Genomic DNA, 55,149 nt, shown 5'->3' with positions numbered 1-55,149 from the left:
ACGACGTTCTACTACCAGCGCGCCCATGCTAATCCCGAGGCCTACGATCCCGAGGGGCTCCGCGAGCGGGTGCGCTCGACGCTGGAAACGCTCGTCGAGCGCGGCTTCGTTGACACCGACAGCGACCTCGGTGTCGAGGGAACGCAACTCGGCCGGCTGGCGTCGAACTTCTATCTTCGATTGTCGACGGCCGTCGGCTTTGCCGACCTCGTCGAGCGCGACCGCCTCTCGGTCGATGCCGTTCTCGACGCCGTCGCCCGCGCCGAGGAGTTCGACAGCGTCTCCGCCCGGCAGGCCGAAACCGACGCCATCGACGAGGTGCTGGGCGACACCGATACCGACCTCGAAAACGGCCACCGGAAGGTGCTCGCTATTTTGCAGGCGAGCATGGACGACCGGGTGCCCTCGGGGCTCCGCAGCGACGCGTGGGTGATCAAGCAGAACGCCCTGCGCCTGCTGGCGGCACTGCATGCCTTCGCCGACCGGTTTGCTGGCCCGCGAGCGGCGAATCTCGTTCGCCGGATCGAAGCCCGCGTCGAACACGGCGTCTCCCGGGAGGCGGTCGGCCTCACCGCCATCGACGGCGTCGGCGCGGGCCGGGCCGAAACCCTTGCCACCGGCGGGCTGACGACGCCCGGCGACCTCGTTGCGGCCGGTGTTGACGAACTCACACGCGCCGGTCTCACGGCTGGTGTTGCCGAACGCGTCGCTGACGCGGCCAGCGAGTTGCCGCGGATCGCCGTTGAGTGGGGCGACTTTCCGACCAGCATCGCCCGCGGCGACAACGAGATGTGTGAGATTACGGTGCGAACGACCGCCGGGAGCGCGGCCGTCGGGATTCGTGTGACGGTCAACGGCGTCGAGATGAACGAAAAGCGGTGTTATCTGAGCGACGAAACGGCGGTTCCGGTCGGTGTGTTCGGGGCCGACGAGGATCTGGAGTTCACCGTCGAAGTGACGTTTCCCGAGTTGTCGTTGCCGCCGGTGCGGGCGAGTCGGTCGGTGACGGTGGAGTAGCGCGCTTTCGTTCCTCAGAGCCACTCGCCCGGCACATACAGCACCGTTTCTGAGAGGTCGTCCGTGACGGCATCGATTCGCCTGACGGCAGTAGCAATCTCACCAGGTGAGGCAGTTGGATCACACGCGAGGACGCCGGGAAACGGCTTACCCTTCAGTTCTGGGTCGGCCCCACGGAAGTCGGTGTCTTGGCTGAGAATCGCGCGATTCGTCTCGCGGGCGTACTCAAGTAGCACCTTGTCGTCAGCACTCAGCGGGAGTTCGTTGCCGACGACAGCGACATCGTGGCCTTCGCCATCGAGGGCCGACACAAACGCTGTCGGGACGTGTTCGTCGGCCAGCAGCCTCATACTTCGCGTTCGGACTGGATATCGGCATCGAGGTCGTCGGGGCCACGAACGACGGAAACACCGTCAGGAATCGACTGTCGCTCGGCTTGCACCTGGCGCATCTTCTCGGGATTGTCGTAGTAGTATGTAAGCGCGCGGTGGACATCCGCGATATCGAGGTCGTACTCCGCCGCGACGGCCATCGGTGACTCGCCGCCGTCGACGACGCGGGCGGCGATATGATGGACACCGATCCGCCGTCCCTCGATTCGCGGCGCGCCGCCGAGGGTGTCGGCTGTCGAGACAATCTCGCTCATTACGCCTCCGTACGCCGTCATCGCCTATAAAATCACGCTCGCAGTGATTTATCCCTCTATTCCTGTCCGACGCTGGATCTCTGCCCGTAACTCCGCGGAACCGTCGACAACGACATCGGCCGCCGAGAGGTCGGTCTCGCTGTTCGGCCCGGTTCGGTAGGCGATAACGACCATCCCGGCTCGCTTCCCGGCTTCGACGCCGTTTTTCGAATCCTCGACGACAAGACAGTCAGCCGGATCGATGCCGAGCACATCGGCTGCGTGTTCGTAGACATCGGGGGCTGGCTTTCCCTCGCCGTCGATGTCCTCCGCGCTGATCGTCTCGCCGACCGCGATATCGAACCGCTCGGTGACGATCTCGTGCCACGCTGGCGGCGCGGAGGTGACGATGGCGACAGTCACGTCGTTGGCTCCGAGTTCCGCGCGGAGATCGTGAAAGCCATCCAGCAACGAGACGCGCTCGCGGTAGATCCCACGGGCTGTCTCGTCGAAGATATCGATGAACTCGTCTTTGCTGATTTTCGGCTCGTAGTTCGCATCGAGATAGTCGTAGATCTCCTTGTAGTTCATCCCGGTCGTTTCGTCGAGATCCGGATACTCGCCGGCAAGCGTCGCCGGAAAAATGTGCTCGGGCTGTGCGTCGTGCCAGTAGCGCTCGGAGTCGACGATCACGCCGTCCATATCGAACAACACGGCCTGGCTCCCGCGTTCGGAGTCGTCCATACCGGCCTCTCATCGCCTTCGGGTAAAGACTCTCGCCCGTAGCTTTAGGCCACAAGCCGCGGCCACGGCGTCCCATGGCCGACCGCACCCGCATCCTCACCGGCGACTGCACCGTCGAGTTCGAAGGCACCCGCGACCGCACCCAACGCGGTCACGTGGTGATCTTGGTCAAACCCGACCGCACCGTTCTCGTCCACGACGCCGACGGCTACCAACCTGTTGGGTGGCTCACCCGCCCCGATGAGGTCACTGTCGAACACGACGGCGAGGGGTTCAGCCTCACCGCCGCGGCCGACGGCCAACAGCTCTCGGTTCGCTCTCACGACGCTGTCGGCGTCGAGTCGTTCCCGGTTTCGGAGGCCGGCGTCCCCGTCGGCGACTGCCCGCTCTGTACTGGTCAACTCGTCCGCACGCGCGGCGAAGTCAGCTGTCTCGACTGTGCCGAACAGTACGGCCTGCCGTCGGGAGCGACCGTGCTCGATTCCGCCTGCCCGGACTGCGGGCTCCCACAGATGCGCGTTGAACGCGGGGAGACCTTCGATCTCTGTGTCGATTACGCCTGTGAGTCGCTGTCGGCGGCCGTCCGCGAGCGATTCGATGAAGCCTACGATTGCCCGGACTGTGGCGCGCCGCTCCGCGTCCGCAGCCCCGACGGCCGCCTGTTTTTCGGCTGTGATGAGTATCCGGACTGTGAAACCTCGTTTTCGTTCCCGGCCGGCGTCGTCACTGATGTCTGTGACTGCGGCCTCCCACGGTTCAGAACGGCCTCCAGCGAGCGGTGTCTCGATGGAACGTGTGAGCATGATCGGCCGGTCTCCGAGACAGCTTCTGGTTGATCATCAGCACCGACGCTTCGCTGATCGCTGCTGGTGGCCCCACCGTCAGTGGCATCGTTTTCACTCGTCGATCGTCAGATCACTCTCAGCTAGCGGTCGCGCCGACTCCCAGTACCGACCGTGCCGATCTGTCGCCCACACCTCCACCTCCGGATCGTCGGTGTCGATAGCCGCCTGCAGCCGTCCGTCGTCGTCCCGCAACAACAGGCTCACCGTATCGTCGGCGACGGTCACCGCCAGCGGAACCGCGTCCTCGATGACACGAATCGTCGCCCTGTCTGCCGCCTGCAACTGTTGGAGTTGCCCGCGCAGCCCTGTTTCGTGAGCCACCGCATCGATCGCCGCCGCGGAGAACACGCCCTCGAACTGTCCGCCGTCGGCGACCCACTCGACGACCGCGGCCAGCGTCTGCTCATTGAACGCATGCGAGAAGATCCGCACCCGGGATGCCGCCTCGATCAGCTCGATCACCCGACTGATCGGCGCGCTCGGTCGGGTCTGAGTTGGGGTCGTAATCGTCGCCTCGCCCAGTCGGCCCAGATCAAAGCCAAGGCTGTCGGTCGGTAGCCACTCGCTCACCCCCCGGAGATGGAGTTCGGCCGCAAGGCTCTCGGAGAGTTCGGTCAGCCCCGAAGCGACAAGCCGCCCGGTCGCCGTCGCCGTGTACCCCTGTTCGGTTGCTCGCACCCAGTCACGTTCCTCGAAATCGCGGAGAATCCGGCCGAGCGTGGGCTGTGAGGCCCCGGTCTCAGCCGCCAACGCCTGCCGGTCGTGTGGGGCCTCGGCCACCAGCGTCAACACGTCGCCGCGGTTGGCCGACCGCGCGAGAAACTCCATCTCTGCGAAGACCCGATCCATGTCTTGTATTCCGGCCGCGGCCGCAAGTCGGTTTCGGCCGTTTTTCACACCATGAAATCACATCGAGACGCAGCGTGCTTCCACACCGAGACTACCATTCACAAACGGCATGATTGTCTCGCCGTGCAGCGATTTCTGGATTGGTTTATGCCCGTTCGGCCCCTTCCGTTGAGTATGATCGATACTGTCTTTCGCTCTGTCTCCTCCCGCGGTTTCGATGGATCGGAGGGCCGATGACGCTACGCAATCACCGTTGGTCGGCCGCGTTTCTCGCGGTGAGCGTCCTGTTCGGCGGGACGTTCGTCGCAGCGAAGGCTGGGCTTGCGGATATCCCACCGCTGCTGCTTGTTGCCGTGCGGTTTGATCTGGCAGCCCTCGTACTCGGTGGCTACGTCCTCTACACACACGACGTGCGTGATCTCATCCCGCGAACTCGCGGTGACATCGCGGGGATTCTCGCGGCTGGCGTCCTCGCGATCGGTCTCGCCAACGGGCTGTTGTTCCTTGGCCAGGGGTCGGTTACCAGCGGTGTTGGCGCGATCCTCTTTGCGCTCGTGCCGATCTTCACGCCGCTGTTTGCGGGCGTCCTGCTCAGCGACGAACAGCTCTCAGCGACCGGCGCGGTCGGCACCCTTCTCGGCCTCGTCGGCGTCGGCATGGTCATCGAGCTCACGCCAGCAACGTTGCGGGCGACCCTTACCGGCGGTGCGGCGATCGTGCTGGCGGGGGCGGTCAGTCTCGCTCTTGGCACCGTGTTGATCCGCCGCTCGTCGCCGGGGCTGTCGAGTACGGTTCGCACCGCGTGGGCCCTCCCGGTCAGCGCGGGGCTACTCCACACGCTCAGCTTCGCTACCGGTGAGTCGGTCGCCGCGGCGACGTGGACGCCGTCGGCACTGCTCTCGGTCGGCTACCTCGGCGTTTTTGCCGGCGCGCTCGCCTATATCATCCATTTCAATCTGCTTGATGCGGTCGGCGCGACCCGGTCGAGTCTCGTCTTCTATGTCAGCCCGGTCGTCGCCACCCTCGGCGGCTGGCTCCTGCTTGGGGAGTCGTTGTCGGCGATGACGGTCGCAGGCTTCGGCGTGATCGTCGTTGGCTTCGGGATCATCGGTGCGGAGGAGTTGGCCCCGCTGGCCCGCCGAGGTCGCCACCGTCTCGCAACGTGGTGGCGAACCACCGCAAACAGCCGCGCCGACGCCGGCCGCTACAGCAGCGAGTAGCGCGACACCACGGTCAACGCCGACGGGAAAGGTCTATTCACCTTGCTACGTTGAGCCCAACCAATGAGCGAACAGATAGACGTTGATTTCGGCGACACCGGTCTTGTCCCCGCGGTCGCACAAGATGCTGACTCGAAGGATGTGTTGATGCTCGCGTATGTTTCACCCGAGGCGCTCGACAAGACATTGGAAACCGGTCGGGCTCACTACTACTCTCGCAGCCGCGATGAACTCTGGGAGAAAGGCGCGAGTAGCGGCCATACCCAATCTGTCAGGGAGGTTCGAGTCGACTGCGACGCCGACACCCTGCTGTATCTTGTCGAGCAGGAAGGGGGGGCGTGTCACACCGGCCACGAGAGCTGTTTCTATCGCACCATCGACGGCGAAACCGTCGGCACAAAAGTTTTCGATCCCGATGCAGTCTACGAGTAACATGGTCGACTCCGCCGCGCAGTCGTCGCCGCCCGACGTCGTCGACGACCTTCGCGCTGCTGCTGACCGCGTTGCGGCCGCTGAGGCCGCTATCGACGAACACGGCGAAACCAGCGTCGAAGCTGCTGCGGACGCCTACCGGAACGCAACACGTCTGCTCGACAGCTATGAGGACAGCGCGACCGGCACCGGTGATTTCACCGCGTATCTCCAGTTCCAAACTGAGATCCTCGAACTCGTCGATGCCCTTTCCGACGACACCTTCGCCGCCGACGCCTTCCAGCGCGTCAGCGACCGCCTCGACAAACGCCGGCTGAACGAATCCGATTTCGAGTTCGCCCGCGAGGAGATCGAGGCTGCCGGCGAGGCTGTCGCAATGCTGGAAGAACGGGAGGCCGCGATCGATGCCTATCGAGCGGCCCGTGGCGACGCCGACGAGCGGCTGGCCGAACTCCGCGAGGAGGCCGACCGCCTCCGTGACCTCCAACGGCTCGCCGACGTTGATCTCGCTGTCTCCACGGAGCCGTTGCGGGAGCGCGTCGATGCCTACAATACGGCTGTTCGTACCGGTTTCGAGCGATTCAGAGAAACCCGCCCGGCCCGTGAGCTGTGTACCCTCCTCAGCGATGCAGCCGACCGTCCACTGGTCGGCGTCGACCGCCCGCCGCGGGATCTTCTCGAGTACATTGATTCCAAGCCTGCTGGAACCGAGCCGTTGGCCGAACTCGTCGAGTACGCCGACTACTCGCCGTCAAAACTGGAACACTATGTCGACGACCCTGGCGCGCTCCGCACCTCGGTTGCGGTACACCAGACCTATCTCGACCGCCTCGATGCTGCGGCCTTCTGTGTCGGGTGGCCGCCCGCCGAGGCCGCGACGCTCCGAGCGCGCCTCGATGAGGTGGCTCCGTTCGTTCGTCGGCTTGAGTCAGCCCTCACAGACGACGACAGCGGCGACGATGAGAGCAGCAACGCCGCCACTGATGATGCCGGCGATGCTGCTGACGCCACCGCTATCGAAGCCCCTCGCCGCCGTCTGGCTCGGTTTACGCGTCGCGACAACTACGAGCGTCTCCGCGAGGTCGCCGTCGCCGAGGCTGAGCTGACAGACGATGAGTACGACCGCGTTGCCAACGGGGCCGTCGACGACGATCTCGCCGCCGTCACCGACGCGATCAGCGAGATCGAAGCCGCCCTCGATGAGACGGCACGTGCGTAGCCGGCTGCCTACGTTCTCGATGCTCCCGTCACGACAGCGGTCTGCGTGCTGATATGTGACTGAGTAATCAACTGTGTGCTCTCGTATTACCTGACATCCTGGCGCAATTAACCTTTAGTCTATCACAGATAATTATGATAGTGGCTATGAAGAAACTGATCAACGAGTCGGACGATGTCGTCGATGAAATGCTCGATGGAATGACTGCGGCGTACCCCGACCTGCGGCGACTGCCTGACACGCAGGTACTCGTCCGTGACGACGCGCCTGTTGCTGGCAAGGTCGGCGTCGTCTCCGGCGGTGGCAGCGGCCACGAGCCGACCCACGGCGGCTATATCGGCGACGGCATGCTCGACGGGGCGGCCGCCGGCGACGTCTTCTCCTCGCCGACCGCCGACGAGTTTGAGGCCCTGCTCGACGCCACCGACAGCGGCGAAGGGGTACTCGCAGTCATCAAAAACTACGAGGGCGACGTGATGAACTTCGAGACCGCCATCGAGATGGTCGAGATGGAGGGTACCGATGTCGCCACGGTCGTCGTCAACGACGATGTGGCCGTCGAGGATTCGCTGTATACGTCGGGCCGCCGTGGGGTCTGTGGGACGATCCTCGTCCACAAGGCCGCCGGCGCGAAAGCCGCCGCAGGCGCGGATCTCGATGAGGCACAGCGGGTCGCACAGAAGGTTGTCGACAACACCGCGACGATGGGGATGGCCCTCACGTCCTGCGTAACGCCCGAAAAGGGTGAAGCGACGTTCGATCTGCCAGACGACGAGATCGAACTCGGGATCGGGATCCACGGCGAGCCGGGCACCGAGCGCACCGACGTGATGTCGGCCGACGAGATCACCGAGGAGCTCACCGAAGGCGTCCTTGACGACCTCGATCTCGACGAGGGCCAGGAGGTCGTCACCATCGTCAACGGGATGGGCGGGACGCCGCTGATGGAGCTGTTCGTCGTCAACCGCAAGCTCCAGGAGCTCATCGGCGACCACGGCCTCGAAACGTGGGACGCGTGGGTCGGCGACTACATGACCTCCCTGGATATGGCGGGGGCGTCGATCACGGTCTGTGCGGTCGACGACGAGCTCAAAGAGCTGCTCGACGCGCCGGCCGACACCCCGGGTCTGACAGTGCAATGAGCGGGGACGGAGCCGTCGTCGTCGCCGCCGTCGAAGCCGTTGCCGACCGCATCCAAGCCGAACGCGACCACCTAACCGACCTCGACTCCGCGATCGGCGACGCCGACCACGGCGGCAACATGGCCCGCGGCTGGGCCGAAGCCGCCGAGGCCGTCGCCGATCTTGCTGATCCCGACGCCCAAACCGCGGTAAAAACCGCGGGCAAAACCGTCCTCTCCGAGGTCGGTGGCGCGGCTGGCCCGCTGTACGGCGGGTCACTCGTCTTCGCCAGCCAGGAGCTGGAGGGCGGGGTTACGCCCGAAACCGCGGTCGCCTTCGCGGAGACCTATCTCGAAAAGGTGCAAGACCGCGGCGACGCCAGCGTCGGTGCCGGGACGATGGTTGACGCGTTGACACCGGCTGTTCACACGTTCAAGAAATCCATCGAGACCGACGAGCTGCCGCCGCTTGAGGCCCTCACCAAGGCGGTCGCCGCTGCCGAGGCCGGCGTGCAGTTTACCGTGCCGATCCGGGCGAGTAAGGGCCGGGCCTCGTATCTCGGCTGGCGATCAGTCGGCCATCAGGATCCTGGCGCGACGAGTACGCTCTACATCATGGAGGAACTGCTGGCTGTCGCTGCCGGCCACCTCGACAGCGAGGTGCCGGATGTCGACGCCTCGTCGCCGACAATCCCGGATGCGGAGGCCGCCGAGGAGTGATGGTTGGGCTTGTCGTCGTCTCCCACAGCAGGAAGGCTGCCGACGGCATCGTCGAGGTCGCCGCCGAGATGGGTGGCGACACCCCCATCGAGGCCGCCGGTGGCGATGGCGACGGGGTAATCGGCACCAATGTCGACCGCATCAGCAACGCCTTAGTCGCCGCCGACGATGGCGATGGCGTCGTCGTTCTCGTCGATCTCGGCAGCGCGGTCATGAACGCCGAGGTCGCCATCGAGATGCACGACGGCGAGGCGGTCATCGCCGACAGCCCCGTGCTTGAGGGCGCGGTCAACGCCGCCGTTGCCGCGACCGACCCGAATGCGACACTAGAGTCTGTGGTCGAACAGGCTGAGGCCGCCGTTGCTATCGACAAAACCTGAGCGCGGCTCCCGTTGTCGCCGTTTTAGACGCCCGGGATGCCGAACGCGCCGATCCCGAGACTGAAGAGGCTGTTTGTGACAAACAGGATAACCGACGCCGCGAGCCAGGCGATAACGCCGATGGCCCCGGCGTTCATCCAGCCGCCAGGGTATCGCCAGTTGATGACCCCAACCCAGACAACGAGTGCGATGAGGGGGCCGATCAGCGGCACCCACGAGGTAAGCGCCCAGCTGATCGCACCGAGAAACGCCGTCATGATCGCGTGACTGTAGTCGTCGATGTCGACGATGACCCACGCGCTGAGCGAGATCGCCAGGCCGCCGACGAGGAGGGCGACGACAAACGAGATGAGGCCGCCGATGATGGGTGGCATACCTGATTGATCCGTCGCGTACGTATGTACGTGTCCACTGGTAGACGCGCTTGTGTGCGGGCGGACATGCTTGTACGCACAGTCGCGGGTGTTGAACGCTCCTGTGGTGCGCTGGAGTGCTCGGTGGATCGTATATAAATCGCGCCGAAGCCGGGATGTTTCCCACGTAAAGATGCATGATAACATGCAGCATGAAACACTCACATCCCGCTGCTTGCTGTGTATTTTTCCGATTCGGTGATCGTGGCTTCGTTCATCGCTGTCGACCACGACCAACACGCTTATATAGAATCACAAACAATCACGCAGTGAACTATGAGTCAGCGCATGCAGCAGGGTCAACCGATGATCATTCTCGGAGAGGACTCTCAGCGCGTCCAGGATAAGGACGCCCAGCAGTACAACATCTCGGCCGCTCGGGCGGTCGCCGACTCCGTCCGATCGACACTCGGTCCGAAAGGGATGGACAAGATGCTCGTCAGCTCGACGGGCGATGTCACCGTCACCAACGACGGTGTCACCATCCTCACCGAGATGGATATCGACAATCCGACCGCCGAGATGATCGTTGAGGTCGCCGAAACCCAAGAGGACGAGGCCGGCGACGGGACGACCACCGCGGTCGCCATCGCGGGTGAACTCCTGAAAAACGCCGAGGATCTCCTCGATCAAGAGATTCACCCGACGGCGATCATCAAGGGCTTCCACCTCGCCAGCGAGCAGGCCCGCGACGAGGTCGACAACATCGCCGAACCCGTCGACCCTGACGACGAAGATCTGCTCAAGAAGGTCGCCGAGACCTCGATGACCGGCAAGGGCGCGGAGCTCGAAAAGGACGTACTCGCCGACCTCGTCGTCCGCGCCGTCCAGCAGATCACGGTCGCAGCCGACGATGGCTCTCACGTCGTCGACCTCCAGAACCTCAACATCGAAACCCAGACCGGCCGCTCCGCCGGCGACAGCGAGCTTCTTGTTGGTGCTGTCATCGACAAGGATCCTGTCGTCGACGACATGCCAGCCAGCTTCGAGACCGCTGACACGCTGCTGCTCAATGAGGCCATCGAGGTCGAGGAAACCGACGTTGACACGCAGGTCTCGATCGAGTCCCCAGACCAGCTCCAGAACTTCCTTGATCAGGAGGAAGAACAGCTCAAAGCAAAGGTCGACCAGATCGTCGAGAGCGGTGCTGACGTGGTCTTCTGTCAGAAGGGCATCGATGACCTCGCCCAACACTACCTCGCCAAGGAGGGCGTGTTGGCGATCCGACGCACCAAGAAGTCCGATATCAAGTTCCTCAAAAACGTTCTCGGCGGCTCCGTCGTCTCCGATATCGACTCCCTGACGGCCGGCGACCTCGGCAACGGCTCGATCAGCCGTGACGACGAGGATGAACTGTTCTACGTCGAAGGCAACGGCGACGAGGTACACGGCGTCACGCTCCTGCTTCGTGGCTCGACCGACCACGTCGTCGACGAGCTTGAACGCGGTATCAGTGACGCGATCGATGTTGTCTCGACGACGGTCTCCGACGGCCGCGTGCTCGCCGGCGGCGGCGCGCCCGAGGTCGAACTCGCCTCCCGGCTCCGCGATTACGCCGACAGCATTGAGGGCCGCGAACAGCTCGCCGTCGAAGCCTTCGCTGACTCCCTTGAGCTCGTGCCCCGCGTACTCGCCGAGAACGCTGGGCTGGACTCCATCGACTCGCTGGTCGATCTCCGCGCCGAACACGAAAGCGGCGACACCCACGCCGGCCTCGATGCGACAACCGGTGAGGTGACCGACACCTTCGATGCTGGCGTTGTTGAGCCGGCTCACGCCAAAGAGCAGGCCGTCGCGTCCGCTGCTGAGGCCGCGAATCTCGTCTTGAAGATCGACGACATCATCTCCGCCGGCGACCTCTCGACGGACAAGGAGGATGACCAGGGCGGCCCCGGCGGTGCTGGCGGGATGGGCGGCATGGGCGGTATGGGTGGCATGGGCGGCGCAATGTGAAGGTCAGGCCACTGACTTTCCCATACGCAACCGAGCAAGCTCGGTGACGCGATGTAACTGGGGCGGGACAACACGAGCCACTGCGAGTCCCAAACCGCCTCAATGCCGAGTGGGCACAGCCCGCGAGACGAAACGCTCGGTCACACATCCCTTCCTTGCTCGCTTTGACCGCTATCTCGGCTGTTACCCACCCGTCAATAGACACGCTGATTCCCGATTTTTCGTGTCGAACCTCTCGAAACCGTGGTCACGAGCGAGTCTGGTCGTCCGATAGATTTGCTCGTCAGTGAATTCTCGACCAGTTGTTTCGCCGTACTCGATAGCATGAGTTTTTTGTCGACAACCTCAGATTTCGGTCGAACACTAGGAGCCGAGAAATAACGCTCGTGGGCCTCTTTGACCACGAGGTGGGCGACGATCTGAACAAACCCGCGGACACCGCCGTCAAAGCGTTTGTGCCAGGTTCGCGACAGCGCTGACCTGTCGGGGATATGATCCAAGTCGAACACCTCAGCGAACCCTTGATACCGAGTTCATGTTCGATAACTGCCGCCCGTGATCTCTCGGTAAATGAGAAGTCGGGTTCTCCCAAGAAATGATGCGAAGCAGGGTGCCACTCAGGATATGCGTCAGCAGGTAATGCAGTTCGAATCGAACTTTTTCCAATACCCGACGAGAGAGAGTCGCCCGCTCTCAACTGTTCAGTTATCTCAATCCCCACACTGTAGGCATCGGTCATTCGGCGGGCACGATCTGAAAGCGGATCCAACAACTCCGGCATCTCAATCGGCATATGCTAACATTATAGAATAAGGGTTGCGTCGAAATCAGGGTGATTGTCGACTAACAGCAATCGTCAGTATCGCACGCATCGCCGTAGTCGACACCGATCTCCTCGGTGATCGTGTCGTTACACCGAAGCAGCAGCGAGTCGAACTCTGTCGACTCTTCTTGGGCATTACGGAGTTCCTCTCCGAGTGCTTCAGCGGCCGCAAGCACACTGTCGTCAGTAGTGCTCAACAGCACCCACCTCCCGACGTCTGGGCGAACTCCATGCCGATGGGCTCGCTGATAACGTCGTTCGTCTGTTGGAGCAGCTCAATGAGTTCCGACTGTGCCGCTCGGTGCTGTTGAATCGTCTCGTTGTTCGAGAGATCGGATTGAAGCTCCTGGAGTTCAGCCATGAGCTCTTGATCGAAGTTCTCTTGTAGCTGTTGTTGTTTTTGCTGGTAGGTTTCGAGTAGTTCCGTCGCTTCTTGATCAGCTTCGAGCTGCTCACTCGCTTCGACGAACTGCTGGTAGGTCTCGCTGTTTTCAACAGCGTCGACAAATGCCTGCAGTTTCGCCTCGACAGTGTCAACTGATTCGGCGTCGCTCATTGCTGTGGCACCCCCGTAACCTGTTCATCGAGAGCATCAAGCCCAGTCACTGCGCCGCCGAACGCGCTGAGTTCATCAAGGCCAATCGGCTCATCCTGTCGGAGTGGCGCGAGCATCATCGGCGTCTCGAAGCGATCCTTGATCTCGCCCAGATACTGCTGTTGTTGGGCTCGCCGGTTGGCGAAGAAGGCGTTATCGCCGTACTCCTCGGGCAGGAGGTAGTTAGCGACGACAAACGCGGTCTCGATGCCGACCTGATCCTTCAAATCCTCGGCCGCCCGGTGGGCCTCCATCATCGGCGTATACTCGGGGTACATCACGAAGGCGAACGAACTCTTATCGGGGTTCTGCATTGTCTCGATGACGGTGTCGTACTGATCGCCCTTCGCGGGAGCCGTACCTTTCGTCAGTGAGCCGAGATCCATGAACCCCTTCCAGTCCGAGGGGAGTTCGAGCAGTCGCAGGGTGTGACCGGTCGGAGCAGTATCGAAGACGACGATATCGTAGCCATCCTCCTCGAAGTAGGCCACGAACTTCTCAAGGGCTGCCATCTCCTCAGCACACGGCGACTCCAATTCCTCCTCGACGTTAGCGATGGCCGCATCAACGTCGACCTGGGTATCCTCTTTGTTCTCGTACATCTCGGTGACGTGATCGAGAACCTGCTCACGGTACTCTTCGAGGGCTTTCTCCTGGTCGATGCGGGCTGCATCGAGGTTTGCTTGGCTCACCGAGGTCGGATCGTGGCCGACGGCTTCGCCGAAGATGTCTTCGAGATGCGCGGCTGGGTCGGTCGTGACCACGAGCGTCTCGTAGCCCGCTTCGGCGAGTTTGGTCGCCGACGTTGCAGCGATGGTGCTTTTGCCGACACCGCCTTTCCCGGTGAAAAACAGGTAGCGCGTCTCGCCGTCGACCGGCTTGAGGTTCTCGGTGACCGCCTTTGGATCGGTCAGCGAATCGAAATCGACCGCCTCCTCGGTGTCGACGCTGGTTGCCGACCCGACGTTGACGGTGGCCTCGTCGCCATCGTAGAGAACACCACCAACATCAGCGAGCAGGTCGAGACCGGCAATCTCGCCGGGCTGGAGCGGGTAGGTTGCCATCGCATCGGCGTCGAACTCGGATTTGGCGCGTTTGATGACTGCCTGTTCGTCCTCGCGTTTTCCTTCGAAGAAGGGATCCTCACAGACTGAGTTGGGCAGATAGCCGTTGATGATCAGCAATTGGGATTCGATGCCAAGTTCGCTTAGATCAGACGCACTCCTTTCGATCTCGTCGACAGAGGAGTCCTCGGGTTTCCCGACGAACGCAAACGAGGTTTTCTCGCTGTCCTGCAGTGTGTCAATGGCACGCTCGTACTCCTGTTTCCGGTCTTCCATCGAGGCTGCGGGGCCGATACAGGTCGACCCACCCTTTTCGAGTTCGTCATTCCAGTCGGACGGCAGTTCCATGAGCCGGATGGTATGGCCCGTGGGTGCGGTATCGAAGACAACCACATCGTACTCCGGAGAATCCATGAAATCAACGAAGTTGTCGAAGGCAGCAATCTCTTCGACACACGGACTGTTGAGCTGTTCTTCAACAGCCGCTATCTGCTCGTCGTCAAGCAGTTCCCGCATCGGCTCAATGGTCTCTTGGCGGTAGTCCTCGGCGGCCTGATCGGGATCGATCTCGATAGCCGAGAGGTTGTCGACTCCATCGATACCAGTCACTTCGTGGCCGATCTCTTGGCCGAAGATGTCCGAGAGGTTTGGCGCGGGATCAGTTGTAACGAGAAGCGTATTATAGTCGTTATCGGCGAGCCATGTTGCGGTCGCACAACTGACTGTACTCTTGCCGACACCGCCTTTCCCGCTAAAGAAAACGAACTCTGTGTCATCACTACTCGGTTCGACGATGTCTCGTGCGTCTGTCGTTGTTTGCGTTGTTGCCATTCAGTCGGCCTCCTGGGTCTGGGGTTGGTTTGCGCGCAGTTCGGCTGCCAGTTCGTCGTAGGAGAGGTACTCCTCCTTGGCGACAATCTCGCCGTCGACGGTCGTGATCGGGAGGATCTCGGGGCCGTTCTCCTCGACAAGATCGTAGATCTCCTGGGTGTTGAGGAACTCGTCGATGTTATGCTGCATGTTGGCACGTGAAATTTCGGCGGCCTCGAACTCCTCTTCGAGTTGATCAAGTGCAGCACTCAGTTCGACAAGTTCGTCGTCAGGGTCGGGTCCGCAGACACCTGTTGAACAACACATCGCTTCTTCGTAAAGTTGGATTTGAGTCATTGGGGGGTCGTTTGAGTATTGATCAAGCGGGTCTCGACTAGTTGGAACCGTCGACTGTGATTGGAACTCGTTTTGGACTCATTTGAACAAAAGATGAACCGTTTACCTAAACGTTTCGGTGATCACTAAACTGACAGTCGGCGGATTTAGTCTTGGTAAGAGGCGAATCATACCGTTGCACGCTATTTATTAAAACCTGTGGAAACTCAATAATCGGTTCAGAGCAGGCAACCGTGTCCTAATATGTTCCCGCCCCTCACTGGTCGTGTCGAGTGTCTCTTCTATCAGTATAGCGTATAGCGTGCCAATCAAAATCAGATTAGCATATTCTAAATCGTTTTGTTGCAGAGTAACTACTGACCAACAGATGACTACAAAAGAATTAATCTACCCATCGCTCAAGTAACTGTATGTCAGCAAGCGACCGACTCCAACGGTATCTCTCCGACGAGCGGGGGAGCTGTACGAGCGACGCGCTCCAAGAGCGACTCGAAGAACTCAAACAGTTGGATGCATCCATCGGTGGCCCTGATCTCGAAGCAGATGTCGACTTGCTGTCCGCACTATCTAACGAAACTCGGTACAAAATCGTCCGAATCCTCCATACTGCTGGTGAGGAGCTGTGTGTCTGTGAATTCGCACCATTACTTGATGTGAGCGACAGCGCAATTAGCCATGCACTCTCTCAGCTCACCGAGGCTGGGCTCCTCACACGACGAAAAGATGGGAAGTGGCGCAAATACAAGACAACAAATCGGGCCACTGCTATACTAATCGCACTCGACGGCTCTCGATCCGTTGTCTTATAACTACTACCGGTCGGCGGACTGTGCTATTGAGACATATATATTTCACATACAAGTTCTAAACTCTGTGGCATTAAATTTATTTTTCATGCAAGACAATACGTCAGTTGCCCTAGGATTTGTTTGTGTACAGAACGCTGGTCGTAGTCAGATGTCGACGGCGTTCGCCGAACGTGAGCGTGACCGTCGTGGCCTTGAAGACAGTGTTGAGATCATTACCGGTGGTACTCACCCCGCCGACAGCGTCCACAAAGAGGTCGTAACAGTCATGAAAGATCACGATATCGATCTTTCGGATCGAACACCACGGGAGGTCTCAACCGAGGAGCTCGAATCGTGTGATGTCGTCGCCACGATGGGTTGTTCGACCCTCGAACTCGATGCAGAGGATGTTGAGGTTCGTGACTGGGCACTGGATGATCCTGATAGTCAAGCACTCGATCAAGTTCGTGCGATCCGAGATAATATCGAACAGCGGGTCACAAATTTGTTCGACGAAGTCGACACGACCGGTTCACAGTACATACAGGGTTTGGTGGAACGGTAATCGAGTGATTGAGGATTTTTATTGGTATAACACCGTATTTCATATCACTTCTTTGAGTGAGAAACTAAAATACGTATCAAAACTTATTTTCGAAGTTGTGAGACTTAGAGCTTGATACTGATCAACCGATTCGTGATCCGATACAACTCCCGTTGAGCATGCCAAACTGAACAGCGTTTAATCAAAGACCAACCAGACCGGCCACAGCAGTCTCCGTCTCGCTACTATCTATCGACTCACCATGGAGCCGCTCTGCCAGTGAACTGATTTGTTCGCCCATCACAACTGTCTATCAACTACCGGAACCACGAGATCACCGAGCCAGCCAAGAGAAACAACCCGACAGTGATCAACGCTCCACCTGTCCACAGCGACTCGTCGATCACAAGGACGCCGGCTGCTGTCGCCACGGCTCCAACCACGAATGCAAGGATCTTCCATACGCTGTTCGGAATGAATTCGACGATAACATCAAGAAGCAACTCAACTATCTCATCGATCATAGTATATCGGGTGTGTATCTATCTCATTAACCAGCAGGGCACTGTTTCAGAATGAGCAACCCAGGGCACGGTTGGGTGCCGGTAGGCGAAATTCACTCATCGCCCGCGAGCAGGGCAATTCTCGCTCGTTGGAGCAAGGCAGCCACTGCTGCTATCTGATTCTGAAACACCGGTTGTGGATATAAGTCGATCCAGATTTTTGTCTCGCTATGAGCGACACAGCATCGACAGGGACAATCAGACGGCAATTTCCCGTGGTTGCCGGTACAGGGGGCCTTGCTTGGAGTGCTGGCTGCGTCAACGTGAGCGTTGATTCTGACAGTGGTGAAGACGCAACGTATGATGACTATCTCTCGGATGCCAATGGCTACGATGGATTTCAGGCCGACGGCGACAAACGGTACGGTGTCGTCAGGCGGGTACACACCGGCCGGGTGCAAATCAAGGTCGGAAGTCCCACTGACAGTGGTCTCTTTGCGAATCGGGTTGGAGCAGGCAGTGAATCGTCCGGTTCGATCGAAAACACGTTTCTTCCGGCAGCAATCGAAACTGCTCCTGGAACCACTGTCGAATGGGTTTGGATCGGCGACGGCGGCCGATATACTGTCGTCGCCAAGGATGGGTCGTTTGCAAGTGGGTACCATACTGAACAGGGTGCAACATTTACACACACGTTTGAGGACAACGGCGTGACACGGTATCATTCCGTGTCACACGAGGAGATGAAGGGCGTCGTGGACATGATCAACTGACCATGGAACCAACAGAAACGCTGTCTCCGCCACACGTCTCGTTGCCTGACGCAAAGCTAGTTTCTGTAGTGGTGGCCAATACCATCCCTGTTGTTGGACTGCTCGCCTTCGATACGTCGGCAGCAGTGCTACTGACGTTTTATTGGCTTGAACTCGGCGTGCTTTCGGTCTGGGCTATCGTGCGAGCCCTGTTTGCCGGCGAGCGACCCAGTAAACAGACCGAAGGTGAAGCGTTCAGCGGCCCTCAATGGGCAACGTTCCGGGCTATCGCATCAAGTCGGCTCTTCGACCGATGGCGGGATTCGTTTTCCATCGACCACAGTTGGAAGGATATCCGATTCACCATTCCACGAACCGATGTTGGCGTCTATCTTGGAACGATTCCCGCGCTTGTGTTCGTGATCTTCTTTCTTGCCGTGGTGTGGCTTGGCTTTGGCGGTGTGGTCGCTGGCCCGGCTGTTGCCGCGAGTAATGCGACCGATCTACCCGTGTGGGTGGTCACCGGCACCGGAGTCGTCTTTCTGAGCGAGGGTGGTCAAACAGCCCGAGACTATTTTTATAAGGGCCGCCACCGCGAAACAGCTGTTTCGGATGCGTTTAAACACGTGTTTTACCAAGGATTGGTCATGGTTGCTGCCGGACTGACAGTCCTACTGATCGCGTATGGATTTGCGGAGGGTAAAGCGGTCAGTGTCGAGGGAGCAGCCAGTGGCCCACTCATCTTCACTGCCGTTGCTGGCAAATTCACTACCGAACTCGCGATGTACTACCTCGATAGGCTCAATGAACCACTTTTAGAGAAGATCTGAGACGATAACGATACACTTCAGCCCGGTTGCTGATCGATATACACAGACACCGTACCGACCCTTTTTTGATCTCACCGGCTGCAGATCGCGATATGCGTTCTGCCCTCCGATATGCGGTTTCGACAGCTGTTGGACTGGCTGTAACGATTCTTGTCGGGGAATTAGCTTCGGGAGACTGGCTTATCACACTCTCGCTGATGCCGCTCTATGCAGCTGCAACATCGATGGGTATCGCCCATCGCGAGTGGTGGATACAATCCGATTATGAGTTCCCGCCAAGCGCGGGGGCCGCCGTTGGCGGGGTTGGTGCACTCACCGGGGGCGCGCTGATCCGGACATCGATACCAGCCGCTACCGCAGGGTTCGGGCTGCTTTTGCTCGGCATGGCGGCCGCTGTCGCAATGGTTGCTGAAAGCTGAACATTCTCTGTACTGTGTTTCACATCTTACGATGAAACCACGATACATCGGATGGGGACGGAATCATAGACGCGCTTTCGACCGACTACTGAACTCGACATCCCGATTACCGTGAGAGACCAACGTTACCACAGGTGGCGATCAGCCTGATTTTGGCTTTTTGATGCGGAGACTAAGCGAACAGTACTACCGCCGTTCCGAGACCTGATACATACCAGTATTAGCCATACGATACACCGGTTATAAGATGGCAAACATAGCCCATTAGAGATATAAATCGCCGAGCTATCTGTTTTCTGAGCTGTTTTAGCACCGTCGCAGCAGAGACTGGCTCAAGCTATTCAGCTTCCCATCGGATCAGCGTCCCCAACCACTGCCGTTGTCAGGAACACTGGACTCTTTGGGACGAACCTCCAACAGTCGGATGATGTATCAACTACAGTTCGAGTCATCGCATCATCTCACAGAGGGAGACGATCATACGCTTGTGGTGGATGAGTACGAGGATGTTGGCAGTATGTACATGCTGGTTCTCCAGGATGGATCCAGACAGTCTGTCGGCAAACAACTGATCGAATCTATCGAGGAAACTAGCGGGTAACGTATGGGCCGCTGCTCTGAGATTTGATCCTGAGCGTGTGTCGTAGAACAGATCTCATACGACAGTGGAATGGGAACCCTGCCCGAAAGACGCGCCTACTCAGCACTCGGCGCGTTATGATATCCGATGGCTGATAGATAGCAGAGCAACCGAACAGCAGCGTATGCGTCTACCAGCACCGGTTTTAAGCCTGAAAGATTTGATTCACACGTCGAGTCTACAATACAAACATGATAAGAAGTCCAGTCGCCCCAAGCAACGCGAGCACATATTTCACTGCTCGCCAGCGTAGTTGTTTGATGAGCCCCTCCCGACCAGTATCGGACACGAGTAGTGGCGTCTGATCAGTGCCTCTCACTGAGTATCCACCATCGCGCTCCTGTAGCTCACCGGTGACGAAGAGTTGTTGTCCGGCGGCGATGCCACGGGCTTCAATATTGAACTCCTCAGTGGAGACATCACCATGATGAACGTTGATAATGTCTCTCAGTCGATTGATTCGACACTCTCCAACAGCGGATTCCAACGAGATATAAATACTATCCGAGAGGTATCGGGTCATAACTGTTGGAACTCTCGCGTAGCTCATCGGATTCCCTACAGTTAACCCAGACAACGTGTCAGGATCGTAGGTATCGTGCAACCAGTCGAAGGTGATATTAAACTGATGCCCATGAGTAGCTATCGCGGCCTGCCCCGTCTCAACTCCGGAAGCAAAGGTACTCTGTCCGCCTTGGAGTTCACCGTCACCGAAATCATAGACATTTCGCCCAGTATCTGGTGTCCATGCATGCCAGACATACGCCCCAACTGGCCGCTCAGCCGGATCGAACAATCTCTCAGCGACATGTGCGGGTTCATCAACAACCACCTCCCCCTCGATAGCGATCTGTTGCCCGTCCTCAAATTTGACTTCTGTACCAACGGGTGTTTTCCAGAGTGTGAGAGTTGCGTTTCCGATGACTGATAGTCGGTGGAGTGCCCACAGTACTACTACCACCAATACGACAGCAAATACCGCTTCAGCCGGTTCACCCACAGTTAGCTGATTGTGCGTATGTAGTATATATCCTGATGGATCTATGTCGGTGGTTGAAACAACTCAGCAGAACACTAAAACGATAATACAGGTAGCGTTCCAATCAGTGCCGATGTAATCAGTAAGCGGTGGTCTCGCACAGAGGCATCCCTCTGTGTCCCTGGTTCAGGTTGCCGTCGTGATCACCAACCCCGAACAGAAAGATAGCTCAAGTTGCGAGAAGAGCACCCCTGGAACCGTTTCTATGATACGCTTACCAAGAGGACAACTCCGAGAACGGCTGGTTCGAGACGCACCCCCGGCACTGTCCGGGTGTCAGATGTCCGTTCGGAGGTGGCCATACCGGGGGAAATCTTGTTAAATAGCAAACATTTTGTGTAGTATAACCCTCCGACGCGTCTCACCGCCTTGTTTGAACCACAGGAATCCGCCGCAATGGTCGATCGCCGGTGATAATCTTAACCCAACCTGTTACTACCACGCGCTCAAACGATCCCTCATGCACACCCTACTGCTTGATAGCGAGGATGTGGGAGCAAACGCGCCGATGGCTGCGGTGGTGCCGGCGATCGAAGCCGCCTTCGGGGCCTACGAACGCGGCGACGCTCAGATGCCGGCGAAATCCTACATCGACCTCCCGCAGTACAACGGCGACTTCCGGTCGATGCCGGCGTACCTCTCTGTCGACGGTGAGGCGGTTGAAACCGCCGGGGAGGCCGCCGATTGGGATGCTGCGGGCATCAAGTGGGTCAACGTCCACACCGACAACGCTGACCGCGGGTTGCCGACCGTGTTGGGAACGATGATCTACTCTGACCCCGAAACCGCGTTCCCGCTGGCGATCATGGACGGTCGCGAGCTGACGATGCTGCGCACCGGTGCGGCCGCCGCCGTCGCCACCGACCACCTCGCAGTCACGGACGCAACCTCACTCGGTATCGTCGGCGCGGGTGTCCAATCCTACACCCAACTCGAAGCGATTGCGACGGTTCGGTCTATCGAGGATGTTATTGTCGCTGACCAACGCCCCGAGCGCGTCGCCGACTTTATCGACCACTTCGGGGATCGCTTCGATGTCCGGAGCGGCGAAATCGGCGAGGCCGCCGCCTGTGACGTGCTGTCTACCGTCACACCGGTCGAATCACCCATTATCGACCGCGCCGATGTGGGCGAACAGACACACATCAACGCCATCGGCGCGGATGCGGCGGGCAAACACGAACTGAGCGATCAGATTCTACTGGATGCAACACTCGTTATCGACGACTACGAGCAGACGACCCACTCCGGTGAGATCAATGTCCCCTACAGCACGGGAACGCTCACCGACGGCGACATCTACGGCGCGCTGGGTGAGATCGTTGTCGGCAAAAAAGCGGGTCGCAGCTCCACCGACGGGATTACCGTTTTCGACTCGACAGGGTTGGCGATTCAAGATGTGGCCGCCGCCCACGTTGTCTACACCGAAGCCAACGAGGCCGACAACGGCACCGCCTTTGATCTGCTCGGCCTCGCCGACGCCTGACCGATAACGGCTGCCTACTCGATGTGGATCGCCGGTCGGAACGGCACTGCCGTCGAGGCTTTCCCCTCGGGGTCGTCGATACTGTCGCCATCCTCGGCGTAGACCGCCACGTCGGCGTCGTGCTCGCGTTCGAGGAAGCCGATCGCCGTTTCATACGTCGATACCTCATCGATCTCAGCCATCGCAGCGAGCGTCTCGTCGTCGACGCCGCGAACGAGTTCGACCAGATCCTGTGCGAGGTCGTTGACGGCGTCGCCGCGCTCCCGGAGGTCGGGATCCTGCATGACCTCACCCATGATCTGCCCTACGTCGGTGCCGACCTCCCGAACCGTCTCGAAGACCTTGCGTTTCCAGCCGGCGGCAACGTAGACCCGGATCGTTGTGGGATCCTGCTCGGTGACGGTGAGGATGTCCTGAATGTCGTCGGCGAGGCGTTCGATCTGTCGCTCCTCGGTTTCGGTTCGCGGCGACGCCCAGCTTTCGTCGACCTCGGGCCACGGCGCGTCCTCGGCGGGTGTGCCTGCCAACTGCTCGTGGAGTTCGTTCGTCATGAACGGAACAAACGGGGCCAGTAGCCGAAGTCTGGTTTCGAGGATGCCCCGCAGCGTCCACTGCGCGCCCGGACGGTCGAGATCCGCCCGGCGGCGGTACCACTTGAGATGCTCCTCGAAGCCGTAGAAAGCGGCCTGTGAGGCGGTTCGGGTTTCGGCGTTGTCGAGGGCGGCGGTCACCTCGGAAATCGTTGACTGGAGTTTCGACAGCAGCCAACGGTCGATGTGTTCGAGATCGCTGTCGGGGTCGACGCCGTCGGCGGCGGCCGCCGCGTTGTCGCCGATCAGCTCTTGGGCACGGTTCCAGAACCGCCGGAGCTGATCGGCGACGCCGTCGACCTGCTCGGCCCGCCAGTCGTAATCCTGCCACGGCTCCGCGGAGTTGAGCAGGAAGAAGCGAACCGTATCCGCACCGTAGTCCTCGATCGCCTTGCCAGGCAGCACGACGTGGCCCTTCGAAGAGGACATCTTCTCGCCTTCCAGCAGGCCCATGCCCATGATCGTGATCCCCTCGGGCCACTGGGCCTCGTCGAACAGTTCGGCGTGATGGTAGAGAAAGAAGGTGAGATGATTCGAGATGAGGTCGTTTGCGGAGAACCGCTGGGTGACAGGGTACCAGTACTGCCACTCCGCCCGGAGGTCGAGGGCGCGCTCGTCGGCCCCACCGTTGACGGCGTCGGCTCCGTAAAACAGCGCGTCAAAAAAGTCGCGGTCGAGATCCTCGACCGGGATCTCCTGGAGGCGGTGGGCGATGGTGTAGTAGGCCATGTAGATCGTCGAGTCCGACAGCGGTTCGATGACGAACTCGTCGTCCCACGGCAGCCGCGTGCCGAGCCCGTAGTTGCGGATACAGGGCCACTCGTTGAGCCAGTCGATAGTGTGGGTGTACTCGCTGCGGGTGTTCTCAGGCGTCGTATCCAGCCGCTCGACGGCGCGTTTGGCGGCCTCTTTCCAGTCCTCGTCGTTGTACGTGAGGAACCACGTATCCTGATACGCGACGACGACCTTGCCGCCGGCCCGCGAGACGACGGGCTCAGGGAAGTCATACATCGCGCTGAAGGCACCCTGCTCGCGGTAGTGGGCGGCCAACTCGTCGCGGACATCTTCGATCACTTCACCCGCGTACTCGCCATATTCGTCGTGCAGTGTGCCGGTGTGGAACTCCGCGTTGTACACGTCCTGGGTGACCTCCTCCAGTTCGGGATCGGTGCTGTCGGTGATTTCCGCTGATTCGACGGCGTCCTTGGCTGGAATCTCATCGTAGCCGTCGACATCGAGGATCGGCACCGGCTCAATGGCCGCGACCTCGCTGGGGTCGATCCCGTAGGATTCGAGCCGATCGGCGTTGGCTTTCGCCTCCTGCAGTGCGAGGTAGTCGTCGGGGCTGTGGGCCGGTACCGACATGACGACGCCGGTGGCGTTGTCGGGATCGACGAACTCGGCTGGTAGGATGCTGATCTCGTCGCCGGTGACGGGATTGGTCACGGTGTCGCCGACGACCTCGCTGCCGGGGAACTCGCGGTTGATCTCCACGTCGTGATCCTGGAGTTCCAGTTTCTCGGCCGCTTCAACCGAGACGAGCCATGTTTCGCCATCGACGCTGGCCTCCACGTAGGTCGCCTCAGCGTTGATGTAGGCGTTGGTGACGCCGCGGACGGTTTCGGGTCGAAGCGTTGCCATTGGGACGACCGCCTCACCGCTGCTCTCGCCTTCGCCTCCGCTGTCGCTGTCGCTGGCGTGGGTGAACTTGATCAGGGTGTACTCCTGATACTCCACGTCCTCGCCTTCCAGTAGGTCGTGGGTTGTCACCGGGTTTTCCTGTTCGGTACAGTATTTGACCGGATGGAGGCCCTTTTCGAGTCGCCCACGCTGCTTCAGGGTCTCGTACTGCCACGTGATGAACTTGGAGTAGCGGTCGTCGTTGGTGGTAAACTCCCGCCGCCAGTCGATCGAGAGCCCGAGCGACCGCATCCCCTTCTTGTAGTGCTCCTCGATGAAGTGGTGGGCGTAGCCCATCGGCGTTTCGAGGTCTTCGAGCACGTCGTCGGAGACGTTGTAGGTGTCCTGCAGCACCGACATCTGGGACTCCTCGCGTTTCTGCAGACGTTCGACCGCGCCGATGATCGGCGTTCCCGTGACGTGCCACGCCATCGGGAACAGCACCTCATCGCCCTGTTGGCGGCGATATCGGGCGTAGACATCGGGAACAGTGTAGGTTCGGGCGTGGCCGATGTGCATGCCGCCGCTGGGGTAGGGATACGGAACCGTGATAAGCGTCGTCTCCTCGTCTTCGGGGGCTGCCGCGTCGGTAGGATCGGGCTCATAGCGGTTTTCGGCGTCCCACCGCGCCCGCCACTCGGCTTCGAGTTCCTGCGGGTCGTAGTCCATACCGCCCTCTCTGTGGGTGTCGCGTAAAATAGCATCTATCCGGCCGCACGCGACTCGTTGCCGACACTGTCTGTGACGATTAAGAGCGTGGGGACAGCTGGGGCGGCTGGCCGAACAACCGCCGCTCCTGGCGGCCTGCGAAAATCAAAGATTTTCGGGCGATCAGAAGACCGCGTCTTCTGGTAGACTGAAAGGGTTTTCTATACTTATGGACCCGCTCACTTACAACGCCCCGGGTGTAACGCCTCAGCACCAATGGGTCGTACACACCCACGAGTGATCGCCCACCGCGGCTACGCCGCCGACAACGCTGAAAACACGGTCGCCGCGATGCGGGCAGCCGCCAGCGACGACCGCACTGACGCCGTCGAAATCGACGCCCGGGCGACCAGCGACAACCGCGTGATCGTCTTCCACGACGACGACCTTTCGCGGTTGACCGACGCCCCACCAGCCGTCAGCGATACGCCGGTTTGGGAGCTCTCCTACGACGAGATCAGCGGGTACACCATCGGCGACAGCGACGAGCCGATCCCCTTACTGACCGAGGTGCTGGCAGCGATCCCCGACTCGGTTGGAGTCACTCTCGAACTCAAACACCCGGGCTGTGAGGGCCTGCAGTTCGGCGCGGTCGACGACGACGCCACCCGTGCGGCTGCGGCCGACCGTTGGCGATCGTTCGTTGAGCGCGCGCTTGATGTTGCGACCGCCACCGATCACGAGCTGCTCGTCTTGTCGTTCTATGCGGGCGCGCTCGCGGCAACCTACGGGTGTGAGCCGGGGGTTTCCATCGCCCCGCTTGTCACCGACAACGGAATGACAGGGGTCGCCCTCGCCGACCGCTACGACGCCGCGGCGATCCACCCGCCGATAGACGCGCTTCTCGACGAATCCGGTACGACGACCGCCACCGCCGACCAGTTGCTCGACCGTGCACACACTGCCGACCGTCAAATCAACGCTTGGACGGTGACGACCCAAGAGGAGGCACGCGCGCTCGCTCGGGCCGGCGTTGACGGTCTCATCGTGGATTCACCGCGTGTGATTCCGGCGGATACCTGATCACCGGTTGCTGGTGGTGGTTTCTGTGTCGATACTCCAAACACCCTAACTAGTCTGGTAAGCAGTTTTTACCGATTCCGCCCCTAACAACGTATGGAATATGGCAGCACCAGTAACACCAGGCAGCGAACAGATCTGGCTATGGCTCGGTACAATCGGAATGGCCCTCGGTCTTCTGTACTTCCTCGGCCGAGGATGGGGCGTTAAAGACACGAAACTAAAGCAGTTCTATGCGATCAATATCTTTGTGACAACCATTGCGATGAGCATGTACTTCGCAATGGCGACAGGCTTCGGGTTGACCGAGGTCGAACTGGTCGACGGCACCGTGCTTGACATCTATTGGGCGCGGTATGCTGACTGGCTGTTCACAACACCGTTGCTCCTGTTGGATCTCGCGTTGCTCGCCGACTCTGACCGGGAGACGATCTACACGCTCGTCGGTCTCGACGTGTTCATGATCGCTACCGGCCTCATCGGTGCCTTCGCACAGGAAGCGATCTGGCGGATCGTCTGGTGGGGTATCAGCACCGGTGCCCTACTCGTCCTCCTGTACGTGCTCGCCGGCACACTCAGTGCCGCCGCAGCAAACCAATCCAGTGCGGCCCAGAGCCTGACAAACAACCTGAAAAACGCCCTAGTTGTGCTATGGTTGGCGTACCCGGTTGTTTGGATTATCGGCACCGAAGGGACGCTCAGCTTCATTCCGCTGTACACCGAAACGGCCGCCTTCATGGTGCTTGATATCACCGCGAAGGTCGGCTACGGCGCGTACCTCCTGCAGAACCACGACATCCTGAAGTCCGTCGGTGACGGCACAAGCGCTCAGCCTGCCGACTGATCGGGACTGTCGACAACCATTCGCGGCTTATTTTTCGACCGAACTGAAAGGATTAACATCGTGGCCGCCAACAGTCCGGTAAGCGATGGCTGAGGACGTTAAACCGACACGCAAGAACCTGATGGCGATCGAGGATCGCATCGAGCTCTCCGAGCGCGGCCACGATACGCTCGAACAGAAGCGCGACGGGCTGATCATGGAGTTCATGGATATCCTCGATCAGGCCCAAGACGTACGCAGCGACCTGAGTGAGAACTACGAGACCGCCCAGCGCAAGCTCGACATGGCGCGGGCGATGGAGGGCGATGTGGCAGTTCGCGGGGCGGCCGCCGCGCTTAAGGAACAGCCAGAGATCACGATCCAATCGAAGAACATCATGGGGGTCGTCGTTCCACAGATCGAATCCTCGAAGGTGAAGAAGTCTCTCGACGAGCGCGGCTACGGGCTGCTCGGTTCTTCGGCCCGCATCGACGAGGCCGCCGATGCCTACGAGGAACTGCTGGAGACGATCATCCTCGCCGCGGAGGTTGAAACGGCGATGAAAAAGATGCTGACCGAGATCGAAACGACAAAACGCCGCGTCAACGCCCTTGAGTTCAAACTGCTTCCGGATCTCTACACTAACCAGGAGTATATCGAACAGAAGCTTGAGGAACAAGAACGCGAGGAGATCTTCCGGATGAAAAAGATCAAAGAAAAGAAGGAAGAAGCCGAAGCCGAGGAAGCAGCGGACGCGGAAGCTGCCGCAGAAGCAGCCGACGCTGTCGCCGTCGATGAGTAGGGCACCCGGCCACCTCAGCCGATATCTTTATTATACCTACCCCACAACTATCTGGTACCGTCTGGTGTCTCGGTTCTCAGTGTTGAACATGGTACGCCTGACTGTTGACACCAGACGGCTACTCTTATCTGCACACCCTACCTGACCGACTTCTTTCCGGGCGTTTTGATCTGTGTTGAGAGTGATAGCCCCGATAGCTGTTTTCGCGTGCTCCGTGTTGATGCTAACCGACTGCTTGGACAGCTGGGAGTGTGTCGCGTCGCAAACGGTGTTCACTCTCGCTGCGACAACTTGTTTGGGCGACCCAATTATTAAACTTGATTTTGAGGCCAGTATTTTTATTAGTTATCTCCCGATTATGTACAGATACCGTCTGTGAATGGTGGTATCACTGCAGACGGGTACCATGTTCAACACTGAGAATCGAGGCACCACTCAGCCTTGATTTGCTGACCCCCCTAACCCCCTTTACCCTTTATCCAAACGCTGGTACAGCGGGTGCCAGCCACCGATGCGTCAACGAACAGTTTATCTGACGGCTGGTGTGCTCGTGGTTTCTAGGCGGTTGGCTATTGATCTTTATATCACAACGCGATGGCTATCTCGTTGTCGCGGGGCCGCTTGCGGGCTGTCTCTGTCAGGCTTTGGATCCGTCTTTCGGCGTGCCGTCGAGGTGGTACTCCGCGGAGTTGTCTGTCGGCTCATAGTCGAGCACGCGTCGGGTGTTCTCGATAGAGTAGTATTTGCGGTCGTTGTCGGAGATGCCGTACACGATCTCGAAGCCGTAGTCGGCGATGATACTGCGTTCGAAGAGGTGGGCACAATCCCGGTAGGACAGCCACATCGCCTGGCCACGCTCGTAGTTGCGCGGCGGATGGCCCTCGGTGAGATTCCCGATCCGGACACAGACAATCGACAGGTCGTGTTCGTCGTGGTAGTACTGTCCTAAGGTCTCGCCGGCAGCCTTTGAGACGCCATAAAGATTGCTGGGTCGCTGGAGTTCGGTTCCGTCAAGCGTGAAATCGTCGTGGGTGCGGTAGAGATCGGGTTTTTTCGATTCGGTTTCGTAGTTGCCGACCGCGTGATTTGAGGAGGCAAAGGCGACCTTCTCGACGCCGAGGTCGACAGCGGTCTGGAGCACCGACTGTGTGCCGTCGATGTTGTTGTGGAAGACGCTCTCCCATGGGGCGTTCGGCCGCGGATCCCCGGCAAGGTGGATGACAATCTCACAGCCTTTGGCGGCGTTGCGAACCGCCTCCCGGTCGGTCACATCGGCGACATAGACGTCGCTGTTGTCAACCCCCTCAGGAAGTTTCGCCGCCGGCAGCGGCTCACGATCCAACAGCCGCCAGTCGTAGTCGGTGCCGATATTCCGGAGGATGGCCTGCCCGACACGACCACCGGCCCCAGTCAGCAGCACAGATCGCGCCATTCATTCAGCTAACGGGGGACGACGCGTAAGTAACGCGCGGTTCGGTGCTGTTTGTGTGATAGTTACTAGCACCTATACTCAACCAACACCCCTTTGGAACGCACCGAGGCGACACGCCTTAGCCGCCGCCAGCCGTGGTGGGTGTATGTCCACAGATACCCAACAGGCGTGTTTCGAGGCCGGCATCAAGTTCGGCTCGCTGTACCACCAGTTTGCTGGCACACCGGTCAGCCCAGACAGCACACGGAGCTTAGAGACCGCGATGGCCGAGGCTATCGAAAACCAGCCGTTTTGTGAGTCGGTCTCGGTCGCCATCGACGACGACCGGGTCGCTGATGCTATCGACCACGACAGCGGCTACACCGAGCTCACGGGGCGTCTGATGACCGTCGAGATGCATATTAACTATGAGGGTGTGACCGCTCAGACACGGATGGAGATGGAGGATGGCTACCCACTCATGAAGCTGGTCGCCGTCGACGAAGCCGCCGAGTAAGCCGACAGCACGGCTAATTTCACTTTCACTTTCGGGCTTGTCTTTAACTCTCCCCGCAACCATCATGAACTATGAGTCAAGCCACCTTCGATGACGACGAGCTGTTCGGCGAGGCCGCCGCGGAAACCCGCGAGGATGTCGAACAGCACCTGTCGGCGGCCAGTGGGGCACTGCCGACGGCCGACGATATCTGGCAGACCGACGCCGACAACGTCCTCGGTGTACTCAACGGCTTAAAATCTGCTCTTGCTGTCGGCGAGGCACCGGAGCACCTCCGGCAAGCGAAAAAGTGGTACACGCTTGGGGAACGTGCCGACGCCTTCGAGGACGCCGAGGATCTGGAGGCCGACATCGCGGCCGTTGAGGAACTGTTGGAAACGATCGAGACTGCTCACAACGACGTGAGTGAGCTCACCGGCACCGTTCCGCAGCTCCGGAGCTCACTGCAGGACGCACACGACGACGCCAACGACGACTCCACAGACGGCGCAGACGAGTAACCTGCGACACGCTGTCGTCCCGGGTTCAACGAGTCCGACTCCCAACAGCTTCTAGGAGATCGGCCAGCCCCTCGCCGCTGCGTGCGAGGAGCCGCTCGCCGAGAGCAGCGGTCGCCGCGGCCGGATCGCCGACGACACCGTTATCGCTGAACTCATCGCTGTCGTGAGCGAGGTTGACGCCGGCGACCCATTCGCCCCACCCACCGCTGGCTCTCTTACGGGCGGCAGCTACGTTCGCTTCGCGGATCGCCTCGTCGTCGATATGATAGAGCAGGCTTGTTTCGACGGGGCCGCCGTGGCCCATTTCTTCCTCGGTGTCGATGCTATCGAACCATGTAAAAGCGACCGCGTAGGCCGCGTCTTCGCGTGAGATCGTACCTGTCACCTCCCGGAGGGCGTCAGTGTTGCCGCCGTGGCCATTGACGATGACGACGCGGTCGAAGCCGTGGTGAGCAAGGCTGGCGACGGTTTCCCGGACGTATGTCCGGAACGTCTCGGGGGTGACCCACAGTGTCCCATCGAAGGCGCGGTGTTCGGCGGCGACCCCGACCGGGATCGTTGGTGCGACCGGCACGTCCTCGCCGGTTCGCTCGCGGTAGGCGTCGACGCCGGCTGCGGCGACAGCGGCGGCGGTTTTGGCGTCGGTGCCGAGTGGGGCGTGGGGGCCGTGCTGTTCGATACTCCCGGTTGGGAGCACCGCGAGGTCGCTCTCGCAGTCCTGTATCTCGGGCCACGTTGCCTCCGAAAGCTGCATACTGGCTGTGTGGGCCGCTGGCTCTTCAACGCCCCGCTCGGTTCTTAGCTCGGGAGTTCGATTGCCTCGCCGTCGGCGTAGACGGTCGGCTGCCGGAGAATGCCGTCGAGATGGAGCGGCGCGTCGGTCTCGCCGCCGATGGCAGCGTTGTCACCGATCGCGAGATGGACGGTGCCGGCGGCCTTCTCGTCGAGCAACACTGAGCCGACGAGCTCGTCGACGCCGACGTTGGTGCCGATGCCCAACTCCGCGAGATTGTAGGCGTCGCGGCCAACTTTTTCAGCGGCAGTTTCGATCTGTTCGCGGATCTCGTTGTCGCTGATCTCGGTGACATAGCCGTCGTCGACCTCGAAGGTGAGTTGCTCGCCGTCATCCAGCAGGCCATGTGGGCGCATCGTCCCGTCGACGACGTAGGTGCCGGTCGCACTTTCGGGGCTGACGAAGATCTCACCGGCGGGCAGATTCGAGAAGCCGCCGTTGTCGTGAACGATCCCGGTGTCGAGCAGCCACTCACGGTCGCCGATCTCGACGGTGATATCGGTGCCTTGCGGGCTGGTCACCCGGATCTCCTCGGCACCGACGACCTGTTCGTGGAGGGTTTCGCTGTGCGTTTTGATCGCCTCGTAGTCGGCATCGAGGCCGGTAACAAAGACTGATTCCGTGATCCCCGGGAGGGTCGCCCCGCGGGCACCGTTCTCGCAGGCGTCACCGCGAGCGCGGGTGTGGCTGATGCTTTTTGTCGTTGGCGCGAGAAACACGTCGGCCGCGTTGAGCGCGCTGGCAACGGGTTCGGGTGGCTCCGCGCCGTGTTGGGCGCCGGGCGGGTAGCGGACGATCACCGGGTCGTCGGTGATCGCGCTGGCCTCCGCATACAGCGTTTCGCCGATCCGTTCGCGCTTGTCGTCGGTGACGATCAGACAGGTCTCATCGCTGCCGAGATTGAGACATTGGGTAAGCGCGGTCTCGGCGGCCTCACGGAGGTCGGCGTCGCTCGGTTCGGTGTCGTCTGTGGCGTTGGCGGTGGACATACACGTGCTTGCCGCTGCCGGGGGTTAGCCCTTACTCTGCGTGGTGTGTGACGTGTGGCTTACTCGATGGCTTCGACCCGATCCTCAAGATCGACATCGAGGTCGCTGGCGGCCTCGGGTGTGAGATTCCAGATTTCGTCGAGTAGGTTCGTGTGGTAGCTTGCTGGCCCGCTGTACTCGTCGTCGGCAGCACGCTCGCCGACGAGCCCGAAGGCCAATGTTGCGTGCAACGCGGCCCTCAGGCTGTCGTCGATGCCGCCACAGAAACTGGCGACCGTCCCGCCGAGGATACAGCCCGTGCCGACGACCTCACCCATCATCTCGTGGCCGGCCGCAACGCGGTAGGCGGTGTCGGCTGTGGCGACGATATCGGTGTCGCCGGAGGCGACGACGACGGTGTCCGCAGACTCGGCGACCGCCTGTGCCGTCTGTTCGATCTCGTCGTACTCGCCGACAGACTCGACGCCGCGAACCTCGGCTTCCGTCCCCGCCAGCGCGGTGATCTCGCCGTAGTTGCCCTTGATCGCCGCGAACTCGACGTCGGCGAGCAGTCGCTCGACAAGCTCGTTGCGGGTCGGTGTCGATCCCATTCCGACCGGATCGAGAACGACCGGCACCCCAAGCTCGTTGGCCGCGAGGCCGGTTTCGTAGATCGCCTCGCTGAGCGAGTCGTTGAGCTGGCCCGTGTTGAGCAACACCGCGCTCGCGCCGTGGGCCATCTCCGGGCCGTCCTCGGGCCCGTCGGCCATCACCGGCAGCGCGCCCCAGTGGAGGGTGCTGTTGGCCACGTCGTTGATCGTCACCCGGTTGGTGAGATGTTGGATCAGCGGCTCGGTCTCCCGCAGACTCGTCAGCGACTCGGCGAGGGCCGCCGGCGACACAGCGGCGTTAGCCATCGGCGGCTCCCTCCTCGTTTTCAACCGCGGCGTCGACCGCTTCGCGCAACTCGTGGGTGGCGGCTGTCGGATCGTCAGCGGCGGTGATCGCGCTGATGGCCGCCACGCCGCTCGCGCCGGCTTGGATCGGGCCGCTGGCGTTTTCAGGGGTGACGCCACCGATCGCAACAATCGGGAGTGTCACCGCATCGGCGATCTTGGCGAGTTGGTCGACGCCGAGGCCGTCGTCGGCCGTCTCGGCGTCCGGCTTCGAATCGGTGCCGTAGACCGCGCCGACACCGAGATAGTCAGCACCCCCGATCGCCGCGAGCCGGGCCTCCGAGACCGTCGACACCGAGACGCCGATCGTCGCCTCCGGGCCGAGAATCTCACGAGCTGTCGACACTGAGGGATCAGATTGCCCGAGGTGGACGCCGTCTGCCCCGACCGCGTAGGCGATATCGATCCGATCGTTGACAATGAGATCGATGTCGGCCGCGCCCGTTAGCTCGCGGAGCCGCTCCCCGAGTTCGATCCGGTGTTGAGCCGAGGTATCTTTCTCGCGGAGCTGGACGGCGTCGACGCCGCCTTCGACGGCCGCCGCAACGACGGTTTCCGTCGATCGGCCCGCAGAAAGTGACTGCTGTGTGACGAGGTACGTCCGCCACTGATCGGGATTCATAGGTGCTATATCGCGGTGATCGGTAAGCGACTTACGGTCTGCCGGCTGTCCTCCTGCCGTCACGAAACCAATAGACGCAAACCGACTGCCCACAAACTGTCATCGAATGGTCGACCCCGTTCGCCCCTTCGCCGCTCTCGCCGCGCTGTTGGCCCGGTTGGGGATCATCAAGCGCGACCGTTTAACCGCGACAGTCGACCTTGCCTGGCCGCGGGTGATCACCGGATTTGCGATTATGTCGAAACAGACCGCCGACCTTGCGATGGTCGGCTCGGTGCTGGGCGCGCAGGCGGTCGCCGGGTTGGCCTTCGCTGGTGCCTACTGGACGGTCGGCAAGTTCGTCGCCATCGGGCTTGCCGGTGGGACGGTCGGCCTTGTCTCCCAACACTACGGCGGCGGTGAGTCTGCCCGCGCCGCGCTACTGGTCAAACAGAGCGTCTGGGTCGCCCTTGTGTTGGCTGTACCGGTCGTTGCTGGCTTTGTCGCCTTTGCTGACCCGCTCATCGCCCTCCTGAGCGACGACGCCGCGGCGGTCGGCTACGGCACCACCTACCTCGGGATCGTCGCGCCCGCACTCGTCTTTGAATTTCTAAACATGATCGCCAGCCGCACCTACGCCGGCGTCAGCGACACGTTCACCCCGATGGTGGTGCGGGCCGGCGGCGCGGCCCTGAACGTCATTCTCAGCGGGACGCTGATCTTCGGGTTCGGCTGGGGCGTCGCCGGCGCGGCGACTGGCACCGCGGTGGCAACGGGAGCGGTGACACTGACCTTCTCGTGGGGGATGTTCGGCCGCGAGTACTTCGGCCGGGGAGCCAGCCCGGTTGCCCTCTCGCTGGCCGGCCCGCAGTTCGACCGTGAGCTGTTGGGGCAGCTGCTCCGGGTGTCGACGCCGCTGATCGCCCGCCGGGTCTCTCAGGGGCTTGCCACCTTTCCGCTGTTGGCGATCACCGCCAGCTTCGGCTCGGCGACGGTGGCCGCGCTTGAAGTTGGCCGCCGCGTGCGGAATATCGCCAACAGCACGAGCTGGGGGTTCTCTATCGCCTCCAGCACGCTCGTCGGACAGGCTCTGGGCGCGGGCGAGGAAGGCGAAGCGACGGCCTACGGTACCCAGATCATCACACTCGCCGCTGTTGTTCACCTGTTTGTCGCCGCGGGTGTGATTCTGCTTGCTGAGCCGATCGCGACCATCTTCGTTGCTGACCCGGCGGCAATCGCGTTGTCGGCGACGTTTATCGCCGTCTCGGCGGTGAGCCTTGTCGCCTTAGGCGTTGACGGCTCGGCGACGGGCGCGCTGCGGGGTGCGGGCGACACGCGGATCCCGTTTTATGCGTCGCTGGTCGGGCTTTATGTCTTCACGCTGCCGGTGGCGTATCTCGGGACGGTAACGGCTCTCGGCGAGGCCGCGCTGTACGTCGCGTTGGTGCTTGAAACGGGGGTGCCGGCGGCGGTGACGCTGTGGCGGTTCCGCACCGGAAAATGGCGGGCGGTGAGCCGCGACTATCGGCCGGAAGCAGAACCTTGAGTGGTGACGCTAGCTAATTGTCACAGTTGAACCACACAGCACCGAACCAGTCGAACCGGTATCAGTGCTGGAGTCGACTGTCGGCTTGGAGTGCCTCTGTCTGGATTCGTCTTTTCGCCTGTGTTCGTTGCCAGTGATGACGGTTTTTCATCGCAATCACCGCCTTTTGTGTTAGCGTATAGGCGTTTGTTCGTTTGTCGATCGTTGATTTTTCGATACACCCCTGATCGACTAATGTGTTAAGATTTTGATAGACACGGCCACTGTTGACATCCTTGTCGTAATACTCCTCAAGGCCGCGTTTGATCTCTAACCCATAGGGCGTATCAAGATCCGCTACAACGTAGAGTAGATCACGCTGAAACGCGGAAAGATGTTTAATCGATGTGCTCATTGATCGGACGCCTCCCGCCCGGAGTCGGTGGTTCGTTCTTGGAGTACCGCCACAGCGAGATACGGCTTCATATTGGCAGTCTTCGCAGTTGCCGTTATTCGCTGCTGTTCGAGATTATAGGAGATGTAGCCCTCAGCGTCAAGCTTCGGCAGATGTCTGTTGGTAAACGCTTGGGTGACCTCTTGGCGGGTCGCTTTTGATTCGGAGCCCGTATCCGACTGTGAGAAGACGTAATCGAGCAGCTGACTGAGTGTCACGGTCGGGCCAGCAGAGAGCAGATGTGTAACCACGATTCGGCGACCCGGATGGGCGAGCAGTTTGAAGGCTGAGTCTGGACAGAACTCCCCCCTGTCGGGCTCATCAGAGAGCACCCCACAGTCGGCGAGAACACGGATCGTTGCCGGCGCAACATCGTCGAACGGAATCGCGTCAGTGGACGGTGGTGCTGCCCCGTCAGGTGTATCGGATCGGCTCATCGATCCTCCACAGCAGCGATCTGGTCACGAAACAGCACATCAGCCGACCCTGTGTTCAGTGCGGTCGCCAGCGTGATGTCTGCTAGTCGTTCCAGTCGTGCGATGTGGTTGGTTGTCAGGCTGCTCTTGGATACAGGGCCCTCTGTGCCCGCCGCTTGCTGTTGTGCGGCGTGAAACAACGCAGCCAGCACCTGGTTGTACGACTCGGTCGGTAGTTTTCGGGCGCGTGGTTCGGCCTCGGAGGACATGAGCGAATATAACATAGTACTATACTTGACTTGTCGTCCGAACATACGGCGGCTCGAGAGAAAGAGCCTGACATATCAGGGCAGCTCGATACCGAACGACGGCGAGGCATGCCGAATGGGGCTCCGAAAAGTCAGGCGTTATCTGGCCAGGCCGAACCGTCATCAAAAAGAACCGTTGCGACCCGTTGTTCGGCTGCGCGTAGGTGTTCGTGGACGGTCGACTGCGAGATATCGAAGAGTGCGGCGAGGTCGTCACCACTGATCCCCTTTGGCTGCTCGTAGTAGCCCTCTCTGTATGCCGTCCGGAACAGTTCGCGCTGCCGGTCGGTGAGCGCGTCGGCGATCGATGTTCGCTGGGTGAGCAGATCGGTCGGTGCTGTGGTTCGTTTCGAGAGGAGTTGGCAGTCGAGTGTCTCCCGTAGTCTGTCGGCGATATCTCCAACCACCCCCGGCCGATGACTCTCGATTCGGACGACCTCACTAGTCGGGTCGCTGTGGAGGGTCACGATGTCGGCGGCATGTTGATTCAACACCTCGAAGAGCTGCTGGGTTGGTGCTCGGGCGGTGAGTGTGAGTCGAACCGCGGCGAGAACACTGTCAGTGTTGTCTTGGTCGGTTGCGACCTCGAACCCGGAAAGCCCCGGCGTTTTGTCGACATACCGTTCAAACTGGTCGGCGGTAGTCGCCGCAACCTGCAGGGTAAGTCTGCGGGTGTCGCTGTCGATGGTCTCGATCGTGCGCACCTCGACCGTCAGGTCGTCGGGCAGTGACGGGAAGACGGGTCGCTCCGCGCCGAACAGCAGTTCGAAGACAACCGCCTCCCGATTCGCTCCGATCGGTTCGGCACGATCGAGTTGATCGAGTCGGATCGCCACGGCCCGACAGAGCACACCCAGCATCTCTCTGGCCTGTGTGTCGAACCCCTCCGTGGCGGTGGCTGTCACCTCCAGAACGCCGTGGAGGGCCCCACCATCACAGATCGGCAGGGCCACAGCAGACTGATAGCCGTAGGTCAGCAGCTGACGCCCCCAGCTCGACTGCTGCCGTGTCGATCGCGTGTTTTCGGTATAGACCGGTTCGCGGTCGACGGCGGCCGTCAGCATCGGCGGCCTGCGGCCGGTTTCGCCCTCGCTGGCGACGGTTGTCGCCGGGCCGCCGGCGGAGCTGACGACCGTCGGTGTCACCGTCTCCACCTGTGGCTGGTAGGTGCCAACCCACCCGTACGCCCAGTTGGTCTCACAGAAGTCGGTGAGTGTCTCGAACAGTTCCACCTGGGATTCACCGCCCATCACGGTCTCGATCGCCGAGATATAGCTGTCCAGCAGCGTGCGCTGGCGGGAGAGATCGGTGGTAAGTGCCTCGGTTTCAGCTTTGAACTCGTCGATCGAGGCCTTCTGTCGGGCCTGCCGGAGACCGACCGCCAGCGTATCGGCCGCCGATTCGAGAAACTCGGTTTCCTCGGTCGACGGGCTGTCGGCGGTGAACGTGGCGACGAGCAGCCCATCCGACCCGATCGGAACCGACACGACACCCGAATCCGACACGGTCACCGCTCCCTCGGTAAACGCTCGCCAGCGGTCGTCGTCATCGATCGTGATCCGGGCTGGATGCGGGGACTCGGCCGCAGGCGCACTCGACTTGTGTGCGAGAACCGTCTCGGCCTCGTCCCACATGTAGACGCTCACGGCTGCCACCGGGAGTCCATCGACAATCGCCTGTGAGCCGATGGCACACACCTCGTCGGGTGTTCTGGTCTGCAGGAGTTCGTCACCGATCTTGTAGTGGGCTTTCAGCCGCTGGAGCCGTTCGACCGCGGCTGTTGCCTCCTCCAGCTCTGTCACGTCGTTCGAGACGGAGAGCACGGCAGTCTCGTCGATATCGACCGCCTCAAACCCGACGGTCCACGTCTCGAAGAGACGCTCGTCGCCCGCAACGTTGGTCAGGGCGGTTCCCCAGGTGCGGACCGACTCGCCGGGCTCGATCGACGCTGTGTCGGTCTCACCGGCCGCCATCTGCTCCGGGTCGGCGACAGCGATATCGGCGTCTGTGCTTCCCTCAAGATCGGCGACAGTCGTATCGTAGGCGTCTGCGAGTGCCGCGTTGGCGAAGAGAAGCTCGCCCGTCTGATCCGTTGCACAGATGAGCTGTGGCACAGCATTGATCACGTCACGGAGCTGCTGTCGTTCGGCTTCCGCCGTCTCGCGGGCCTGCTGTAGCTGGGTGGTGCGGTCACGCAGTGTCAGTGCCGTCTCAACATGGTCGATAAGAATACCGAGGAGATCGCGTTCCGTTTCGGTGATGTCGTCCGGCGTCGTGGAGGCGACGATGAAGACGCCATCGTCATCCACGGGGAGGTGAAGCTCCGATCGGAGCACCGTGTCGGGGTTATAACAGCCGTCACGCTCGGTCACATCCGGGTAGTACGCCGATACACCCGTCTCGACGGCGGTCCAGACGAGCCCCTCACCGGCCTCGAACGCCGGCTGATCGTCGAGGACTGTCGTTGCCGCTGTCGACACCGATTCCGGCCGCAATCTGTCGTCATCGCGGCGGTAGTAGGCAACAACCGGGAGCGAGAGCGTCTCCGTGATCGCTTCGACCGCCGTTTCGATGACCGCCGTCCGATCCTCGGCGAGCATGAACGTCGACACCGTCTCGCGTATCTGCTGAAGCTGCCGCTCGCGCTCTTTGCGCTCGGTAATGTCGACCACGTACCCCAGTCGGTGGGTGATCTCGCCGTCCTGTCTGATGTTTTTCGTGTAATCAAGCACCCACCGAACGGTTCCGTCAGGGGTAACAACCCGATACGGATCATGACTGAACTCGTCGATCTCCCCGCTGCTGTGTTCGGCGACTAACTCCGATACACGCTCGTAGTCCTGATCGTGAATGATATCGGCGTAGGCCATCGCTCCGGACTGGAACTGGTCGGGTGTGTAGCCGAGCACATCTTCGATATTCTCAGAGACGTACTCGACCGGCCACCCTTCGGCGTCTCGCCATTTGAAGACGACTGCGGGGCCCTGTGTGAACATATCCCGCCCTGCTTTTAGCTGCTGTTCGTACGTCTTGCGGTCGTCGATATCGAGGTGGATGCCGACAGCCCGACGCGGCTCGCCGGTATCGTCTCGCTCAACGACCCGCCCGATGTCACGAACCCATTTCCACCCTCCAGCCGCAGTCTGCATCCTGTGTTCGGTGTCGTAATAGTCAGTGTCACCCGCAATGTGAGCGTCGAGTGCCGCGGTCACCGCATCGATATCCTCGGGATGCACCCGCTGTTCCCATGCGTCCAAGCTCGGTTCGATATCTTCGAGTGACAGCCCGAGCATCTCGGCCCACTGCTCGTTGAACTCCACCTGATTCGTGGTCATATCCCAGTCCCAGATGCCAAGATTTGCCCCTTCAACGGCAAGGTTGAGTCGCTCAGTGAGTTCGCGGAGTTCTTGCTCCCGGTGTTTGCGTTCGGTGATATCGCGGTTGACACAGACGAGCCCGCCGTCGGGAAGCGCGGTCAGCGAAACATGCTGTTCGACGGGTGAGCCATCGGCCCGCTGACCGGTAAGTTCACCGTCCCACGAGCCGGTTGTCTCGACCACTGGCAGCACCTCGGATTCGATATATTCCTGTTGGTCGTCGTCGTAGATCGCCTGCCACGTCTCGCCGAGGAGGTCGGCCGGCTCGCGGTCGAAGATCGCGGCGTGGGCCTCGTTCATGTAGGTGTACGCCGACGACGGCGAGAGAATCGAGATGCCGGTCAGGGCGGTATCCATCGCCACGGCCTGTCGCTGACGGTCTGTCTCCCGGGCGAGCCGGTCGGTTGCGTCCTCGAACGTCTCGATCAGATGCTCGCGCCCATTGATCGTGGTCGTCACCGCGTTGTAATCGACCGGTAGCGACGACCCATCACCGGCGGCGATGGTCACCGCCTCGCCATCGCCGGTCGCCGGCCGCTGTATCTGGCCGGTTTCGACCGCGGCATCAAGGAGCGTCTCGTCGGTGTCAGTAGCCGATTCGACGCGGAGCTCGGTCGGCGAACACCCGACGAGCGCGGAGCGTGGCTGGTCGAACAACGACGCCGCTGCGCTGTTGACCGCAACGACCCTCGGGGTGTCGACCGCGGAGACGACAACCGGAATTGGCAGTTCGATTCCAGCAACGTCGGCCGGCGTGGGCGGCACCGATCGCTCGGCTGGCGGTGTGGTCGTGGCGACCCCCGTGGCAGCCGCGATTGTGCGAAGCTGTGAGCGAATCTGGGCCGGCGGGCTCTCGGCGTGAATGTAACTCGCCTGAACAGGGAGTGCCGCCGGATCGATATCGGCCGGCGATCCGGTGTCGACCACGAGCACCCACTCGCCGGCCTGCAGGTCGGTCGTCGGAACGACGTCGCTCGCGACGGCTGTCGCGGTGCAGGCGATCAGCCGCGTCGCAGCGCCGTCCCAGCCGGTCGACGGCGACCCGCTGGCGTCGTCACCAAGCGCGGCCGACCCAAAGACCGCCGCTATCGGGTCACGAAGGATATTCCGGACGGTGCCGCTGTCGGAACCAACACACCGAACTGCGACCGGGTTGTGGTCAGCTGTTTGCATCGAAGACCGGAGACTGGTTACCGCTCCGAGGTGGGCTGATCGGCCGTGAACAGTTGGATTGCTGATAGCATTATTGTATGGATAACACAGAAACGTGCTCAGCAGATATAATACTGTCCACGTCTGTTCCCCTTACTGGCGTAATACGTTGGATCTCTGTAACCTTATCACTCACAATGAAACGAATACAGAGCACATGAGAAAGAACGTGAGGCTGATATATCCGCCCCCGATTGTGTGAGCCGCAGACAACAGGGGTGGTGCGTGCGACAGTGTGAGCGAGACTGTTTCCGGGGCTGAAACACGTGATCTCGTTTAATCATCGATCGCATTAGAATCGAGTATGCACGACGACACAGATTCGACGCCGCTGCTGTCGAGACGGACGCTGCTCGGGGGCTGTGCCGCCGCCGGCACCGTCGGTCTCGCCGGCTGTTCGTCCAGGTCGCTTGCCGCCGAAACCACAGTCACAGAGGAGTACGACGCGAGCGAGATCGCGACGCTCGGCGTCGATATTCCAAACGGAACAGTCGACAGCACCGGGCAACAGCGGCAAACAGTCGGCGTCGAGGCGACAAAACAGGCCGTCGACGAGGATGCGTTCGATCGCCTCACACTGCAGGACGAGCGGAGCGAGGACAGCCTGTCGCCTGCCGTCGACAGCGGAGCCATCGATCAGCTACGAGACGACCACCGGTGGGTTTGAGGCCAGCGGTCTCGATACCGGGTCGATCGAGGCCGACGCCGGCGTCGAGCGGACACTCGGCAACGGAACCCACCAGCTTACGGTCACCACGACGAACGGTGATCTCACGATCCGGGGCGACCGCTAATGCGGAGTGTAGCTGTATTCGCAGGGCGACGCTACAACAGACGGGTGCCGTGTCGCGGGGTTTGAGTCTCACAGCTTCTATCACTGCAGCATCACGTTTTACGTAGATAGCCGGGAATAGAAGCCGCATGCACGCTGAGACCGACACTGACGACTGGTACGACAGACGCTGGGGGCGGATCTTCTACTGGGCTGTTCTCGCGGCGACCGTGCTGGCGGTCGTCATCTCGGCGAGCAGCGTCGGGATCGCCACCCGGATTCCGGCGAGCGTCTATCTGTTTGGCTTTCTCGGTGCTGCCGTCTACGCGTGTGCCAATTTCGCCAAACAGTTCGAGCGGGCGGGTCGCTACCGGCTGAAGATCCTCAGCCGGACGGTCGCCGTCCTGCCGCTGTCGGCTGGCGTCTTTCTGCTGGCCGGCGTCTTCGTCGATCCGCCTGGCTCGGCAGCGACGCTGGGCGAGTCAGGGTTGCGTTCGACCGAGCGGCTCGTCGGCGGGTTGGTGTTCGTCGCCGGCATCTACGTCAGCACGACGCTCAAAGCGTTGGACGCCTTCGCCAAACGCACACTTGGCTATCCTGGAAGCCAAGCGGATCGGGACGAGTCACAGGGCGAGGATACAGGAACGAATCAGTGAGGTAGTTACACAAGCTGACAGGAACGAAGTGCGAGAGACAGAAGGTCTATGGATTACCCGCTACTGCATCAGGTTTTAGTTACGAGATCGGCGAGCCCACGAGGTGGGGAGGTTCTATCAATAGCTGTGACTACAATTTAGTTAGCAGATTGATATACATATATTTATGCTAATATTTTAGCTTTAGATAGCAAGAGTTAGTATTTTATACTTCTAAATTAATAACATAGCGATGGCAGCTAACAACTCACCGATTCCGGTAACAGTACTAAGTGGAAGTCTCGGTGCCGGCAAAACAACGACGCTCAACCACGTATTGAACACAGAGCAGGAACTGAACGCCGCTGTCGTCGTCAACGACATGGGCGAGGTCAACATCGATGCCGACCTCGTCGAACGAGAGTCAGCACTCTCACAGGCCGACGAGGAGGTCATCGAGCTCTCGAACGGCTGTATCTGCTGTCGCCTCCGTGGCGATATGCTCGACGAGGTCGGGCAACTGGCCGACCAGCGGGATTTCGAGTATCTCCTTGTCGAGTCCTCGGGCATCAGCGAACCGATCCCGGTTGCACAGACGTTCGCGCGCGGCTTCGAGGATGCTTCCTTCGATCCGACCGGTATCTACGAACTCGATACGATGGTCAGCGTCGTCGACGCCCACAGCTTCTGGCAGGCGTTCGATTCCGGCGAGGCACTCACCGACGACGAGGTCGACCCCGAGGGCAACCGTGTCCCCGAGGCGGCCCTGATGGATCAGATCGAGTTCTGTGATGTACTGGTGTTGAACAAGTGCGACCTCGTGCCGGACGACGAACTTAACGAGATCGAAGACGTGCTCCGTGCCCTGCAGCCCCGCGCCGAGATCATTCGCGCCGAACACGGCGCGGTCGCCCCCGAACAGATTCTCGACACCGGCCGTTTCGACTTCGATCGTGCGAGCCAGTCCGCCGGGTGGAAACAGGAGCTGCAGGGCGGCCACCACCACGAGGCCGCCGCCGAGGAACACGGCGTCGGCTCGTTCGTATTCACATCCGACCGACCGTTCCACCCCGAACGGATCGCCGACCTGCTGGCTGACCTCCCAGCGGGCATCATTCGGGCGAAAGGATTCTTCTGGTCGGCCGGCCGTGAGGATATAGCGATGGGCCTTGACAAGGCTGGTCAGTCGGTTCGAGCCGGCCCAAACGGTCGGTGGATCGCTACGCTTCCGAAAGCCCAACAGGAGCGATACTTGGCTGCTCGTCCCGGTCTGGACGATGATTGGGACGATCAGTGGGGTGATCGTGGCATCCAGCTGGTGTTCATCGGCCGAGAGTATGATGAGGAACTGTTGGTCGACCAACTGGGGGACTGTGTGCTCACCGACACCGAGATGAACGCTAACTGGGAAGACTATCCAGATCCGTTCAGTGCGGACGACCAGCGGGAACTCGCCTTAGCCGACGATTGATGGCTATCGACGACCAACTCCCGGTGACCGTCCTCAGTGGTGGACTCGGAGCCGGGAAAACAACACTTGTTAATCACCTGTTAGCGGTCGGTGATGACGCCGATGATATCGCCGTGTTGGTCAACGATGTCGGCGAGATCAACGTTGATGCCGATCTTATCGAAACCGGCTCAGCACTCTCGATGGACGAGGGGATCACCGAACTTTCCAATGGCTGTATCTGCTGTGGGTTACAGAACGAATTGGATCAGGAACTCCGTCGAATTGCGATGGGGACAGATGTTGACCACCTTGTTATCGAAGCCTCTGGAATCAGTGATCCGGCTCCGATAGCTGGACGGTTCATCTCGTCGTCGATCGCCGCGCTCTACGATCTCGATTCGGTCGTTGCAGTTGTCGATGCCGCCGCATTCTACCGGGCCTTTGTTGAGCGTGAACCGCTTGCCTCATCGGAGGAGGATGCCCGGCCACTCTCGGAGCTGTTAGCCGAACAGGTTGAGTTCGCCGATCTGGTAGTACTCAACAAGTGTGACCTTGTGTCGGCAAACGAACGTGCGGCCGTCGAAGAGATCATCGAGACGTTCCGTCCTGGTGTTAAGATCGTCCGGACGACCGACAGCGCGGTCGATCCGGAGCGACTCCTGAACACAGGGCGGTTCGACAAAGATGCCACAAACAACGCGGCACGGTGGAAGCAGATACTTACTGACCGTCAACACGGGAACGATGCCGAAGCTCCCGTCGACCAGAACGGTCATGAAAGCCACGAACACGACGATCACAGCGAGGAACTTCACGACCACAACGGGGAGCACAACCACAGCGAGGAGCACAACGACCACGATCACGACGAAGAGGAGGAGCACGATCATGGCCATCTCCACCCGCCCGAGGAGTTCGGTGTCGATTCGTTCGTCTACGAGCGTCGACGACCGCTCCACCCCGAGCGGTTTCGCGTGTGGCTCGAATCGATCCCTGAGACGGTCATCCGAGCCAAGGGCCACTGCTGGGTCGCCGGCCGCGAGCAGTTCGCGCTTGATCTTAGCCTGGCGGGGAGTCAGATTCATGTCAGCGTCAACGGCCGGTGGATCGCCAGTCTCCCTGACTTCCGGCAGGCTGCGGCGCGCAAATCGCGGTCGGACCTCTCGTGGCACGACCGATGGGGTGATCGTGAAACGGCCATCGTGTTCATCGGAACAACGATCGACGAGCCAGCCATCAGGGCTGGTCTCGACGACTGCCTTGTAGATGAGCCGGAGGCTGACGGCAACTGGGGTCGGTTTGAAAACCCGTTCCCGGGGCAGCTTGATGATCCGCACCCGCCAACCGATCAGCGACTCGTTATCGATCAACGATAAATCCGAAACGCGGGCTAATCATATACCTCCGTTTTAAGCCCGCTACCCTACGTTTGATGGGTTCTCAGTTTTTAATTATTATGATTACACTCTCCAGCTCCAAGTTATTAAGATCAATTTTGAAATCACAATTTTTAATAAACAAATGATCTAAATTAGTAATACATGACATCATACACACGACGGCGACTCCTGACGACGAGTATCGGGGCGGCAACAGCGGCATCACTGGCCGGCTGTACCGGCTCGGACACCGAGCAAAGCACAGCGGGTGCCGAAGCAGATGAGGCGTCTGCTGTGGACGCCACAGCCCCATTCCACGTTTTCGGCGATATCACCGAGGCGGTGGTCGGAGACAGCGAGGCTGTTGAGACACTTGTCCCGCTCGGCTCACACGGTCATGGGTGGGAACCCAGCGGCGATACTCAGGCGACGGTCATCGACAGTGACGTGTTCGTGTACATGGATGGCTTCCAGCCGTGGGCCGACGATATGGTGGCCAGCATGCGCGACGACGACGCGCCGGTGACCGCAGTTAACATCGCCGACGGCATCGAGAAGCTCGGTGGTCACGATGGCCACTCCGAAGAAGACCACTCAGGGGAAGAGCACTCAGAAGAGGAACATTCTGAGGAGCATTCGGAGGAAGAACACTCAGAAGAAGAACATTCTGAGGAGCATTCGGAGGAAGAACACTCAGAAGAAGAACATTCTGAGGAGCATTCGGAGGAAGAACACTCAGAAGAAGAACATTCTGAGGAGAGTGACCATGGTGATGAGCACTCAGACGAAGAACACTCTGAGGAGCATTCAGAGGAAGAACACGGTGCGGAGACCCATGACGGCGGCCATGGCCACGACCACGGCGCGGAGGATCCACACGTCTGGCTCGATCCGGTGCGGCTGAAACAGGCTGTCACCAACGTCCGGAGTGAACTCGTCGATATCGACAGCGACAACGCCGATACATACGCCACAAACGCAGACAACTACCGGGCACAACTTGACCAGCTTGACCAGTCGTTTGAAGACACACTCGGCGACGCAGACAGCGATGTGGTGTTCGTGGCTGGCCACAACGCCTTCCAGTATCTCGAATCCCGGTACGGGTTCCGCGTCGAGACCCTGACGAACATTTCCCCGGACGACCGCCCGACGCCAAAGGATATCGCCCAGGCCCAGTCACTCATCGAGGAGCATGATCTCCAGTATGTGCTTGCTGACCCACTGGAAGATCAGACGGCCGCCGATCAACTGGTCGAAGAGACCGATGCCACCGAGAAGCTCCCGCTGACAGCAGTCGCCGGCCAGACACAGGACTGGGCGGACAGGGGCTGGGGCTACATCGATGTCATGGAGAACGTCAATCTGGCCACGCTCCAGCAGGCGCTGGATGCATGACGGAGACAGAACCGACAGTGTCGAATCGACCGCAGTGCAATCGCTCCCGCCAACGAGCGACGCTGCTCGGAATCGTCCACGGCCGCGCCGAGACAGCAGTGTGCACGATCTACCCACCTGATGTGGCCGCGCCGGCACGATCCGAGCGAACGCTCACCGCCACCGGCGATGCATTTGTTCGACTGGAGACCACACGATGACAGCGACGGTCGACCAGCCACCGATCGTCCTCGATCACGTCCGGTTCGGCTACACCGCCACGCCGGTTGTCGAGGGTGTCTCACTGACTGTCGAGTCCGGGGACTTTCTCGGGATCGTCGGCCCCAACGGAAGCGGCAAAAGTACGCTGCTGGACCTCATGTTGGGACTCCGGGCTCCCGATTGGGGCGAGGTGCGGCTGTTCGGCGAGCAGGCCACCGAGTTCGGTGACGGGACGCGCATCGGCTACGTGCCACAGGATGCGGCGGCCGTCCCGGAGCAGATGCCGCTGACAGTGCGTGAGGTCGTCGAGATGGGCCGGTATCCACACCGCACCGTTGGCCGATTTTCCCGGACAGACACAGCGGCAATCGAGGAGGCGATCGAAGCCGTCGATGTGGGTGATATCACCAATCGACGAATCAGCACCCTCTCGGGGGGCCAGCGACAGCGGGTGTTCATCGCCCGCGCGCTGGCTGCCGAGGCCGACCTTCTCGCCCTTGACGAGCCAACGGTCGGCATCGACGCTGAATCGGTCGAGTCATTCTACGAATTGCTGTCGACGCTCCACGACAGCGGGCTGACCATCTGTCTGATCGAACACGATCTCGGTGCGGTCACGCGATACGCAACCGAGGTCGCCTGTATCGACACGCAGCTCTACTTCCATGGCGACTCCGCAGACCTGCTCGCCACAGACGCGCTGGCCGACGCCTACGGGACGGAGCAACGACTCATCCGACAGAACGCATGATCACGACACTGCTCACACCGCCGACTGGCCGTCTCACACAGCTGGCTGCAGCGGGCAGATCGGCGACGCCGCTCGCCGATGGGTTTGACTGGCTGCTCGAAGCGGTCTACGGTGCTCTGTTGACAGCGATGAGTGAACTCACCGGGATCGATATGCTCGGGTACGCCTATATGCAACGGGCGTATCTCGCGGCGATCTGTATCGCGATCATCGGCCCGGTTGTGGGCACGTTTCTCGTCCACCGCGAGCTATCGATGCTGAGCGATACGCTCGCGCATACGGCCTTCGCTGGCGTGGCCCTCGGTCTGTTTCTCAACTCGGTGTTCTCGCTGTCGGTGTCGCCGATCATCACCGCCTTTGTCGTCGCGATCGTGACCGCGCTGCTCGTCGAACTTCTCATTGACCACGCAGACACATACGGGGATACGTCGCTGGCGATGGTGCTGACCGGCGGATTCGCGGTCGGCAGTATCCTGATCACGGCCACCGGTGGCGGCATCGCTGTCGGCATCAACGCCTACCTCTTCGGCAGTCTGGCGACGGTCTCGAAAACGGATATCGGGCTGTTGATCCTGATGAGCCTCATCGTCGGTGCCGTCGTCACCCTTGCCTACCGACCGCTCGTATACGTCACGTTCGACGCCCCGGCGGCGCGGGCCGCCCGGTTCAACGTCCGGCACTACAAGCGATTGCTCGTCGTCCTGACCGCTGGGGTTGTCGTCAGCGCGATGCAGATCATGGGTGTCATCCTCGTGGCGGCGATGCTCGTCATCCCGGTCGCCGCGGCGGCACCGGTCGCCCGGAGTTTCAAACAGTCGATCTGGCTGGCGATCATCGCCGGCCAGCTGGCGACAGTCATCGGCGTCACGGTCGCCTACCAGTTTGGCATCGCCGCTGGTGGCTCGATCGTTGTGACAGCCCTTCTCGTCTATCTCGGTGTCGTCGCTGGCAGGCGAGTGCGCCGAGAGGTGCCACTGTTGCTGTCGGCGATGCTGTATCGGTACCGACGGCGTCGCAGTCCGAAGCAGGTGTCCGCTGACGGTGGCGACGAGCGAAAATAGCGGGGATCGGCCCAACCGATGTCTGGACCGCGTCTAATGCGTTTCGTGGGTGTGGTCTCGCAGCCCGTCGGCCGTCTCGAAGCTCTCGTCACAGACGGCACACGTGTTGTGATGCAGCGCAACGTGTTGGGTAACGCCGACGGCGGCGTCGAACTGTGCATCGCAGCTGGTGCATGAGTATGCCATTGCAATATTAACTCATGAGAGATAGCATAAAAAGTGTTATTAAGAATAGGGGGGCTGAACTTATGTGCGAGTATTAATTTCTATCTGAGTCTAATTAATACTGGCCGGATAGACGTAGGTCGTTGCTCAAACTGATTCGCCCTTCTCAATCGACCCGTTCGAACTCGTGACGCACCGTCGTATCCGTCTCATCCCACGTGATGTCATGGGTTCGTTCGATACGCTTCCTGTATGCTGCAAGGTTCTCCGAGCCCTCGGCCTGTGCGTCTTCGTCCGTCAGGTCTCCCAGCTGCTCTTCGCGAACGGTCGTCACCTCGAACAGCATATCGTCGATGGTGAACTGATCGCCCTCCGCGGCGTGTTGACCCCCGCGGTGAAGCTGTGTCACGTCGCCGGCAACAACAGCCTGTCGGATGCGTTCGGCTGGCAGCAGTTCGTTGGCATCAATCATCGTCATGGTTCTCCGCTCCATTTTCGACTGTGTGCGTAACACCCATTGATACTGTTAATTATGCTTAGAGCAACAAAAATGCTATCGAAATGCCCAAATTAGCTATAATTAATATATTTGAAAATCAGTTAGTAACAAAACCGATACCTGCGACTCGGGCGATTCATTCGTGTTTTTCGAATCCCATAGCCGGGGCCATCTCGCGAAACGCCTGTCGGCACAGCCAGATGTCGTACTTCCCGACCAGCCCCTGTTCACGGCCCGTCGCCCGGCAGACGCGTGTCTGTCCGGCCGGTTCGCCGTCGACCTCTTCGGTGTCGCTGTTGTCGGTCATCGTTGTGCCTTTTTGCTGAGTTCGGGGGCGACCGAGCGGTCGTCGGCCAGTTCTTCGAGCAGGTCGGTGGCTCCACACGAGATCAGGCCATCGACGGCCTGTCGCCGAAGCCCGCCTGGAAGACCACTGGTTTGAACCAGCACCGCCAGATCGGTCGTTCGGTTGGCCTCGGTCAGCGTCTCGATTGCCGCCACGCGCTTGGGTCGTGGAACGCTGTGTGTCACGGCACGCTGAAATGGGTTTGTCATCGCATCTCCTCCAGTCGCTCATAGCTGTTTGCGGTCGCCGACAGCCACGCCGTCAGCTTCGAATCCTCCGGGGCTATCGAGTACACGGTTATCAGATCGGCAGCGTCGTCGCGCGGTTCGATGATCGTGTGACACTGTCTCGTCGGTTCGCCATCGTCGGTTGCGTGTGGTGGCAGGTTGTGCGCAGTCACGGGTGGTGTGTTAGTCAGCAAGGCCGATCTCTTCCTGTTTGTCGGGGTCGGCCGCAGGGTTCTGGTCGTCGCTTGCTTCAGCCTCCTTGGGTGGGTCAAACCGCGGGAACCGATCTTCGAAGGCCGACCACTCGGCGTCCATCTCGATCTCGGTGAGGAGACACTCGTCGAGTCGACTCCGGAGCGCGTTGTGATCCATCTCGGTGCCGATCAACACGAGTTGGGTGCCGCGGTCGCCCCACTTCTCGTCCCAAATCTCCTCTAAACCGGGCACCGCTTCCAACTGCTGCTCGCGCTCTTCGGGTGGGAGCGACGCCACCCAGTTGCCAGCGGGAGCAATCCGCACCGACTGCCCGGCAACGTTGAGCATGATCGCCATCTCCTCGCGGCCCGCCAGCCAGAAATGGCCCTTTGAGCGAACTACGCTATCAGGGAACCCGTCGAGCAGTTCGGCGAATCGCTCAGGGTGGAACGGGCGTCGCGCCTCGAAGACGAACGAGGTCACGCCGTGTTCCTCCTCGGCTGATGCGTGGGGCTCTTGGAGTTCCTGCATCCAGCCGGCCGACTGGCTTGCGTCCGCGAAATCGAAACGGCCGGTGTCGACGATCTGCTCGCTGTCGACCCTCCCGTGGGTCGTTCGGATGATTTCCGCCCGCGGCTGGAGCGTCGTGACGAGTTCCTCGATCTCCTCTACGGTCTGCTCATCGACCAGATCACACTTGTTGAGCAACAGCACGTCGCAGAACTCGACCTGCTCGACCAGCAGGTTGCCGAGGTGTTTTTCGGTGCCGTCGTCGTCAAGTAGTTCCTCGGATTCCATCGCCGTCTGGAACTGATGGGCGTCGACGACCGTCACGGCGGTATCCATGTGACAGCCTTCGAGTGGTTCGATTCCGGTCTCTTCGTAGAACTCCGTCGGGTCAAGATCCGACTGGTCAAACCCAAGCGTGAGCGTCTGAGCGACGGGCAGCGGTTCGGCGACGCCGGTCGATTCGACGATGATCGCATCGAACGTCTGGTCGTGGGTGAGTTCACCGATGGCGTCCAGCAGGTCGCCACGAAGTTCACAGCAGATACAGCCGTCATCGAGTTCGATTAGCTCCTCATCCTCGGCCGAGATATCGGAGGATTCGGCGACCAACTCGGCGTCGACGTTGACCTCACCCATATCGTTGACCAACACGGCCAGCTCGCGGTCGCCGCTCTCCTGTAGGATGTGGTTGAGTGTGGTTGTTTTCCCGGCACCGAGTGTGCCTGACAGCACCGTCACGGGGGTTGTGTCCTGTGGCATGTATTGCTATAATAGAGGTTCTCATTGATAGTTATTATTATTTTAGTTGATAGTCTTATTAATACGCGACCTCTCCGGACGAGACGACCGGACGCAATGCCGACATCCAGTAATCCACCTGCTATCACCGGTGTCACGTCTGGCGGTATCGACCGTGCGCCAAGCGTCGACTGCGTCGTCGTTGGTGGTGGTATCCACGGCACCTACCTCGCCCAGCGACTCCTCGAAGACACCGCTCTCGACCGTGATGGGCTCGTCATTGTCGACCCAAACGACCGCTTGCTCGACTCGTTTCGGCGAAAGGCCCGCGCCTGTGGGATGGACTCGTTGCGCTCAACGTACGTCAATCACCTCGGAACCGACCCATTCGCGCTCGAAGATTTTGCAGCGGGCAACGACCGGGAGGACGAACTGCAGCCAACAGTCGACTACCCTGACCGACCCGGACTGGAACTGTTTCTCGACCACGCCGACCATGTAATCGAGTCGAACAGTCTTCACACGCTACACAGACAGACAGCGGTCACGATGATTCACGACCGCCCAGACGAAGGGCTGCGAGTCGTGACCGATGACGGCATGATCGACACACATACTTGTGTGTTTGCCATCGGCTACGGCGGGCGGTACCATCTCCCAGAGTGGGGCCGCTCGGTTAGCGGTGTCGAACACGTCTGGGGGAGCTTCAACCCGACCACCGACACGACGGAGACAGTCATCATCGGCGGTGGCATTACTGCCGCCCAACTGGCCGCCACGCGCAGCGAGAGAGAGTCAGTCACTTTGCTCTCTCGACAGCCGCTTGAATGGGAAGTCACTGAAGCAGACCCACAATGGCTCAACTGGCACCATATCGAACGTGAACTACATTGCCACCCCCCAGCGTCGAAAGCTCGCTCCGATGTTCTGCAGGAGGCTCGACACACAGCGACGATGCCACCATATCTGTACGACACGCTGGACACTCGTCGTCAGAGTGGCTCCCTTCAGGTTCGGCAAGGAGAGGTTATTCGTGCAACCCAAGAAGACGACCATGTTCGGTTGATACTCGCTGATGACACCCGACTACGTTCGGATCGGGTCGTCTGTGCCACCGGATTTGCGTCGGTGTTCGACCACCCGTTTGTTGAGCGACTAGCCGACACGCTTGACTTGGGTCGTGGCTATCGGGGTCTCCCACGACTTGACGACGACACACTGGCTTGGCGAACCGTCGCCGGTGATCAAGTCCCACTGTACGTCTCCGGAGCACTCGCACTCGGAACTGTTGGCCCGTATGCGCCAAATATTGCTGGTGCACGACGAAGTGCAGACCGAATTACAGAGGCCATGGACTCATTTTGCGAGCGATCGACGGAGCCGATAACACCGACAAAGTAACTGCCGGCTGGATTAGATGTCTCAACGCTTGTCCTGAACGGTTCTCTGTGATGCTTCCTCCTCGGCGGACGCTGTGAGAAGCGATATGAGGTCTGCCTCTGTTACCGGCTGTGCGGTCGGCGTCAGCCCCGCCTCACGGGCGATTCGCACCGCACTTGGCGGGTGAAGGTTCGCGTTCTCCAACAGCACGTCGTCATAAAACACTGTCTGGGGCGTTCCGCTTCCAACAATGTTGCCATCGGCCATCACACAGACCCTATCCGCGACTTCAGCGGCAAATTCGAGATCGTGTGTCGACAACACGACGCTGATACCCTCCTCGTGAATCTGGGTAATTCGATCGGCGATCAGCTGGGAGCGCTCGGGGTCAAGCCCAGCGAGTGGCTCGTCCAACACGACAACACTCGGTTCAAGCACGAGGACACCTGCAAGACCGACAAGGCGTTTTTCACCGCCGCTGAGATAGTGGGGTACCCGATCTTCGAGATGGCTCGCGTCGACAGTTGCCAGTGCCTCACGAGCGCGCTCCTGTGTATCACTGTCAGGAACACCGTAGTTCTGGAGGCCAAACAGCACGTCATCGAGGACTGTGGGGGCGACGAGTTGCGTATCAGCGTCCTGAAACACGAATCCGACCTCTTTCCGTGCATGTTGTCTGTTGTCTTCGGTAACCGGTGTGCCCTCAACAACAAGTTCGCCGTCGTCGGGCACGAGCGTTGCGTTCAGGTGTTCAAGAAGCGTTGATTTCCCAGCACCGTTGCCACCGACAAGCGCGACAACCTCGTTGGGGTACACGGAAAAATCGACATCATGCATGCCGACTGTCCCATCAGGGTATGTGTGGGCCTCACACCGGAGGTCGATAAGTAGGCTCTCGTCTCGACTCATAGTCTCACCTCATAGACAACGACTATCACATAGCCAACGACGCCACTGTACAAGCCAGCAATGATGAGCAGTTCGTGGATTGGGGGTCGCGAAACGTTACCGTACAGCGTGATATCACCGCTGTAGCCACGAGCCTCCATTGATTTGACGAGCCGCTCGGATCGCTCGATCGCCGACAACATCGTCATGCCGAGAATTCTGGCGTATAGCCGCCTGTTCGACCAGAAATCGGCAAGGTTCCCGCCACGAGACAGTACGGCTTTTACCAGATCCTCAAGTGTTTCAAGCATGACAAATGTAAAACGGTAGGTAAGCAGCGCGATCTGATCGATCGGTCGAGGGAGTAACCGACCGAGTATGTATGCCACGTGTGTGTATTTGGTGGTCATTGATGCCGTCAGCGCGAACGTGACAACGGTAAGTGACCGACACGTGAGTTCCAAAAAAAGGCTGAGGCCAGCCCATGTGACTGACAGCGAACCAACCGGTGTAGAGAGTGCCCCGCCGACCGGCGTGCCCGGTTCGAGGAATGCCAGCGGCCCAGCCACAGAGATGACAAACAGCATCGGAAGCGTATACCAACCGATGAGCCGTCGATACGGCAGACCTGCAAGACCATAGATACCGAGAACGCCCACGTAGAGTCCAGCCAATAGCATGAGTCGGTCAAATACGGTAACAGCGAGAACAAGCGCGCCAACGATGCCGACTTTTGTCCAGGGATTGACGCGGTGCAACGGTCCGTCTCGCCGCTCGGCGAACGCAGTGATGAGCCGCGGATCGGGAACGTGATTCGAGAGTGTCGTCACGGTTTCTGTGTGGGTTGATCCCCGTCAAAGCCACTGTAGCGGTCAACATAGACGTACAACCCGAGACCAATCACCGATAAGAGGACGACGAGTCCGCCAAATTCTAACATAAGGCCTCCCTTTCTGATTGGCCCCGCAACGATGACCCCGCGACCCATATTAACAACCGCGCCGCCGCCCTCCTGAACCCCGCGCTGAAGAGCTCTTGCAGAGCGTTTGGCCCACGGGAGTGCACCGCCGGTTGCAGTAAAGCCCCAGTAGCCGGCGGCAAGGAAGGCAGCGAAAAGCGCACCCAACCCACCGTACTGTTTCCACCACTCCATTAACCGGTCACCCCTGCCGGCTCCTCTGTGCTGTCACGGTCAACCATTCCAATGAGGTCTGGACGAACAGAAGTGAGGAAATTGATAATAAACCCTGTCAGGAGCCCTTCGATGACAGCGACGCCAAGATTGAGCCCGACAAGCCCACCAACAGCGATCGCCAAGTCACCGCGCGGTAACGCGCTCCCGTTCACGCCGCTGATAACGATGATCGCCCCCATCAGGAAGGCTCCTGCCGAGAGCCCGATCGTTGCGGCACTGGTGCTTGCGGGGAAAACATCCCAGTCCATTCCCATTAGCGTCTTGAACATGTAGTAGGCGACGATCGCTTCGCTCGCGTTGACAAGTGTGTTAGCTCCGAGCAAGCCAACAGCCCCGTGGCCAAGTGCTGCTGAAAAAATGTTCACGACCAGTGCAATAAGTGCTCCAAGCAAGGGGCCAGCAAGAATCCCAACGAGACCTGTTAAGTTCATATGAATTCCGCCCCACACCACTCGTTATCGCCTAAGCTCCAGACAGCCCATTAGCTCGGTAGCAGAGACAAATATGC

The 55,149-nt window shown here is 60.3% G+C and carries 61 protein-coding genes and 1 pseudogene (1 of these 62 only partly in view); 31 read left to right on the top strand and 31 right to left on the bottom strand.

Annotated elements, in window-relative coordinates; all coding sequences use genetic code 11:
• Positions 1-1,017: the end of a DEAD/DEAH box helicase gene (locus DP106_RS10525; RefSeq protein ID WP_120085188.1), read on the top strand. The gene continues 1,320 nt to the left of window position 1, outside the view; the window shows 1,017 of its 2,337 coding nt (coding positions 1,321-2,337); the start codon falls outside the window, past its left edge; it ends in the stop codon at positions 1,015-1,017.
• Positions 1,018-1,031: 14 nt separating this feature from the next.
• On the opposite strand, the gene DP106_RS10520 is transcribed toward DP106_RS10525, so the two are convergent.
• From DP106_RS10520 to DP106_RS10510, 3 genes are read right to left on the bottom strand one after another with little or no spacing between them, the layout of a single operon-like run.
• The gene (locus DP106_RS10520; RefSeq protein ID WP_120085187.1) at positions 1,032-1,367 is read right to left on the bottom strand and encodes a DUF5615 family PIN-like protein; all 336 of its coding nucleotides are present in this window, start codon (positions 1,365-1,367) and stop codon (positions 1,032-1,034) included.
• Positions 1,364-1,663, bottom strand: a complete 300-nt coding sequence (locus DP106_RS10515) for a DUF433 domain-containing protein (RefSeq protein WP_120085186.1) — start codon at positions 1,661-1,663, stop codon at positions 1,364-1,366. Before DP106_RS10515 ends, DP106_RS10520 begins: the two co-directional genes overlap by 4 nt.
• Before the next feature lie 48 nt (positions 1,664-1,711).
• The gene (locus DP106_RS10510; RefSeq protein WP_120085185.1) at positions 1,712-2,386 is read right to left on the bottom strand and encodes an HAD family hydrolase; all 675 of its coding nucleotides are present in this window, start codon (positions 2,384-2,386) and stop codon (positions 1,712-1,714) included.
• A gap of 74 nt (positions 2,387-2,460) precedes the next feature.
• Here DP106_RS10510 and DP106_RS10505 point away from each other — a divergent pair, with 74 nt between their 5' ends.
• Positions 2,461-3,222, top strand: a complete 762-nt coding sequence (locus DP106_RS10505) for a topoisomerase DNA-binding C4 zinc finger domain-containing protein (RefSeq protein WP_120085183.1) — start codon at positions 2,461-2,463, stop codon at positions 3,220-3,222.
• 60 nt (positions 3,223-3,282) lie between these two features.
• On the opposite strand, the gene DP106_RS10500 is transcribed toward DP106_RS10505, so the two are convergent.
• Positions 3,283-4,080 carry a helix-turn-helix transcriptional regulator gene (locus tag DP106_RS10500; RefSeq protein WP_120085182.1) on the bottom strand — a complete coding sequence of 266 codons (798 nt, stop codon included), beginning with the start codon at positions 4,078-4,080 and terminating at the stop codon, positions 3,283-3,285.
• A gap of 233 nt (positions 4,081-4,313) precedes the next feature.
• Between DP106_RS10500 and DP106_RS10495 the strand changes: the two genes are divergently transcribed.
• The 6 genes from DP106_RS10495 to dhaM all read left to right on the top strand — a co-directional run bounded on the left by DP106_RS10495 (position 4,314) and on the right by dhaM (position 9,171).
• Positions 4,314-5,300, top strand: a complete 987-nt coding sequence (locus DP106_RS10495; protein ID WP_120085180.1) for a DMT family transporter — start codon at positions 4,314-4,316, stop codon at positions 5,298-5,300.
• A gap of 63 nt (positions 5,301-5,363) precedes the next feature.
• Positions 5,364-5,732, top strand: coding sequence for a phosphoribosyl-AMP cyclohydrolase (gene hisI / locus DP106_RS10490; protein WP_120085178.1), 369 nt, complete (start codon positions 5,364-5,366; stop codon positions 5,730-5,732).
• A 1-nt stretch (position 5,733) separates the two neighbouring features.
• On the top strand, positions 5,734-6,951 hold the full coding sequence (locus DP106_RS10485; RefSeq protein ID WP_120085177.1) for a DUF7118 family protein: 1,218 nt from the start codon (positions 5,734-5,736) through the stop codon (positions 6,949-6,951).
• Positions 6,952-7,097: 146 nt separating this feature from the next.
• Positions 7,098-8,093, top strand: coding sequence for a dihydroxyacetone kinase subunit DhaK (gene dhaK, locus DP106_RS10480; RefSeq protein WP_120085175.1), 996 nt, complete (start codon positions 7,098-7,100; stop codon positions 8,091-8,093).
• On the top strand, positions 8,090-8,791 hold the full coding sequence (dhaL, locus tag DP106_RS10475; RefSeq protein WP_120085174.1) for a dihydroxyacetone kinase subunit DhaL: 702 nt from the start codon (positions 8,090-8,092) through the stop codon (positions 8,789-8,791). Before dhaK ends, dhaL begins: the two co-directional genes overlap by 4 nt.
• Positions 8,791-9,171, top strand: coding sequence for a dihydroxyacetone kinase phosphoryl donor subunit DhaM (dhaM, locus tag DP106_RS10470; RefSeq protein ID WP_120085173.1), 381 nt, complete (start codon positions 8,791-8,793; stop codon positions 9,169-9,171). Before dhaL ends, dhaM begins: the two co-directional genes overlap by 1 nt.
• Before the next feature lie 23 nt (positions 9,172-9,194).
• Here dhaM and DP106_RS10465 read toward each other — a convergent pair whose 3' ends face one another.
• Positions 9,195-9,545: a hypothetical protein gene (locus DP106_RS10465; RefSeq protein ID WP_120085172.1), complete on the bottom strand. Its 351-nt coding sequence runs from the start codon at positions 9,543-9,545 to the stop codon at positions 9,195-9,197.
• 345 nt (positions 9,546-9,890) lie between these two features.
• Between DP106_RS10465 and thsB the strand changes: the two genes are divergently transcribed.
• Positions 9,891-11,537: a thermosome subunit beta gene (gene thsB, locus DP106_RS10460; RefSeq protein WP_120085196.1), complete on the top strand. Its 1,647-nt coding sequence runs from the start codon at positions 9,891-9,893 to the stop codon at positions 11,535-11,537.
• An 843-nt stretch (positions 11,538-12,380) separates the two neighbouring features.
• On the opposite strand, the gene hcsS is transcribed toward thsB, so the two are convergent.
• From hcsS to arsD, 4 genes are read right to left on the bottom strand one after another with little or no spacing between them, the layout of a single operon-like run.
• Positions 12,381-12,563 (bottom strand): halo-CC-star protein HcsS, encoded by a 183-nt coding sequence (hcsS, locus tag DP106_RS10450; protein WP_120085169.1) that lies wholly within the window; start codon positions 12,561-12,563, stop codon positions 12,381-12,383.
• Complete coding sequence (hcsL, locus tag DP106_RS10445) at positions 12,554-12,916, bottom strand: halo-CC-star protein HcsL (RefSeq protein WP_120085168.1); 363 nt, start codon at positions 12,914-12,916, stop codon at positions 12,554-12,556. The genes hcsS and hcsL overlap by 10 nt, the downstream gene beginning before the upstream one ends.
• A complete protein-coding gene (gene arsA / locus DP106_RS10440) occupies positions 12,913-14,850 on the bottom strand; it encodes an arsenical pump-driving ATPase (protein WP_120085167.1) in 1,938 nt (645 codons plus the stop codon). The genes hcsL and arsA overlap by 4 nt, the downstream gene beginning before the upstream one ends.
• Entirely contained in the window at positions 14,851-15,186 is a 336-nt protein-coding gene (gene arsD / locus DP106_RS10435; RefSeq protein ID WP_120085165.1) for an arsenite efflux transporter metallochaperone ArsD, read from the bottom strand.
• A gap of 410 nt (positions 15,187-15,596) precedes the next feature.
• Here arsD and DP106_RS10430 point away from each other — a divergent pair, with 410 nt between their 5' ends.
• Complete coding sequence (locus DP106_RS10430) at positions 15,597-15,995, top strand: ArsR/SmtB family transcription factor (protein WP_120085164.1); 399 nt, start codon at positions 15,597-15,599, stop codon at positions 15,993-15,995.
• Positions 15,996-16,080: 85 nt separating this feature from the next.
• Entirely contained in the window at positions 16,081-16,539 is a 459-nt protein-coding gene (locus DP106_RS10425; protein WP_120085163.1) for a low molecular weight phosphatase family protein, read from the top strand.
• Positions 16,540-16,835: 296 nt separating this feature from the next.
• Here the strand turns inward: DP106_RS10425 and DP106_RS10420 are convergent, their stop codons facing one another.
• Positions 16,836-17,042 (bottom strand): hypothetical protein, encoded by a 207-nt coding sequence (locus DP106_RS10420; RefSeq protein ID WP_120085161.1) that lies wholly within the window; start codon positions 17,040-17,042, stop codon positions 16,836-16,838.
• A 209-nt stretch (positions 17,043-17,251) separates the two neighbouring features.
• Here DP106_RS10420 and DP106_RS10415 point away from each other — a divergent pair, with 209 nt between their 5' ends.
• The 4 genes from DP106_RS10415 (at position 17,252) to DP106_RS15520 (ending at position 19,623) form a co-directional block, all read left to right on the top strand.
• Positions 17,252-17,794 carry a cupredoxin domain-containing protein gene (locus DP106_RS10415; protein WP_133305131.1) on the top strand — a complete coding sequence of 181 codons (543 nt, stop codon included), beginning with the start codon at positions 17,252-17,254 and terminating at the stop codon, positions 17,792-17,794.
• A 2-nt stretch (positions 17,795-17,796) separates the two neighbouring features.
• On the top strand, positions 17,797-18,603 hold the full coding sequence (locus DP106_RS10410) for a DUF6498-containing protein (protein WP_120085159.1): 807 nt from the start codon (positions 17,797-17,799) through the stop codon (positions 18,601-18,603).
• A 92-nt stretch (positions 18,604-18,695) separates the two neighbouring features.
• A complete protein-coding gene (locus tag DP106_RS10405; RefSeq protein WP_120085158.1) occupies positions 18,696-19,022 on the top strand; it encodes a hypothetical protein in 327 nt (108 codons plus the stop codon).
• Positions 19,023-19,449: 427 nt separating this feature from the next.
• Positions 19,450-19,623 carry a hypothetical protein gene (locus DP106_RS15520; RefSeq protein ID WP_165857868.1) on the top strand — a complete coding sequence of 58 codons (174 nt, stop codon included), beginning with the start codon at positions 19,450-19,452 and terminating at the stop codon, positions 19,621-19,623.
• 217 nt (positions 19,624-19,840) lie between these two features.
• On the opposite strand, the gene DP106_RS10400 is transcribed toward DP106_RS15520, so the two are convergent.
• A complete protein-coding gene (locus DP106_RS10400; RefSeq protein ID WP_120085156.1) occupies positions 19,841-20,662 on the bottom strand; it encodes a hypothetical protein in 822 nt (273 codons plus the stop codon).
• Positions 20,663-21,161: 499 nt separating this feature from the next.
• On the opposite strand from DP106_RS10400, the gene DP106_RS10395 reads away from it, so the two are divergent.
• Positions 21,162-22,187, top strand: a complete 1,026-nt coding sequence (locus DP106_RS10395; RefSeq protein ID WP_120085155.1) for an ornithine cyclodeaminase family protein — start codon at positions 21,162-21,164, stop codon at positions 22,185-22,187.
• A 14-nt stretch (positions 22,188-22,201) separates the two neighbouring features.
• On the opposite strand, the gene leuS is transcribed toward DP106_RS10395, so the two are convergent.
• A complete protein-coding gene (gene leuS, locus DP106_RS10390; RefSeq protein WP_120085154.1) occupies positions 22,202-25,126 on the bottom strand; it encodes a leucine--tRNA ligase in 2,925 nt (974 codons plus the stop codon).
• 255 nt (positions 25,127-25,381) lie between these two features.
• Between leuS and DP106_RS10385 the strand changes: the two genes are divergently transcribed.
• From DP106_RS10385 to DP106_RS10375, 3 genes are all read left to right on the top strand, one after another.
• Positions 25,382-26,188, top strand: coding sequence for a glycerophosphodiester phosphodiesterase (locus DP106_RS10385; protein WP_120085153.1), 807 nt, complete (start codon positions 25,382-25,384; stop codon positions 26,186-26,188).
• A gap of 100 nt (positions 26,189-26,288) precedes the next feature.
• Positions 26,289-27,029 carry a bacteriorhodopsin gene (locus DP106_RS10380; protein WP_120085151.1) on the top strand — a complete coding sequence of 247 codons (741 nt, stop codon included), beginning with the start codon at positions 26,289-26,291 and terminating at the stop codon, positions 27,027-27,029.
• A gap of 85 nt (positions 27,030-27,114) precedes the next feature.
• The gene (locus tag DP106_RS10375; RefSeq protein WP_120085150.1) at positions 27,115-27,810 is read left to right on the top strand and encodes a V-type ATP synthase subunit D; all 696 of its coding nucleotides are present in this window, start codon (positions 27,115-27,117) and stop codon (positions 27,808-27,810) included.
• Between the two features lie 637 nt (positions 27,811-28,447).
• On the opposite strand, the gene azf is transcribed toward DP106_RS10375, so the two are convergent.
• Complete coding sequence (gene azf, locus DP106_RS10365) at positions 28,448-29,242, bottom strand: NAD-dependent glucose-6-phosphate dehydrogenase Azf (RefSeq protein WP_120085148.1); 795 nt, start codon at positions 29,240-29,242, stop codon at positions 28,448-28,450.
• A 145-nt stretch (positions 29,243-29,387) separates the two neighbouring features.
• On the opposite strand from azf, the gene DP106_RS10360 reads away from it, so the two are divergent.
• Both DP106_RS10360 and DP106_RS10355 read left to right on the top strand, forming a co-directional pair.
• A complete protein-coding gene (locus DP106_RS10360; protein ID WP_120085146.1) occupies positions 29,388-29,738 on the top strand; it encodes a dihydroneopterin aldolase family protein in 351 nt (116 codons plus the stop codon).
• A gap of 71 nt (positions 29,739-29,809) precedes the next feature.
• Positions 29,810-30,238, top strand: coding sequence for a DUF5790 family protein (locus tag DP106_RS10355; RefSeq protein WP_120085145.1), 429 nt, complete (start codon positions 29,810-29,812; stop codon positions 30,236-30,238).
• 25 nt (positions 30,239-30,263) lie between these two features.
• Here the strand turns inward: DP106_RS10355 and DP106_RS10350 are convergent, their stop codons facing one another.
• Genes DP106_RS10350 through thiE form a run of 4 tightly spaced genes read right to left on the bottom strand, consistent with a single transcriptional unit; the run spans position 30,264 to position 33,577 of the window.
• On the bottom strand, positions 30,264-30,992 hold the full coding sequence (locus tag DP106_RS10350) for a creatininase family protein (protein WP_120085144.1): 729 nt from the start codon (positions 30,990-30,992) through the stop codon (positions 30,264-30,266).
• Positions 30,993-31,036: 44 nt separating this feature from the next.
• Positions 31,037-32,020, bottom strand: a complete 984-nt coding sequence (locus DP106_RS10345; protein WP_120085143.1) for an aminopeptidase — start codon at positions 32,018-32,020, stop codon at positions 31,037-31,039.
• A gap of 59 nt (positions 32,021-32,079) precedes the next feature.
• Positions 32,080-32,916, bottom strand: a complete 837-nt coding sequence (thiM, locus tag DP106_RS10340) for a hydroxyethylthiazole kinase (RefSeq protein WP_120085142.1) — start codon at positions 32,914-32,916, stop codon at positions 32,080-32,082.
• Positions 32,909-33,577 carry a thiamine phosphate synthase gene (gene thiE / locus DP106_RS10335; protein WP_120085141.1) on the bottom strand — a complete coding sequence of 223 codons (669 nt, stop codon included), beginning with the start codon at positions 33,575-33,577 and terminating at the stop codon, positions 32,909-32,911. The genes thiM and thiE overlap by 8 nt, the downstream gene beginning before the upstream one ends.
• Positions 33,578-33,683: 106 nt before the next feature.
• On the opposite strand from thiE, the gene DP106_RS10330 reads away from it, so the two are divergent.
• Positions 33,684-35,102 carry an MATE family efflux transporter gene (locus DP106_RS10330; protein WP_120085139.1) on the top strand — a complete coding sequence of 473 codons (1,419 nt, stop codon included), beginning with the start codon at positions 33,684-33,686 and terminating at the stop codon, positions 35,100-35,102.
• 61 nt (positions 35,103-35,163) lie between these two features.
• On the opposite strand, the gene DP106_RS10325 is transcribed toward DP106_RS10330, so the two are convergent.
• The 4 genes from DP106_RS10325 to DP106_RS10310 all read right to left on the bottom strand — a co-directional run bounded on the left by DP106_RS10325 (position 35,164) and on the right by DP106_RS10310 (position 40,809).
• On the bottom strand, positions 35,164-35,496 hold the full coding sequence (locus tag DP106_RS10325) for a helix-turn-helix transcriptional regulator (RefSeq protein ID WP_240625397.1): 333 nt from the start codon (positions 35,494-35,496) through the stop codon (positions 35,164-35,166).
• Positions 35,493-35,972 carry a DUF7344 domain-containing protein gene (locus DP106_RS10320; protein ID WP_120085138.1) on the bottom strand — a complete coding sequence of 160 codons (480 nt, stop codon included), beginning with the start codon at positions 35,970-35,972 and terminating at the stop codon, positions 35,493-35,495. Before DP106_RS10320 ends, DP106_RS10325 begins: the two co-directional genes overlap by 4 nt.
• Complete coding sequence (locus tag DP106_RS10315) at positions 35,969-36,220, bottom strand: hypothetical protein (RefSeq protein ID WP_120085137.1); 252 nt, start codon at positions 36,218-36,220, stop codon at positions 35,969-35,971. The genes DP106_RS10320 and DP106_RS10315 overlap by 4 nt, the downstream gene beginning before the upstream one ends.
• Before the next feature lie 131 nt (positions 36,221-36,351).
• On the bottom strand, positions 36,352-40,809 hold the full coding sequence (locus DP106_RS10310) for a PAS domain-containing protein (protein WP_120085136.1): 4,458 nt from the start codon (positions 40,807-40,809) through the stop codon (positions 36,352-36,354).
• A gap of 343 nt (positions 40,810-41,152) precedes the next feature.
• Between DP106_RS10310 and DP106_RS10305 the strand changes: the two genes are divergently transcribed.
• The 8 genes from DP106_RS10305 (at position 41,153) to DP106_RS10270 (ending at position 48,498) form a co-directional block, all read left to right on the top strand.
• Positions 41,153-41,515: a hypothetical protein gene (locus DP106_RS10305; RefSeq protein ID WP_120085135.1), complete on the top strand. Its 363-nt coding sequence runs from the start codon at positions 41,153-41,155 to the stop codon at positions 41,513-41,515.
• A gap of 254 nt (positions 41,516-41,769) precedes the next feature.
• The gene (locus tag DP106_RS10300) at positions 41,770-42,276 is read left to right on the top strand and encodes a hypothetical protein (RefSeq protein ID WP_120085134.1); all 507 of its coding nucleotides are present in this window, start codon (positions 41,770-41,772) and stop codon (positions 42,274-42,276) included.
• 232 nt (positions 42,277-42,508) lie between these two features.
• Entirely contained in the window at positions 42,509-43,726 is a 1,218-nt protein-coding gene (locus DP106_RS10295; protein ID WP_120085133.1) for a GTP-binding protein, read from the top strand.
• Positions 43,726-45,084: a CobW family GTP-binding protein gene (locus tag DP106_RS10290; protein WP_120085132.1), complete on the top strand. Its 1,359-nt coding sequence runs from the start codon at positions 43,726-43,728 to the stop codon at positions 45,082-45,084. The genes DP106_RS10295 and DP106_RS10290 overlap by 1 nt, the downstream gene beginning before the upstream one ends.
• A gap of 165 nt (positions 45,085-45,249) precedes the next feature.
• A complete protein-coding gene (locus DP106_RS10285; RefSeq protein WP_120085130.1) occupies positions 45,250-46,485 on the top strand; it encodes a metal ABC transporter substrate-binding protein in 1,236 nt (411 codons plus the stop codon).
• Positions 46,482-46,685: a DUF7511 domain-containing protein gene (locus DP106_RS10280; RefSeq protein ID WP_120085129.1), complete on the top strand. Its 204-nt coding sequence runs from the start codon at positions 46,482-46,484 to the stop codon at positions 46,683-46,685. The genes DP106_RS10285 and DP106_RS10280 overlap by 4 nt, the downstream gene beginning before the upstream one ends.
• Positions 46,682-47,437 (top strand): metal ABC transporter ATP-binding protein, encoded by a 756-nt coding sequence (locus DP106_RS10275; RefSeq protein ID WP_120085128.1) that lies wholly within the window; start codon positions 46,682-46,684, stop codon positions 47,435-47,437. The genes DP106_RS10280 and DP106_RS10275 overlap by 4 nt, the downstream gene beginning before the upstream one ends.
• A 128-nt stretch (positions 47,438-47,565) precedes the next feature.
• On the top strand, positions 47,566-48,498 hold the full coding sequence (locus tag DP106_RS10270; protein ID WP_240625399.1) for a metal ABC transporter permease: 933 nt from the start codon (positions 47,566-47,568) through the stop codon (positions 48,496-48,498).
• A gap of 33 nt (positions 48,499-48,531) precedes the next feature.
• On the opposite strand, the gene DP106_RS15865 is transcribed toward DP106_RS10270, so the two are convergent.
• The 6 genes from DP106_RS15865 to DP106_RS10245 form a co-directional block, all read right to left on the bottom strand.
• Positions 48,532-48,684, bottom strand: coding sequence for a C2H2-type zinc finger protein (locus DP106_RS15865; protein WP_165857869.1), 153 nt, complete (start codon positions 48,682-48,684; stop codon positions 48,532-48,534).
• Positions 48,685-48,829: 145 nt separating this feature from the next.
• A complete protein-coding gene (locus DP106_RS10265) occupies positions 48,830-49,141 on the bottom strand; it encodes an ASCH domain-containing protein (RefSeq protein ID WP_120085126.1) in 312 nt (103 codons plus the stop codon).
• A gap of 157 nt (positions 49,142-49,298) precedes the next feature.
• Positions 49,299-49,469: a 30S ribosomal protein S14 gene (locus DP106_RS10260; protein ID WP_120085124.1), complete on the bottom strand. Its 171-nt coding sequence runs from the start codon at positions 49,467-49,469 to the stop codon at positions 49,299-49,301.
• Positions 49,466-49,717, bottom strand: coding sequence for a hypothetical protein (locus tag DP106_RS10255; RefSeq protein ID WP_120085123.1), 252 nt, complete (start codon positions 49,715-49,717; stop codon positions 49,466-49,468). Before DP106_RS10255 ends, DP106_RS10260 begins: the two co-directional genes overlap by 4 nt.
• Entirely contained in the window at positions 49,714-49,908 is a 195-nt protein-coding gene (locus DP106_RS10250; RefSeq protein ID WP_205738922.1) for a DUF7511 domain-containing protein, read from the bottom strand. Before DP106_RS10250 ends, DP106_RS10255 begins: the two co-directional genes overlap by 4 nt.
• A 10-nt stretch (positions 49,909-49,918) precedes the next feature.
• Positions 49,919-51,199, bottom strand: a complete 1,281-nt coding sequence (locus DP106_RS10245; RefSeq protein ID WP_120085122.1) for a CobW family GTP-binding protein — start codon at positions 51,197-51,199, stop codon at positions 49,919-49,921.
• 96 nt (positions 51,200-51,295) lie between these two features.
• Here DP106_RS10245 and DP106_RS10240 point away from each other — a divergent pair, with 96 nt between their 5' ends.
• Positions 51,296-52,579, top strand: a complete 1,284-nt coding sequence (locus tag DP106_RS10240; RefSeq protein ID WP_120085120.1) for an FAD/NAD(P)-binding protein — start codon at positions 51,296-51,298, stop codon at positions 52,577-52,579.
• Positions 52,580-52,600: 21 nt separating this feature from the next.
• Here the strand turns inward: DP106_RS10240 and DP106_RS10235 are convergent, their stop codons facing one another.
• From DP106_RS10235 to DP106_RS10220, 4 genes and pseudogenes are all read right to left on the bottom strand, one after another.
• Positions 52,601-53,467 (bottom strand): energy-coupling factor ABC transporter ATP-binding protein, encoded by an 867-nt coding sequence (locus tag DP106_RS10235; protein WP_205738921.1) that lies wholly within the window; start codon positions 53,465-53,467, stop codon positions 52,601-52,603.
• Entirely contained in the window at positions 53,464-54,276 is an 813-nt protein-coding gene (locus DP106_RS10230; RefSeq protein WP_120085117.1) for an energy-coupling factor transporter transmembrane component T family protein, read from the bottom strand. The genes DP106_RS10235 and DP106_RS10230 overlap by 4 nt, the downstream gene beginning before the upstream one ends.
• Positions 54,273-54,599, bottom strand: coding sequence for a cobalamin transport operon protein (locus tag DP106_RS10225; protein WP_120085116.1), 327 nt, complete (start codon positions 54,597-54,599; stop codon positions 54,273-54,275). The genes DP106_RS10230 and DP106_RS10225 overlap by 4 nt, the downstream gene beginning before the upstream one ends.
• Positions 54,599-55,090, bottom strand: a pseudogene (locus DP106_RS10220) (energy-coupling factor ABC transporter permease); the annotation flags it as partial. The gene DP106_RS10225 and the pseudogene DP106_RS10220, both read right to left, overlap by 1 nt.
• Positions 55,091-55,149 lie beyond the last annotated feature (59 nt).

Origin of the sequence: Halonotius pteroides, from assembly GCF_003605635.1 — an archaeon.
Classification (GTDB): Archaea; Halobacteriota; Halobacteria; order Halobacteriales; family Haloferacaceae; genus Halonotius; species Halonotius pteroides.
This window is presented reverse-complemented; position numbering and strand designations above follow the sequence as displayed.

Coding starts and splice junctions, on each gene's coding strand:
- DP106_RS10520 (WP_120085187.1), bottom strand. CDS start 1,367: ATGAGGCTGCTGGCCGACGAACACGTCCCGACAGCGTTTGTGTCGGCC.
- DP106_RS10515 (WP_120085186.1), bottom strand. CDS start 1,663: ATGAGCGAGATTGTCTCGACAGCCGACACCCTCGGCGGCGCGCCGCGA.
- DP106_RS10510 (WP_120085185.1), bottom strand. CDS start 2,386: ATGGACGACTCCGAACGCGGGAGCCAGGCCGTGTTGTTCGATATGGAC.
- DP106_RS10505 (WP_120085183.1), top strand. CDS start 2,461: ATGGCCGACCGCACCCGCATCCTCACCGGCGACTGCACCGTCGAGTTC.
- DP106_RS10500 (WP_120085182.1), bottom strand. CDS start 4,080: ATGGATCGGGTCTTCGCAGAGATGGAGTTTCTCGCGCGGTCGGCCAAC.
- DP106_RS10495 (WP_120085180.1), top strand. CDS start 4,314: ATGACGCTACGCAATCACCGTTGGTCGGCCGCGTTTCTCGCGGTGAGC.
- hisI (WP_120085178.1), top strand. CDS start 5,364: ATGAGCGAACAGATAGACGTTGATTTCGGCGACACCGGTCTTGTCCCC.
- DP106_RS10485 (WP_120085177.1), top strand. CDS start 5,734: ATGGTCGACTCCGCCGCGCAGTCGTCGCCGCCCGACGTCGTCGACGAC.
- dhaK (WP_120085175.1), top strand. CDS start 7,098: ATGAAGAAACTGATCAACGAGTCGGACGATGTCGTCGATGAAATGCTC.
- dhaL (WP_120085174.1), top strand. CDS start 8,090: ATGAGCGGGGACGGAGCCGTCGTCGTCGCCGCCGTCGAAGCCGTTGCC.
- dhaM (WP_120085173.1), top strand. CDS start 8,791: ATGGTTGGGCTTGTCGTCGTCTCCCACAGCAGGAAGGCTGCCGACGGC.
- DP106_RS10465 (WP_120085172.1), bottom strand. CDS start 9,545: ATGCCACCCATCATCGGCGGCCTCATCTCGTTTGTCGTCGCCCTCCTC.
- thsB (WP_120085196.1), top strand. CDS start 9,891: ATGATCATTCTCGGAGAGGACTCTCAGCGCGTCCAGGATAAGGACGCC.
- hcsL (WP_120085168.1), bottom strand. CDS start 12,916: ATGAGCGACGCCGAATCAGTTGACACTGTCGAGGCGAAACTGCAGGCA.
- arsA (WP_120085167.1), bottom strand. CDS start 14,850: ATGGCAACAACGCAAACAACGACAGACGCACGAGACATCGTCGAACCG.
- arsD (WP_120085165.1), bottom strand. CDS start 15,186: ATGACTCAAATCCAACTTTACGAAGAAGCGATGTGTTGTTCAACAGGT.
- DP106_RS10430 (WP_120085164.1), top strand. CDS start 15,597: ATGTCAGCAAGCGACCGACTCCAACGGTATCTCTCCGACGAGCGGGGG.
- DP106_RS10425 (WP_120085163.1), top strand. CDS start 16,081: ATGCAAGACAATACGTCAGTTGCCCTAGGATTTGTTTGTGTACAGAAC.
- DP106_RS10420 (WP_120085161.1), bottom strand. CDS start 17,042: ATGATCGATGAGATAGTTGAGTTGCTTCTTGATGTTATCGTCGAATTC.
- DP106_RS10415 (WP_133305131.1), top strand. CDS start 17,252: ATGAGCGACACAGCATCGACAGGGACAATCAGACGGCAATTTCCCGTG.
- DP106_RS10410 (WP_120085159.1), top strand. CDS start 17,797: ATGGAACCAACAGAAACGCTGTCTCCGCCACACGTCTCGTTGCCTGAC.
- DP106_RS10405 (WP_120085158.1), top strand. CDS start 18,696: ATGCGTTCTGCCCTCCGATATGCGGTTTCGACAGCTGTTGGACTGGCT.
- DP106_RS15520 (WP_165857868.1), top strand. CDS start 19,450: ATGTATCAACTACAGTTCGAGTCATCGCATCATCTCACAGAGGGAGAC.
- DP106_RS10395 (WP_120085155.1), top strand. CDS start 21,162: ATGCACACCCTACTGCTTGATAGCGAGGATGTGGGAGCAAACGCGCCG.
- leuS (WP_120085154.1), bottom strand. CDS start 25,126: ATGGACTACGACCCGCAGGAACTCGAAGCCGAGTGGCGGGCGCGGTGG.
- DP106_RS10385 (WP_120085153.1), top strand. CDS start 25,382: ATGGGTCGTACACACCCACGAGTGATCGCCCACCGCGGCTACGCCGCC.
- DP106_RS10380 (WP_120085151.1), top strand. CDS start 26,289: ATGGCAGCACCAGTAACACCAGGCAGCGAACAGATCTGGCTATGGCTC.
- DP106_RS10375 (WP_120085150.1), top strand. CDS start 27,115: ATGGCTGAGGACGTTAAACCGACACGCAAGAACCTGATGGCGATCGAG.
- azf (WP_120085148.1), bottom strand. CDS start 29,242: ATGGCGCGATCTGTGCTGCTGACTGGGGCCGGTGGTCGTGTCGGGCAG.
- DP106_RS10360 (WP_120085146.1), top strand. CDS start 29,388: ATGTCCACAGATACCCAACAGGCGTGTTTCGAGGCCGGCATCAAGTTC.
- DP106_RS10355 (WP_120085145.1), top strand. CDS start 29,810: ATGAGTCAAGCCACCTTCGATGACGACGAGCTGTTCGGCGAGGCCGCC.
- DP106_RS10350 (WP_120085144.1), bottom strand. CDS start 30,992: ATGCAGCTTTCGGAGGCAACGTGGCCCGAGATACAGGACTGCGAGAGC.
- DP106_RS10345 (WP_120085143.1), bottom strand. CDS start 32,020: ATGTCCACCGCCAACGCCACAGACGACACCGAACCGAGCGACGCCGAC.
- thiM (WP_120085142.1), bottom strand. CDS start 32,916: ATGGCTAACGCCGCTGTGTCGCCGGCGGCCCTCGCCGAGTCGCTGACG.
- thiE (WP_120085141.1), bottom strand. CDS start 33,577: ATGAATCCCGATCAGTGGCGGACGTACCTCGTCACACAGCAGTCACTT.
- DP106_RS10330 (WP_120085139.1), top strand. CDS start 33,684: ATGGTCGACCCCGTTCGCCCCTTCGCCGCTCTCGCCGCGCTGTTGGCC.
- DP106_RS10325 (WP_240625397.1), bottom strand. CDS start 35,496: ATGAGCACATCGATTAAACATCTTTCCGCGTTTCAGCGTGATCTACTC.
- DP106_RS10320 (WP_120085138.1), bottom strand. CDS start 35,972: ATGAGCCGATCCGATACACCTGACGGGGCAGCACCACCGTCCACTGAC.
- DP106_RS10315 (WP_120085137.1), bottom strand. CDS start 36,220: ATGTCCTCCGAGGCCGAACCACGCGCCCGAAAACTACCGACCGAGTCG.
- DP106_RS10310 (WP_120085136.1), bottom strand. CDS start 40,809: ATGCAAACAGCTGACCACAACCCGGTCGCAGTTCGGTGTGTTGGTTCC.
- DP106_RS10305 (WP_120085135.1), top strand. CDS start 41,153: ATGCACGACGACACAGATTCGACGCCGCTGCTGTCGAGACGGACGCTG.
- DP106_RS10300 (WP_120085134.1), top strand. CDS start 41,770: ATGCACGCTGAGACCGACACTGACGACTGGTACGACAGACGCTGGGGG.
- DP106_RS10295 (WP_120085133.1), top strand. CDS start 42,509: ATGGCAGCTAACAACTCACCGATTCCGGTAACAGTACTAAGTGGAAGT.
- DP106_RS10290 (WP_120085132.1), top strand. CDS start 43,726: ATGGCTATCGACGACCAACTCCCGGTGACCGTCCTCAGTGGTGGACTC.
- DP106_RS10285 (WP_120085130.1), top strand. CDS start 45,250: ATGACATCATACACACGACGGCGACTCCTGACGACGAGTATCGGGGCG.
- DP106_RS10280 (WP_120085129.1), top strand. CDS start 46,482: ATGACGGAGACAGAACCGACAGTGTCGAATCGACCGCAGTGCAATCGC.
- DP106_RS10275 (WP_120085128.1), top strand. CDS start 46,682: ATGACAGCGACGGTCGACCAGCCACCGATCGTCCTCGATCACGTCCGG.
- DP106_RS10270 (WP_240625399.1), top strand. CDS start 47,566: ATGAGTGAACTCACCGGGATCGATATGCTCGGGTACGCCTATATGCAA.
- DP106_RS15865 (WP_165857869.1), bottom strand. CDS start 48,684: ATGGCATACTCATGCACCAGCTGCGATGCACAGTTCGACGCCGCCGTC.
- DP106_RS10265 (WP_120085126.1), bottom strand. CDS start 49,141: ATGACGATGATTGATGCCAACGAACTGCTGCCAGCCGAACGCATCCGA.
- DP106_RS10260 (WP_120085124.1), bottom strand. CDS start 49,469: ATGACCGACAACAGCGACACCGAAGAGGTCGACGGCGAACCGGCCGGA.
- DP106_RS10255 (WP_120085123.1), bottom strand. CDS start 49,717: ATGACAAACCCATTTCAGCGTGCCGTGACACACAGCGTTCCACGACCC.
- DP106_RS10245 (WP_120085122.1), bottom strand. CDS start 51,199: ATGCCACAGGACACAACCCCCGTGACGGTGCTGTCAGGCACACTCGGT.
- DP106_RS10240 (WP_120085120.1), top strand. CDS start 51,296: ATGCCGACATCCAGTAATCCACCTGCTATCACCGGTGTCACGTCTGGC.
- DP106_RS10235 (WP_205738921.1), bottom strand. CDS start 53,467: ATGAGTCGAGACGAGAGCCTACTTATCGACCTCCGGTGTGAGGCCCAC.
- DP106_RS10225 (WP_120085116.1), bottom strand. CDS start 54,599: ATGGAGTGGTGGAAACAGTACGGTGGGTTGGGTGCGCTTTTCGCTGCC.